49 protein-coding genes (1 of these 49 running past the window's edge) are annotated in these 57,671 nt (G+C 66.5%); 24 read left to right on the top strand and 25 right to left on the bottom strand.

What is annotated here, in order from left to right:
- Positions 1-113: 113 nt before the first annotated feature.
- Positions 114-251: a hypothetical protein gene (locus VGV58_RS14540; protein WP_326874719.1), complete on the bottom strand. Its 138-nt coding sequence runs from the start codon at positions 249-251 to the stop codon at positions 114-116.
- A gap of 49 nt (positions 252-300) precedes the next feature.
- Between VGV58_RS14540 and VGV58_RS14545 the strand changes: the two genes are divergently transcribed.
- The 8 genes from VGV58_RS14545 (at position 301) to VGV58_RS14580 (ending at position 9,515) form a co-directional block, all read left to right on the top strand.
- Positions 301-1,212 carry a ferric iron reductase gene (locus VGV58_RS14545; protein WP_326874720.1) on the top strand — a complete coding sequence of 304 codons (912 nt, stop codon included), beginning with the start codon at positions 301-303 and terminating at the stop codon, positions 1,210-1,212.
- Between the two features lie 244 nt (positions 1,213-1,456).
- A complete protein-coding gene (locus VGV58_RS14550) occupies positions 1,457-3,787 on the top strand; it encodes a TonB-dependent receptor (protein WP_326874721.1) in 2,331 nt (776 codons plus the stop codon).
- 64 nt (positions 3,788-3,851) lie between these two features.
- A complete protein-coding gene (locus tag VGV58_RS14555) occupies positions 3,852-4,772 on the top strand; it encodes an iron-siderophore ABC transporter substrate-binding protein (protein ID WP_326874722.1) in 921 nt (306 codons plus the stop codon).
- The gene (locus tag VGV58_RS14560; RefSeq protein WP_326874723.1) at positions 4,769-5,815 is read left to right on the top strand and encodes a FecCD family ABC transporter permease; all 1,047 of its coding nucleotides are present in this window, start codon (positions 4,769-4,771) and stop codon (positions 5,813-5,815) included. The genes VGV58_RS14555 and VGV58_RS14560 overlap by 4 nt, the downstream gene beginning before the upstream one ends.
- A complete protein-coding gene (locus VGV58_RS14565) occupies positions 5,815-6,801 on the top strand; it encodes a FecCD family ABC transporter permease (RefSeq protein WP_414643985.1) in 987 nt (328 codons plus the stop codon). The genes VGV58_RS14560 and VGV58_RS14565 overlap by 1 nt, the downstream gene beginning before the upstream one ends.
- Positions 6,788-7,639 carry an ABC transporter ATP-binding protein gene (locus VGV58_RS14570; RefSeq protein ID WP_326874725.1) on the top strand — a complete coding sequence of 284 codons (852 nt, stop codon included), beginning with the start codon at positions 6,788-6,790 and terminating at the stop codon, positions 7,637-7,639. Before VGV58_RS14565 ends, VGV58_RS14570 begins: the two co-directional genes overlap by 14 nt.
- A 306-nt stretch (positions 7,640-7,945) precedes the next feature.
- Positions 7,946-8,497 carry an RNA polymerase sigma factor gene (locus VGV58_RS14575; protein ID WP_326874726.1) on the top strand — a complete coding sequence of 184 codons (552 nt, stop codon included), beginning with the start codon at positions 7,946-7,948 and terminating at the stop codon, positions 8,495-8,497.
- 46 nt (positions 8,498-8,543) lie between these two features.
- On the top strand, positions 8,544-9,515 hold the full coding sequence (locus tag VGV58_RS14580; protein ID WP_326874727.1) for a FecR family protein: 972 nt from the start codon (positions 8,544-8,546) through the stop codon (positions 9,513-9,515).
- A gap of 403 nt (positions 9,516-9,918) precedes the next feature.
- On the opposite strand, the gene VGV58_RS14585 is transcribed toward VGV58_RS14580, so the two are convergent.
- From VGV58_RS14585 to VGV58_RS14610, 6 genes are read right to left on the bottom strand one after another with little or no spacing between them, the layout of a single operon-like run.
- Positions 9,919-11,898: an aconitase family protein gene (locus VGV58_RS14585; RefSeq protein WP_326874728.1), complete on the bottom strand. Its 1,980-nt coding sequence runs from the start codon at positions 11,896-11,898 to the stop codon at positions 9,919-9,921.
- 6 nt (positions 11,899-11,904) lie between these two features.
- Positions 11,905-12,756: an ABC transporter permease gene (locus VGV58_RS14590; RefSeq protein WP_326874730.1), complete on the bottom strand. Its 852-nt coding sequence runs from the start codon at positions 12,754-12,756 to the stop codon at positions 11,905-11,907.
- Between the two features lie 4 nt (positions 12,757-12,760).
- Positions 12,761-13,609 (bottom strand): ABC transporter ATP-binding protein, encoded by an 849-nt coding sequence (locus VGV58_RS14595; RefSeq protein ID WP_326874731.1) that lies wholly within the window; start codon positions 13,607-13,609, stop codon positions 12,761-12,763.
- Positions 13,610-13,617: 8 nt separating this feature from the next.
- Positions 13,618-14,664, bottom strand: coding sequence for an ABC transporter substrate-binding protein (locus VGV58_RS14600; protein WP_326874732.1), 1,047 nt, complete (start codon positions 14,662-14,664; stop codon positions 13,618-13,620).
- 20 nt (positions 14,665-14,684) lie between these two features.
- Positions 14,685-15,836, bottom strand: coding sequence for a CaiB/BaiF CoA transferase family protein (locus VGV58_RS14605; protein WP_326874733.1), 1,152 nt, complete (start codon positions 15,834-15,836; stop codon positions 14,685-14,687).
- Positions 15,833-16,756, bottom strand: coding sequence for a hydroxymethylglutaryl-CoA lyase (locus tag VGV58_RS14610; protein ID WP_326874734.1), 924 nt, complete (start codon positions 16,754-16,756; stop codon positions 15,833-15,835). The genes VGV58_RS14605 and VGV58_RS14610 overlap by 4 nt, the downstream gene beginning before the upstream one ends.
- Before the next feature lie 134 nt (positions 16,757-16,890).
- Here VGV58_RS14610 and VGV58_RS14615 point away from each other — a divergent pair, with 134 nt between their 5' ends.
- The gene (locus tag VGV58_RS14615) at positions 16,891-17,778 is read left to right on the top strand and encodes a GntR family transcriptional regulator (protein ID WP_326874735.1); all 888 of its coding nucleotides are present in this window, start codon (positions 16,891-16,893) and stop codon (positions 17,776-17,778) included.
- 230 nt (positions 17,779-18,008) lie between these two features.
- Here VGV58_RS14615 and VGV58_RS14620 read toward each other — a convergent pair whose 3' ends face one another.
- Positions 18,009-19,028 carry a LacI family DNA-binding transcriptional regulator gene (locus VGV58_RS14620; RefSeq protein WP_326874736.1) on the bottom strand — a complete coding sequence of 340 codons (1,020 nt, stop codon included), beginning with the start codon at positions 19,026-19,028 and terminating at the stop codon, positions 18,009-18,011.
- Positions 19,029-19,233: 205 nt separating this feature from the next.
- Between VGV58_RS14620 and VGV58_RS14625 the strand changes: the two genes are divergently transcribed.
- The 6 genes from VGV58_RS14625 to VGV58_RS14650 all read left to right on the top strand — a co-directional run bounded on the left by VGV58_RS14625 (position 19,234) and on the right by VGV58_RS14650 (position 27,183).
- On the top strand, positions 19,234-20,334 hold the full coding sequence (locus VGV58_RS14625; RefSeq protein WP_326874737.1) for an ABC transporter ATP-binding protein: 1,101 nt from the start codon (positions 19,234-19,236) through the stop codon (positions 20,332-20,334).
- A gap of 6 nt (positions 20,335-20,340) precedes the next feature.
- A complete protein-coding gene (locus VGV58_RS14630; RefSeq protein ID WP_326874738.1) occupies positions 20,341-22,407 on the top strand; it encodes a hydantoinase/oxoprolinase family protein in 2,067 nt (688 codons plus the stop codon).
- Positions 22,404-24,374 (top strand): hydantoinase B/oxoprolinase family protein, encoded by a 1,971-nt coding sequence (locus VGV58_RS14635; protein ID WP_326874739.1) that lies wholly within the window; start codon positions 22,404-22,406, stop codon positions 24,372-24,374. The genes VGV58_RS14630 and VGV58_RS14635 overlap by 4 nt, the downstream gene beginning before the upstream one ends.
- Before the next feature lie 42 nt (positions 24,375-24,416).
- A complete protein-coding gene (locus tag VGV58_RS14640) occupies positions 24,417-25,454 on the top strand; it encodes an extracellular solute-binding protein (protein ID WP_326874740.1) in 1,038 nt (345 codons plus the stop codon).
- 61 nt (positions 25,455-25,515) lie between these two features.
- Positions 25,516-26,373 (top strand): ABC transporter permease, encoded by an 858-nt coding sequence (locus VGV58_RS14645; protein ID WP_326874935.1) that lies wholly within the window; start codon positions 25,516-25,518, stop codon positions 26,371-26,373.
- 3 nt (positions 26,374-26,376) lie between these two features.
- Entirely contained in the window at positions 26,377-27,183 is an 807-nt protein-coding gene (locus VGV58_RS14650) for an ABC transporter permease (RefSeq protein WP_326874741.1), read from the top strand.
- Between the two features lie 469 nt (positions 27,184-27,652).
- Here the strand turns inward: VGV58_RS14650 and VGV58_RS14655 are convergent, their stop codons facing one another.
- The 6 genes from VGV58_RS14655 to VGV58_RS14680 are packed head-to-tail and all read right to left on the bottom strand — an operon-like array spanning position 27,653 to position 33,110.
- Complete coding sequence (locus VGV58_RS14655; protein ID WP_326874742.1) at positions 27,653-28,630, bottom strand: Bug family tripartite tricarboxylate transporter substrate binding protein; 978 nt, start codon at positions 28,628-28,630, stop codon at positions 27,653-27,655.
- A gap of 45 nt (positions 28,631-28,675) precedes the next feature.
- Complete coding sequence (locus VGV58_RS14660; protein WP_326874743.1) at positions 28,676-29,524, bottom strand: fumarylacetoacetate hydrolase family protein; 849 nt, start codon at positions 29,522-29,524, stop codon at positions 28,676-28,678.
- A 13-nt stretch (positions 29,525-29,537) separates the two neighbouring features.
- Positions 29,538-31,178: a bifunctional 3-(3-hydroxy-phenyl)propionate/3-hydroxycinnamic acid hydroxylase MhpA gene (gene mhpA / locus VGV58_RS14665; RefSeq protein ID WP_326874744.1), complete on the bottom strand. Its 1,641-nt coding sequence runs from the start codon at positions 31,176-31,178 to the stop codon at positions 29,538-29,540.
- Between the two features lie 21 nt (positions 31,179-31,199).
- Positions 31,200-32,090 carry a VOC family protein gene (locus VGV58_RS14670; protein ID WP_326874745.1) on the bottom strand — a complete coding sequence of 297 codons (891 nt, stop codon included), beginning with the start codon at positions 32,088-32,090 and terminating at the stop codon, positions 31,200-31,202.
- Between the two features lies 1 nt (position 32,091).
- On the bottom strand, positions 32,092-32,976 hold the full coding sequence (locus tag VGV58_RS14675; RefSeq protein WP_326874746.1) for an amidohydrolase family protein: 885 nt from the start codon (positions 32,974-32,976) through the stop codon (positions 32,092-32,094).
- Positions 32,973-33,110: a hypothetical protein gene (locus VGV58_RS14680; RefSeq protein WP_326874747.1), complete on the bottom strand. Its 138-nt coding sequence runs from the start codon at positions 33,108-33,110 to the stop codon at positions 32,973-32,975. Before VGV58_RS14680 ends, VGV58_RS14675 begins: the two co-directional genes overlap by 4 nt.
- A 208-nt stretch (positions 33,111-33,318) precedes the next feature.
- Here VGV58_RS14680 and VGV58_RS14685 point away from each other — a divergent pair, with 208 nt between their 5' ends.
- Positions 33,319-33,987, top strand: a complete 669-nt coding sequence (locus VGV58_RS14685) for a GntR family transcriptional regulator (RefSeq protein WP_326874748.1) — start codon at positions 33,319-33,321, stop codon at positions 33,985-33,987.
- 115 nt (positions 33,988-34,102) lie between these two features.
- Here VGV58_RS14685 and VGV58_RS14690 read toward each other — a convergent pair whose 3' ends face one another.
- The 5 genes from VGV58_RS14690 to VGV58_RS14710 all read right to left on the bottom strand — a co-directional run bounded on the left by VGV58_RS14690 (position 34,103) and on the right by VGV58_RS14710 (position 42,257).
- Complete coding sequence (locus VGV58_RS14690) at positions 34,103-37,681, bottom strand: DUF2339 domain-containing protein (RefSeq protein WP_326874749.1); 3,579 nt, start codon at positions 37,679-37,681, stop codon at positions 34,103-34,105.
- A gap of 511 nt (positions 37,682-38,192) precedes the next feature.
- Complete coding sequence (locus tag VGV58_RS14695) at positions 38,193-39,869, bottom strand: DHA2 family efflux MFS transporter permease subunit (RefSeq protein ID WP_326874750.1); 1,677 nt, start codon at positions 39,867-39,869, stop codon at positions 38,193-38,195.
- Positions 39,866-40,960, bottom strand: coding sequence for an HlyD family secretion protein (locus VGV58_RS14700; protein ID WP_326874751.1), 1,095 nt, complete (start codon positions 40,958-40,960; stop codon positions 39,866-39,868). Before VGV58_RS14700 ends, VGV58_RS14695 begins: the two co-directional genes overlap by 4 nt.
- Positions 40,961-40,998: 38 nt before the next feature.
- Entirely contained in the window at positions 40,999-41,412 is a 414-nt protein-coding gene (locus tag VGV58_RS14705; RefSeq protein ID WP_326874752.1) for a cupin domain-containing protein, read from the bottom strand.
- 80 nt (positions 41,413-41,492) lie between these two features.
- Positions 41,493-42,257, bottom strand: a complete 765-nt coding sequence (locus VGV58_RS14710; RefSeq protein ID WP_326874753.1) for an SDR family oxidoreductase — start codon at positions 42,255-42,257, stop codon at positions 41,493-41,495.
- Positions 42,258-42,495: 238 nt separating this feature from the next.
- Here VGV58_RS14710 and VGV58_RS14715 point away from each other — a divergent pair, with 238 nt between their 5' ends.
- Positions 42,496-44,085: a winged helix-turn-helix domain-containing protein gene (locus VGV58_RS14715; RefSeq protein ID WP_326874936.1), complete on the top strand. Its 1,590-nt coding sequence runs from the start codon at positions 42,496-42,498 to the stop codon at positions 44,083-44,085.
- A 114-nt stretch (positions 44,086-44,199) separates the two neighbouring features.
- Here the strand turns inward: VGV58_RS14715 and VGV58_RS14720 are convergent, their stop codons facing one another.
- From VGV58_RS14720 to VGV58_RS14730, 3 genes are read right to left on the bottom strand one after another with little or no spacing between them, the layout of a single operon-like run.
- A complete protein-coding gene (locus VGV58_RS14720; RefSeq protein ID WP_326874754.1) occupies positions 44,200-44,649 on the bottom strand; it encodes a MarR family winged helix-turn-helix transcriptional regulator in 450 nt (149 codons plus the stop codon).
- Entirely contained in the window at positions 44,646-47,768 is a 3,123-nt protein-coding gene (locus tag VGV58_RS14725; RefSeq protein WP_326874755.1) for an efflux RND transporter permease subunit, read from the bottom strand. Before VGV58_RS14725 ends, VGV58_RS14720 begins: the two co-directional genes overlap by 4 nt.
- A complete protein-coding gene (locus VGV58_RS14730) occupies positions 47,765-48,922 on the bottom strand; it encodes an efflux RND transporter periplasmic adaptor subunit (protein WP_326874756.1) in 1,158 nt (385 codons plus the stop codon). Before VGV58_RS14730 ends, VGV58_RS14725 begins: the two co-directional genes overlap by 4 nt.
- Before the next feature lie 48 nt (positions 48,923-48,970).
- Between VGV58_RS14730 and VGV58_RS14735 the strand changes: the two genes are divergently transcribed.
- The 3 genes from VGV58_RS14735 to VGV58_RS14745 are packed head-to-tail and all read left to right on the top strand — an operon-like array spanning position 48,971 to position 51,712.
- Entirely contained in the window at positions 48,971-49,564 is a 594-nt protein-coding gene (locus tag VGV58_RS14735; protein ID WP_326874937.1) for a TetR/AcrR family transcriptional regulator, read from the top strand.
- Positions 49,561-50,865 (top strand): multidrug effflux MFS transporter, encoded by a 1,305-nt coding sequence (locus VGV58_RS14740; RefSeq protein ID WP_326874757.1) that lies wholly within the window; start codon positions 49,561-49,563, stop codon positions 50,863-50,865. The genes VGV58_RS14735 and VGV58_RS14740 overlap by 4 nt, the downstream gene beginning before the upstream one ends.
- Positions 50,866-50,890: 25 nt before the next feature.
- Positions 50,891-51,712, top strand: a complete 822-nt coding sequence (locus VGV58_RS14745; RefSeq protein WP_326874758.1) for an SDR family NAD(P)-dependent oxidoreductase — start codon at positions 50,891-50,893, stop codon at positions 51,710-51,712.
- A gap of 220 nt (positions 51,713-51,932) precedes the next feature.
- Here the strand turns inward: VGV58_RS14745 and VGV58_RS14750 are convergent, their stop codons facing one another.
- Positions 51,933-52,406: a methyltransferase family protein gene (locus VGV58_RS14750; protein WP_326874759.1), complete on the bottom strand. Its 474-nt coding sequence runs from the start codon at positions 52,404-52,406 to the stop codon at positions 51,933-51,935.
- Positions 52,407-52,425: 19 nt separating this feature from the next.
- Complete coding sequence (locus tag VGV58_RS14755; protein ID WP_326874938.1) at positions 52,426-53,319, bottom strand: NAD(P)/FAD-dependent oxidoreductase; 894 nt, start codon at positions 53,317-53,319, stop codon at positions 52,426-52,428.
- Between the two features lie 226 nt (positions 53,320-53,545).
- On the opposite strand from VGV58_RS14755, the gene VGV58_RS14760 reads away from it, so the two are divergent.
- Entirely contained in the window at positions 53,546-54,193 is a 648-nt protein-coding gene (locus VGV58_RS14760; RefSeq protein WP_326874760.1) for a TetR/AcrR family transcriptional regulator, read from the top strand.
- Between the two features lie 293 nt (positions 54,194-54,486).
- Here the strand turns inward: VGV58_RS14760 and VGV58_RS14765 are convergent, their stop codons facing one another.
- Entirely contained in the window at positions 54,487-55,485 is a 999-nt protein-coding gene (locus VGV58_RS14765) for a helix-turn-helix transcriptional regulator (RefSeq protein WP_326874761.1), read from the bottom strand.
- A 377-nt stretch (positions 55,486-55,862) separates the two neighbouring features.
- Here VGV58_RS14765 and VGV58_RS14770 point away from each other — a divergent pair, with 377 nt between their 5' ends.
- From VGV58_RS14770 to VGV58_RS14780, 3 genes are all read left to right on the top strand, one after another.
- Entirely contained in the window at positions 55,863-56,525 is a 663-nt protein-coding gene (locus VGV58_RS14770) for a hypothetical protein (protein WP_326874762.1), read from the top strand.
- Positions 56,526-56,566: 41 nt separating this feature from the next.
- Positions 56,567-57,400, top strand: coding sequence for an acid phosphatase (locus VGV58_RS14775; RefSeq protein WP_326874763.1), 834 nt, complete (start codon positions 56,567-56,569; stop codon positions 57,398-57,400).
- 159 nt (positions 57,401-57,559) lie between these two features.
- A protein-coding gene (locus VGV58_RS14780; protein ID WP_326874764.1) for a DUF1254 domain-containing protein crosses the window boundary here: on the top strand, positions 57,560-57,671 show its 5' end (the start). The gene runs 788 nt beyond the window's last position; 112 of the gene's 900 nt are visible here — the first part of the coding sequence; the start codon lies at positions 57,560-57,562; its stop codon lies beyond the right edge, outside the window.

A 57,671-nucleotide genomic window follows, 5' to 3' on the forward strand; every position in this document is an offset into this window, starting at 1 on the left:
GACGAGATGCGCCAATTGCGGAACTTGGGTTCTTGTCCGGAAGCGGACATTCGTCGGGCTCACGAGTACGTCCATTTTTAAGCTGTGGAATGCCAGCGATATTACGCCGGCAGTCAGGTCTCCAGCGACCGCGCAGCCAATTTCGCCTTCTCAACCTGCGCGGCGATTGTCACGCAGATGTGCTCGGCGCCGCTCAGCCAATCACGATGCTGGATGCCCACCAGATCCGCATCCCAAACCCTGCCTTCCATTCGTCATGTCCATGAAGGCTTCGATCCGTGGAACACGAAGGACATGAGGATGGTGCCGACAGACGGGCTATCGAAACCGAGAACGCAAGTTTCGCCGCTGCGCTCCGCCTTGGCTTCTCAAGCGAAACTCTGGCCGGAAATCAGGGTCGAACTCGGCGGACTGGAGTCGGGCTGGATCACTGCCGAAGCCTTCTTCGCCAGCGACACCATGATAGAGGAATACCTCGATTACGAAGGCTCTTTCAGCGAGGGGACCGATCGGAAGGCGTGCGGTTCGTTGATGATGACGGATTATGCGTATGTCTTCGCGCTCGCGACAGTGCCGGCCTTCCTGGGCTTTGGCATCCTTCCGAATCTTTCCCCGTCTCGCTTCGCTCTTCTATTCCACGCGACCCAAGACGAGCATGACGGACACATGCGTGAAGTCCGGCGCGCGCATGTTCGCTATCTGTCGGGTGGCTTCCGGGTTAGCCGAACGGATCACGCAGCGCATCCGGACGCGCAGGGCCCGATGGCTCACGACCAGATCGCGGACGCGTTTTGCACTGCGGTGCAGGCGCATTTCGAGCCATTGATCGAGCAGCTCCATGCGAGGACGAAGCTCTCTCGCAACGCCTTCTGGCGACTGGTCGCCGATGCGCTCGCGGGCTGGTTTATCGAAGCTGGGCGCCGGCTCGACTGCCAGGAGGCCGCGAAGGCCTCGGCCATGGCCGTTCTCAAGCGGCCGGGATCGCCGTTGAACAACCGCCAGCTTCATTATTTCGATCTGTCCGTCCGCGATCGGGCAGGGCAGCCGTTTTCCTATACGTTTCGTGGGCGCGGAGGCTGCTGCCGGTTCTATACGGTGGAGGGCGGCGAGTATTGCTCGACCTGCGTGCTAAAGGATCCGCGGCAGCGCGACGACGATTTGCGGCAGGCCATGCGCCGCCATCTTGGTCTGGCCGGCGACGAGATCGCGTGAGCCCAGCCGTGCCAGACGCATCGTTCGCCGAGAGCACGGCCGCAGAATTATTTCTGGGGCGAGTCCCAAAGCCCAGGAGCCAATCGTCACCCCAGTGAGCGGATGAACAGGATCCGCGTCGAGGACGAAGTGCGGCGCCTTGAACGCCGCATGGACGGGGGTTTCGATGGCTGCGACGTTATCTGACAATGCAATTTCGGGAAGCGCCGGAAGGCGTCGACGTTTCGCTTTCCTGGCTGGCACGATGCTGGCTCTGTGCGGTGTCGCGCCCGCCTCCGCGCAAACCGCTGCCACGCCTCAGGGCGCGAGAGACGCCATTTCGATCCCCGCCGGCCCGCTGACGCCGGCACTCAACCGTCTAGCCACGCAGGCGGGTCTCCAGATCCTCTTCGATGCCGATCTGACGCGCGGGAAGACGACCCGCGGTGTTCGTGGGCCACTCGCGCCGGCGCAGGCGCTCAACGCGCTGCTCGCCGGCACGGGCATCAGCGCGCGCTTCGCCGGCAGCAACCAGGTCGTGCTCTCCGGCGCCCCGGCGCCCGTGACCACCGGCGCGTTGCCGGACGGAACGATCTCGCTCGACGAGATCAGGATCTACGGCGCACGCGACGCGACGACGCTCCAGAACACCAGCGCCAGCGTCGGCATCGTGACTGCCAAGGATATCGAGTACGGGCAGATCCAGAACTTCCGCGATGCCTTCCGGCGCATGGCCAATGTGATGGATGCCGACTGGATCAATGGCGGTTTCATCCTGCGCGGCGTGAACTCGGAAGGGTTCGCATCGGGCAACAACCCGATCGGTTCGCTCTATATCGACGGCGTGCTGCAGACGCAGGAAGGAACGCGGCGCGGAGCGCGCGCGCTGTGGGATGTCGAGCAGGTGGAGGTCTATCGCGGGCCGCAATCGACTCTCAGCGGCCGCGCGGCGATGGCCGGCGCGATTTACATCAAGACCAAGGATCCGACCTTCAAGCGGGAGTTCGAGGTTCAGGGGACGATCGGCAACGACCGGCGCGTCGGCGCGGCCTTCATGGTCAACATGCCGCTGCTCGAGAACCAGGTCGCCGCGCGTATCGCAGGCTCGTTCGAACGATTCCGCAGCGATCTGAACGCCCCGTCCTTCGTCGCCTTCCAGCGCTACGACGAGTGGATGACCGACTCCAACTACAATATCCGCGGCAAGCTGCTGATCACGCCGACGGGGCTGCCGGACACCAAGGCGATGCTGAGCTACTCCTTTGCCCAGGATGCGCCTCGCGAGCGCGACATTGGCGGCCCGGCCATGGGCCTGCCCTGGCGGCAGAAGCGCTCTGACTTCTATCTGCCGATCTACACGGAAGTGCGTTCGACCCGGGTAAACAATGTCGGACTCGAGATCACCCACAACCTCTCGGATGCGCTACGCTTTACGTCGCAGACCGGCATCACCCACGACTTCCATCAGCGCCCTTCGATCAACCTGGGAACTTATGGCCAGACCAATGTGCTGCGTGGAGACCGGAGCAGCACGCAGTTCACCCAGGAATTTCGCCTGAACTACGACCTCGGACCATGGAAATGGGTCGCTGGCATCTATGGCAGCCACCTCGATTGGCGGAATTTTTACGACGGCCGGATCAGCACGACGACGATCTATCAGAAGGACAGCAAGAAGACGTCAAATGCCGCGGCGTTCGGCGAGGTGACATATGAATTCCTTCCGAGCTGGAAGGTGACGGCCGGGGCGCGGCTCGACTATACCGACCAGTCCGTCGACTATTACTACCGGCGCGGCAATCTGCGGACAGGCGCTTCGGCGATCACGCGCTATACCGGTGGCACGGACGAACTCAATTTCCTGCCGAAGCTCGGCATTTCCAAGGACTTCGGCGACCGTCATACGGCCGGATTCGTCTATTCTCAGGGCTTCCGGAACGGCGGCATCGCCTATGACAACGTCCGGATGTCGACCTACACCTACGATCCGGAAAAATCCCACAATTTCGAGCTGTTCTACAAGGGGCGCTGGCTCGACGACCGCCTGACCATCAGCGCGAACGCCTTCCACACCCGGTTCCGCCGGCAGCAGGTCGACATCGAGGATTTCGTCAACCTGAACAACTTGATCGCCAACGCCGCGAACTCGCGTTCATGGGGCTTCGAGTTCGAGCCGTCCTTCCGGGTGACGGACCAGTTCACGGCCTTTGCCTCGATCGGCTATCTCGACACGAAGTTCAACAGGAAGAGCCAGCACGGCCTGATCGAACTTGCGGGCTATCCCTTCCCGGAGGCGCCCGAATGGAGCCTCGGCATCGGTGGCCGCTACGAATTCGCGAACGGGATCTATGTCGGTGCGGACGCCAAATACACCTCCCGCTACATGGCGCGCTTCTCGGTGAACGCGCCGAACAGCTTCGTCGGCGACCGGACGATCGTGAACGCGCAAGCCGGCTACAAGCGGGAGAACTGGGAGGTCAACGCCTACGCCCAGAACCTGTTCGACGAGAAGTATCTGACCTATCTCGACGGCGACAGCATGGCCACGCTCGGCGCACGCCGCAGCTTCGGGGTCAGCCTCAAGGCGAAATTCTGAGATGTGGACGACGGAGGCCGCTCGAACCGGCCTTCGTCCTCGCACGACCGGACAAGGCACCGACATGCAACGCCTGCTGCTCGCTCTCCTCATCTGCGCTTCTGCGACCTCCACGGCGATGGCGGCTTGCGATGGGCGCATGGTCTCGTCCGGCGGCGCGGATGCGGGCGTCTGCATTCCCGCTGCGCCACAACGCATCGTCGCGCTGGATCCGGCGTTGACCATGGGCATCCTGCAGGAACTCGGCGTCCCAGTCGTCGGGGCCCCGTTGTCGGCCATCCAGGAGCCGCTCGTGCGCGACGCGGCGCGACGATCCTCTGTCTCGGATGTGGGGCACCCCCTGCAACCGAGCATCGAGCGCATCATCGCCTTGAAGCCCGACCTGATCGTCGGGAGCGCAGAGATGCATGGCCGCATTCGCGACAGCGCGTCCCGGATCGCGCCAACGCTCCTGATTGAACAGATGGACTGGAAGCGGCAATATCGGCTCCTGGCCGACATTACCGGGAACGGCGACAAGGCGCAGGCCGCTCTGGAAGGCTATGAACGACGCGTGGCTGCGATCAGGGCGCGCGTCCCGGCGACACCCATCTCGGTCGTTCGGGTCAGGCCGGGTGGCTTCCATGTTTATCTCGACGGCCCATCGGCCTATGCACCTTATGCGGTTCTGCAGGAGGCGGGGGTGAAGCGCACCGCCTATGAGACCACGTCGGATGGCGCCGTGCTCAAGCGGCCGGACTGGGAAGAGATCTCGGCTCTGACGGGAGATGTCCTGCTCTATGTTGTGGTGAGTGGTTTCGACCCTGCGCCCGACGACGCGCTCGCCGCCTCGACCGTCGCGAACCCGTTATGGAAGATGCTGCCCGCGGTTCGGGCCGGCCGCGACCATCGCGTGGACCGCGCGACCTGGATGGGGTTTCACGGCATCGCCTCGGCACATCGGGTCCTGGACGACGTCGAGCGTTTCGTCCTGAAGGCGCCATGAGCGAGGTCCGGATCGTCGCCGGCTCGGCTCCCGCTCCGCCAGCGCCCGCTGGAGAAAGAGGGAGGACGGTCGCCCTGACGACTCTCGGCTGTCTTCTGGCGCTCGTCGCCGCATGGTCGGTCACGCTGGGCGCGGTACGGCTTCCGTTTTCGCGGGTGCTTGACGCCGTTTTCGCCTTTGACGGCTCGCGCGACCATCTGGTGATCGCGTCGATCCGCCTGCCGCGCATGCTGGCCGGCCTGCTGGCAGGCGCGGGGCTTGCCGTCGCCGGTGCGATCATGCAGGCGGTCACGGGTAATCCGCTGGCTTCGCCCGGCTTGCTCGGTATCAATGCGGGTGCCGCCTTCGCCGTGGTCATCGCCATCGCCGCGTTCGGCGTGGGGTCTGGTGACATCCATGTCTGGCATGCCTTCGCAGGGGCGGTCGCGGCCGCCGTCACCGTACAGGCGCTCGGCTCGGCGGGCCGCTCCGGCGGCTCTCCGCTCCGGCTGGTTCTCGCCGGCGCGGTGCTCGCCGGTTTCCTTACATCGCTGACCACCGTAATCCTGATCTTCGATCAGGGCACGCTCGACGCGGTGCGGCTGTGGACAGCCGGCACGCTCTCGGGCCGATCCATGGCCCAGGTCGCCGCCGTCTCCCCCTATATCCTCGCGGGTCTCGTTGCCGCGCTCGTCCTGCGCCGCCATGTGACGACGCTGAGCCTCGGCCCCGACGTCGCGCGGTCCCTCGGCCAGAGCCTGCCGATCTGGCGCGGCCTGTCTCTTGCGATCGTCATTCTGCTCGCGGGCGGGGCGGTGGCGCTGGCCGGCCCGATCGGCTTCATCGGCCTGGTCGTGCCGCATGTGGCCCGCTTGTGCGTCGGTGTGGATTACCGCTGGATCATCCCCTTCAGCGCGCTAGGCGGCGCGTTGCTCCTGGTCGTGGCCGATACCGCGGGGCGCATGCTCCTCGGCAGCCAGAGCTTTCCGGCCGGCGTGACCATGGCGCTGATCGGCGGACCATTCTTCATCTGGCTGGCGCGCTCCCGGGTGGGCGGCCGGTGATAATGCGCATCGTACCCATCCTGCTCGTCGCGCTCGCGGGGCTGTTCCTCGCCAGCCTCGCGCTCGGCGATATCGTCATTCCGGCGCGCGAACTGGTCCTCACCCTCGCGAGCCCGGCAGCGGCATCGCCCGACACGCATATGATCCTGTTCGAGCTGCGACTGCCGCGCGCGCTGCTCGCGCTCCTCGTCGGCATGGCGCTGGCGGTGGCCGGGACGATCGCGCAGGCGGTGATGCGCAATCCCTTGGCCGAGCCCGGCATCCTCGGCATCAATGCGGGCGCGGCGCTGGCGGCGACGCTGCTGATCGTGGCGCTGCCCGGCGCGCCCGCCGCGCTGCTGCCCTGGGCGAGCTTCGCCGGCGCCGGCGCAATGGCGTCCGCGATCTACGCACTCTCTTGGCGCGGCGGAACCTCCTCACTGCGGATCATCTTGGTCGGCATCGGCCTTAGCTCGCTGACGGGCGCAGCCACCACGTTGCTGACAGCTTTCGGTGAAATCCGAGACGTGCAGCAGGCGATGATCTGGCTCGCCGGCAGTGTCTACGACGCCGATGGGAGCAAGGTGCGGCTTCTCGCTCTCTGGCTGTCCGGGCCGCTGGCGCTGGCCTGGCTCGGCGCTCGCGAGCTCGACCTCATCCGCTTCGGCGACGGCGCTGCGCGCAGCCTCGGCCAGCATGTGAACCTGACGCGCGCCCTGATGATCCTGCTGTGCACGCTCATCTCTGGGGCCGCCGTCGCCGCAGCGGGGCTGATCAGCTTTGTCGGGCTGATCGCTCCGCATCTGGCCCGCCGTCTCGTCGGCCCCGCCCATGCCCTGCTGATCCCCGTCGCTGCCCTGACCGGCGGTGCGCTGGTGATGGCGGCAGACCTGCTCGGACGCACGCTCATCGCACCCGCTCAGCTTCCCGCCGGACTGGTCACATCGCTGATCGGCGCGCCCTTCCTCGGCTATCTCCTATGGGGGCGGCGCCATGTCCCGGCTTGACCTGACGCAGCCCCCTTCGCTCGCGGCCGAGCGGCTGTCGCTCAGTTATGGCGGGACGACGATCGTCGCGGGGCTCGACCTCGCCGTGCCGGAACGCGCCTTCACCGCGCTCCTTGGCCCGAACGGCAGCGGCAAGTCCACCGTCCTGCGGGCTTTGGCCGGGCTGCTGGCGCCGAAAAGCGGCGCGGTCCTTCTGGACGGGCGCTCCATCGCCGATCGCCCGGCGAAGGAAACGGCGCGGCGCATCGGCATCCTGTCTCAGGGGCCGGCCGCTCCTGAAGGGCTGACTGTGCTCGATCTCATCCGGCAGGGGCGCTATCCGCATCGCTCACTGTTCGGGCGCTGGTCCCAGGCCGACGAGGACGCCTGCGCTCAGGCTCTGCGGCTGACCGGCACGGGCGCGCTGTGCGACCGGCCGCTCGACAGCCTTTCCGGGGGGCAGCGCCAGCGTGCCTGGATCGCCATGGCTCTGGCGCAGGAGACCGACATCCTGCTGCTCGACGAGCCTACGACCTTCCTCGACCTCACCCATCAGATCGAGCTCATGGACCTGATCGCTTCGCTCGTCGACGAACGAGGTACGACCGTCGTCGCCGTCCTGCACGATCTCAATCAGGCGGCCCGCTATGCCGACCACATGGTGTTCCTCAAGGCTGGAAAGATCGCCGCAACAGGCGAACCGGGGCAGGTGATCACGGCGCAGGTGGTCGAGCAGGTCTTCGGTGTAGCGACCAGCATCGTGCCCGATCCCGTCACCGGCACGCCGATGTGCATCCCCCGGGCGAAAGGGCGTCGTGCCGGCCGCCTGAGAGGCGATACCGAAGGCAACCGGGCCTGACATGCGCACCGGCTGTGCCCGCGGTCGCGATCCACCCCAAAATCGAGCCCCGATCTGGAATCACGCACTGAGCCTAGCGTGGAGGTTAAGCCTAGAAATGTTATAAACTATTGTGATTGCAAGGATTTTCAGTTTGGAGTAGTCAAGCTGCCGCCTGCTCGGACGATCCGGCGGGCACGAGCACCGGCGGGCGCTGGCGAACCGGAAGCGCGACGGACAGGGAGAGCGGTGCGATGCCGTTTCCGGATCCGGAGCTGCGGCGTGTTGGCCAGCCCGCCATAGGCGGTCCGGAACGAAACCGAAGCAATGCCGACGCTGACTGGCGCTATTTCCGGCTTAAACGACGTTGATGGCAACGAGTTGCTGAACCGCGCGATCGAGGCCCATTACGACGAGATCGTCGCGGCCGTTGGCCGCCGCGGCCATTCGCGCGGCGCTGCGCTCGATATCGTCCATGATCTCTATGTGAAGCTTGCCGCACGTCCGCATGTGCTGCGGGAGAAGCGCTCGATTGGCGCGTTTCTCTGCCGGGCCGCCATCAATCTCGGCATAGACCGTTTTCGGCGCGAGCGCTTTGAGGCACGCCTGTTCTCCGGCAGTGAACAGGAAGCACAGTCGGCTGTCGCGGAGGGCGCCGCGCCGGACCGGGCTCTGGCGATCGAGGCGCGGATCGCAATCCTGTGCGATGCGATCGGCGAACTGCCGATGCGCCGCCGCGCCGTCTTCATCCTGCACAGGCTCCACGGCCTCGCGCCGGACGAGATCGCACGGAAGCTCGGGATATCCCGCAACATGGTCGACCGGCATCTGCGCCGCGCGCTGGCATATTGCCTCGATCGCCTCCTGCAGATCGACTAGAGGAGTCCCAAACTGGCAGGCCTATTCGTCTACCGGTTGAAACTTGATGATCCTGAGGACTCCCATGCCGGGCAGGCGAGCGACCCGCGCGCAGCGAAAGCGCCACGAGGCTGCGGCGGACTGGCTCCTGCGCAACCGGGAAACCGGTCAGCCGGCGACGGAAAAGGCGGCATTCCGGGCGTGGCTCGACGAGGCCCCGGAGAACCGGCGCGCATATGAGGCGGCCGAGCAACTCATGGGCGAGGCGCGTACCGCCATCGCCTCCGATCCGGCCCTGGCGGATTTCGAGGTCAAGCCCCGCAGCGCGACCAAGCCGGTTCTCGGCACACTCCTGACCCTCGCCATGGCCGGCACGCTGTTCATCGCGCTCGACGGACCCATGCGTCTTCGGGCGGATGCGATGTCGAGTACCGGCGAGATGCCGGTCTTCTCGTTGACAGACGGCTCGACCGTGCAGCTCAACGCTTCATCGGCGGTCGCCTATGACTACACGGCCGGGCACAGAACGGTGCGCTTGCTGCGAGGACAGGCCTATTTCGAGGTCGCCCGCGATGCGACGCGCCCATTCACGGTCGAGGCGGGCAGCACGCGCGTCACTGCGCTGGGCACTGCTTTCGATGTGCGTCTCGGCGATACGGAGACCGACGTTACCGTAACACATAATGCCGTGCTGATCGCGTTAGAGGGTGCGGATCAGGTGTCATTGCGCGTGACGCAGGGAGAACGGGCGGTCTATCAGCGCAGCACGGGAACCAGGCAGATTGGGCCGAGCGATGGCCTCACGGCGCTCGCTTGGCGACGCGGGCAACTCGTCGTGGACAATGCGCCGCTCTCCCACGTGGTCGAAGAGATGAACCGCCATTTTTCCGGCCGGATCGTGATTGCCAACGGCGAACTGGCGCGGCGGCGCGTCAGCGGCACATTGGCGATCGCCGACACAAATGCGGTCCTGATCCATCTGGAGCAGGCTCTGCGCGTGACGACGAATAGGATCGGGCCGCTCATCATCATCCGATGAGACACGACTGCAATGGCGCTGTGGTTGAGTCCCTCATAGCCTGTCCCCGTGGGCGACTGTCGCAAAGAGGGCGGCTTACGGAGCGGAATCTCTTCGAGGCGACGGATCAGAAGCTCCAGCACGGCACGCAACCGCGCGGCACTATCCCGATCCTATCTTTGGCGCCTGCAAGCAAGGCCCGGTTCCGCTCGGTGTGCGTCGGCATTTTGTCGATGTGCTCACGAAAATTGGGCGCAGCCGATCTGCGTAAACACCTATCGGCGGCATACTTCGACGAGAGGACGCCTAGCGCCAGGAACGGACATTGAACGGTTGCCAGAAAGCGGACGTTGCACACGGCCCTTGCGGCTGTTGACCGACCAGTTGACGTCGATTGCCGTAGTGGACCGCAAGCGCATAGCGTTTAGTCATCATTCCGGCTTGGGACGTGACCGGGGGTGCCCAAGATTTGGCTCTGCAACCGCCCGAATGAGACGATCTCTCCGGCAATGGCGCTGGCAGCAACAGTCGGCGGACTTGCCAGCCAGACCTGGCCGGGGCCGGAGCGGCCGGGGAAGTTGCGGTTGATCGCGCTGATCGTCACCTCGTCCGCCTGCGAAGACACGCCCGGCCCGCATTGCGCACAGGCCCCGCAGGCCGGGTTGAGGATCTGTGCGCCGACACGCCTGAACGTGTCGAGATAGCCGCGCTCCTCGCAATAGCGCCGTACGGCCACGGTGCCGAACTGCAAGTAGAAGACGATATTGTCCGGGACCTTCAGCCCACGCGCCGCCGCCCAGGCCAGAACCTCGTGATACTGGTCGAAATCCTCGCGCTTGCCTGCCGTGCAGGAGCCGCCATAGGCAATGCCGATCGGGACGGGGGCGACGAGTTCGTCGCATGGGACACCGTTGCCGGGATCGCCGGGGGCCGCCAGCATCGGCGTCAAGGCCGAGCAGTCCAGCGTCAGCTCGGCGGCATAGGGCGCGCCCGGATCGCTCGCCATCCAGTCCTCGATCACGGCGTCGCCGCCACGCCGCTCGCGGATGAAGCGGGCGGTCTTGGCGTCGGGCGCGACGATCCCGCTGAAGCCGCCGAGCTCCGCCGTCATGTTGGTCAGCGTCGCACGCTCGTCGATCGACATCGCCGAGACGACCGGCCCGGCGAATTCGAAGACGCGACCGAGCCCGAGCCCGGCCCGGATTCGCGGCTCGGCGAGCAGCTTCAGGACGACGTCCTTGGCCGTCACGCCGGAGGGCAGGCTGCCCTCGAGGCGGATCAGCAGCGATTCCGGGACAGTGAGCCGAACTGCGCCGGTCATGAACGCGTTGGCCATGTCGGTCGTGCCGATGCCGAAGGCGAGGCAGCCGAGCGCGCCCGAATGCGGCGTGTGCGAGTCGGTGCCGACGCAGATCTCGCCGGGAACGGCGTAGGTCTCCGCCATCAGCGCATGCGAGATGCCTTCCGAGCCGTCCTCGCCGGCGAGATAACCGTGATCCTTCAGGCCGTAGGCGCGGGCGAAGGTACGATGTCCTTCCGAGAGCCGGCGGATCGCCGGCAGCAGGTTCTGCCGCTGATGGGTCGGCGAGCGATGCGCATAGGCGTTGTGATCCTCGAAACAGAGGATCGTCTCCGGCTCGTGCAGCGCGAGCGGCCGGCCGTAGCAGCGATGCAGCATATGCGCCGCCATCGCCGTGTAGATCTCGTGGATGAAACGGAAGCGCGCGCGGACGAAGCCGCCGCTTCCCGGCTCGGCAGCCCAATGGCGCCCCGGTTCCGCCAGAAGGTGGCGCGCGATGATCTTCTGAGTGAGGGTTCGCGGCGCCGTGTCGTCCGGCAACGGAGCCGGTTTCGCATCAGTGAGATGAGCCCTGCCATATTCGAGCAGGCCACCGGCGGCGAGAATTCCTGCCGCCAGCTCGTCGCGCCCTTGCAATAGGTCGGCGAGCGGTATGGCTTCGCCGGCCCGGACGCGATCGAGCAGGCCGAAATCGGTCGAGGTGAACAGCCCGATATTGTCGCAGTTCTGGCGGTAGATCCGCTCGAAGCTCTCGGCGATGACGAGCCTGATCCCGGCCGCGCGCTCGGCCAGGGGGGCATGCTCGCGCGACGACCCTTTGCCGTAGCGGCGGCCGGCGACGAGCACGCCGAAGCCGCCGAGGCGCAGGGCGTCGAGCAGGATCGGGTTGCTCTCGCCGGCGCGATAGCCGGTATGGGCATGCCGGCCGATCTCGTCGTCGAAATGCACCAGCGAGGGCAGCGGCGTGATCTCGTCGGTCGAGACGTCGTCGCGCAGCGTGCCTGCGGTCTCGCGATCGAGATCCTCGCCCTGCAGTTGCCGGCGGACGACCCCGGCATCGGCCGAGAGGAACAGCACCCGGCCGTCGAAGCGGATCGCTTGCATGGCCGGTCAGGCCTGGGCTTCGAATTGCGGTTGCCAGCGTAGCAGATAGCTCTGCAACTGCCTGACGATGGTCGCGAGCAGGATGCCGACGACCATCATCGCGAAGATCGCGACCATCATCTCGGCGGCATTGGCCCGCGCCTCGGCCTCGATGATCAGCTTGCCGAGACCGCGCTCGGCTCCGATGAACTCGCCGACGATGACACCGATCAGCGCGAAGGAGACTGCCGGCGTCAGCGAGGCGAACACCCAGGCCAGCGCCGAGGGGATCACGACCGTGCGCAGAACCGTCATCTCGGACGCGCCAAGCAAGCGCGCCGCCGCGATCTGGTCGCGATCGACGGCACGCGTGCCCTCGAAGGTGTTGAAGAAGACCACGAAGAACACGACGATCCAGGCCGTGACGATCTTCGATATGTCGCCGAGACCGAACATCAGGATGATCAGCGGCACCAGCGCGATGCGCGGGATCGAGTTCATCGCCACGACATAGGGCTGGAAGATGCGCGAGAGATAATCAGAGCGCCCGAGGATCAGCCCGCAGGCGACGCCGGACACGGTGCCGAAGACGAAGCCCCACCACATGTTCTTGAGCGTGACCAACAGCGCCAGCCAGAGATTATTGTCGTTGCGGGCGAAGCACGTCCCGAAACCGGCCGCATCGCCAAGGCAGCTCAGTTTCAGGAAGCTCGTCCAGATCATCGACGGCTTCGAGATGAAATAGGGATCGAGGATGCTGGGCACGAGCGGCTTCAGCGCAGCGATGCCGCGCAGGCTCCAGCCCCATTCCCAGATCGAGAGGACGACGACCAGGATCGCGACCTGCCAGGCGACGACCTTTGCGGAGGAATGTTTCATCTGATCACTCCGCCTTGGTCCGCCGGAACTCTTCGCCGAGCGAATGCCAGATGTGGGAGTAAAGCTTGCCGAACTCGGCGCTCTCGCGCAGCGCGACGGCGTCACGCGGCCGGGCGAAGGGCACCTCGAAATCCTCCTTGAGCCGGCCGGGGCGGGCCGAGAGCAGGATGATCCGGCTCGCCAGGGTCAGGGCCTCGCCGAGGTCATGCGTCACGAACAGCACGGTCTGGCGCTCGCGCTCCCAGATATCGAGCAGCGTCTTGTGCATTTCCAGCTTGGTGTGCGTGTCGAGCGCGCCGAACGGCTCGTCCATCAGCAGGATCTCAGGCTCCATGATCAGCGTGCGCATCAGCGCGACGCGCTGGCGCATGCCGCCCGAGAGCATGCGCGGGAACTTCGCCCCGAAGCCGCCGAGCCCGGCGGTCTCGATCGCCCGCGCGACCTTGGCCTTGCGCTCGGCCTTGTCGACACCGGCGATTTCGAGGCCATAGCCGATATTGGCCTCGACCGTCCGCCAAGGGAACACCGTGTCGCGCTGGAAGACGTAGCCGACCTTGCGGTTGACGTCGCCGTGGCGGACCTCGTCCGCATCGATCGCGATATGCCCGCCGCTGCGCGGGATGAGGCCCGCGACCATGTTGAGGATCGTGCTCTTGCCGCAGCCGGAAGGACCGAGCAGCGCGACGAACTCGCCCTGCTTGACCTCGAAGGAGACGTCATCGACTGCCATGACCCCGGCTTCGCCGGACCCGTAGCGCTTGTCGAGATTCCGGACGGTGATGCGGACGCGTTCTCGCGCCGGCTCCGCCTGCGCGAGCGGGGTGTCAGGCCGGGTGCGTTGAGCCAGCGCCATGACCCCGCTCACCCGAACTTGGCGCGTGCGGCTTCGAGGAACGTCATGTCGACGATGTCCTCGTATTTCGCCGGCGGAATATCGGTCCCCTGGCGATACCAGACCTTGCCGCCGCGCTCGAAGGAGGCCTTGTCGATGCGCCCGTCATACTCCCAGGTCTGCTTGTCGAAGCCGAGCTCCGCCTTGACCGCATTGGGATCCTGGCCGCTGTAGAGCTTCTCGCCGACCAGCGCGTAGACCTCGTCGATCGGCGTCGCCTTGACCCATTTCATCCCCTGATACATCGCGTTGACGAAGGCCTGGACCTTGGCCTTCTCCTGCTCGCAGGTCTCGGTCAGCGCATAGAGGACGAGTACGGGCACGGTGCCGCCATAGGCGGAGACGAAGACGCCGGGCTTGGAGGTGTCGAAGATCGCCTTGCCGAAGCCCTTCGCCTCCGACTCCACCACCCAGCCGGGCGGCGCGATGATCGCATCGAACTGCTTGGTCTCGAGCCCGGGCAGCATGGTGTTCAGCCCGCCGCCGGCGACCCAGGTCACCTTGTCGCCGAGCCCCTTCGACTCGAAGGTGTAGGTACCGTACATCCAGGTGCCGGAGCCGATCGCGGTCGCGGCGATCACGGGCTTGCCTCCGTTCGGCCGCTTGTAGGCCGCGAGCTTCTCGACGCTGTCGATGCCGGCATCGAACAGGTCCTTGCGGATGACGACATTGGCGATCGACGAGATCATCTGCGTCGCCATGATGATCTTGCAGGGCTTGCCGCGCGTCGAGAGCTGCAGCGGGTGGCTCGCATCGCCATGGGCGAACAGCGCCTGGCCTGCCGCGAGCGTCTGGCGGCCATGGGTGCCGGCATTGCCGACGACGAGCTTGAGCTCGAGCTTCTCGGTCTTGAAGAAGCCGCGAGCATCGGCGATCGCGCCCAGCGCATAGACCGCGGTCTGCGGTCCATAGGCGAGCGAAGCCGTCGCCGACTGGGCTCGTCCAGCGGCGGGGACGAGGCCGGCGATCGCGAGGCTACCGCCCCCCGCCAGCAAATCTCGACGTGTGATCTCCATGCTGTCCTCCCTGGATCGTGTCAGTTTGCGGTGCCGGTTTTCCGGTCTTGCAGCTCTGCCAGCACCTCGTCCGTGTGCTGGCCGATGGTCGGCGGATCGCGCCGCTTCTTCAGGCGGTGACCGTCGAAGATGAAGGGCAGCGCCGGGGTTTTGACGGTGTGGCCGTTGTTCAAGGTCAGTTCGAGCAGCCCGCCCGAGGCGTTGAGATGCGGATCGTCGAACAAGTCACCCGGCTTGTTCACCGGTGCGAAGGGCAGCTCCAGCCGCTCCAGGATGGCGCTGATCTCGCCGATCTCGTGCTGGGCCACGATCGACCTGATCTCGGGAATGATCCAGCTACGATTGTCGACCCGGCCCTGGCCGGTCGCCAGCCGCGGATCGTCGAGCCAGGCCTCGCGGCCGAAGGTCCGGCAGAATGCCTCCCAGTGCTCCTCGCCGACGATCGAGATGAAGATCTTGTCGCCGCTACTGGTGTCGAAGAGGTCGTAGACCGGCCAGGGCGATTCCTTCACCGACCAGGGCACGGAACGCTCCCCGGTCACGCTCTCGAACATCATCGCCTGGGCCATCAGGAAGACGTTGTTCTCGAACAGCGCGCTCTGGATGTAGCTACCCTTGCCGGTGCGCTCGCGCTGGGCCAGCGCCGCCTGGATCGCGATCACCCCGAACATGCCGCCCATGATGTCGTTGACGGAGGCGCCCGCGCGCATCGGCTTGCCGGGAAGCCCCGTCATATAGGCGAGGCCGCCCATCATCTGGACGACCTCGTCGAGCGCGAGGCGGTTCTCGTAGGGGCCCGGCAGATAGCCCTTCAGCGAGCAGTAGATCAGCCGCGGCGCATCGGGGGCGAACGTCTCGTAGTCGAGGCCGTACCTCGCCAGCAATCCCGGACGGAAATTCTCGATCAGCACATCGGCGCCGAGGATCAGCTCGCGCGCCGTCTCGCGCCCCTCCGGCGTCGCGGTGTCGATGACGACGCTGCGCTTGTTGCGGCTGTAGGTGTTGAAAAAGCCGGATGCGACGCTCTTGAAGAAGCGCGTCCGATCGCCTTTCGGCGGCTCGACCTTGATCACGTCCGCCCCAAGATCGGCGAGGATCATCCCGCAGGACGGTCCCATCACCATCTGGGAGAATTCGATGACACGGACGCCTTCGAGCGGCAGCGGGCTCACGCGGCGACTCCATAGACCTTCGGCAGGCCTGCCTCGCGGACATGACTGCGAATCCGCTCATCCGGCAGGGCAGTGGCGAGAATTTCCGTGGCGGCGAGCAGGCGCTCCAGGTCGATCCCGGTCCGCAATCCCATCTGCTCCAGCATGAAGACCAGATCCTCGCTCGCGATATTGCCGGAGGCGCCGGGCGCGAAGGGGCAGCCGCCGAGCCCGCCGCAAGCGGCGTCGAAGGTCGTCACGCCGGCCTCCAGCCCGGCCAGCACATTGGCGAGACCGAGCCCCATCGTGTCGTGGAAATGCAACCGGATCGGCATGTCCGGGCCGACCGCGCTGCGCACGGACTTCACCAGCGCCCGAACCAGACGCGGATCGGCATAGCCGACCGTGTCGGCGAGCCCGATCTCGTCGACGCCGTGCCGGGCCAGCGCCTCGGCGACCTGGCAGACATCGCGTTCGGCGACACGCCCTTCGAGCGAGCAGCCGAAGGCGGTCGGAATGCCGCCCATGACATGGGGCGCCTCGGCCTGCTGCTTCGCCTGCGCGACGATAGCGCCGACGATCTCCGCCTGCTCATCACGCGTGCGCCTTGTATTGGCCATGCTGTGGCTGTGGCTGGCCGAGACGATGCAATAGAGCATCTGCGCCCCGGCCGTAATCGCACGCTCGGCACCCCTGGCGTTGGGCACCAGTGCGCCGACCCGCCAGTGCGCGTCGGCGGCGCGCGCGGCCTGCACCATCTCCGCTGCATCCGCGAATTGCGGGAAGACCTGCGGCGGCACGAAGCTGGTCGCATCGATTTCGCCGAAGCCGCAGCGCGCCAACGCCCCGATCCAGTCCCGCTTCGTCTGCGTCGGCATCACCTGACGCACCAGCTGCAAGCCGTCGCGAGGGCCGACCTCGCAGATTTGGATATCGCGCATCGCCTACCCTGGAGCATCATTTTGTCATTTGTTGCTATAAAGTACAAAATCTGCAATCAGATTGTCAATCGCCTCTCGACGCCTACAGTCGCAGCGGCGAGTCAGCCGGGACAGACAGCGGGTACAGAGCCGGCATGAGCGACGGCGTTTCAGCGTCACCGAAAGCGATCGAGCTCGCGGGCCAGATCGTCGAGATCGCGCGCAGCGAGAACATCCGGCGCGGCGAGCGGTTGTTCGAGCACCGGCTCGCCAATCGTCTCGGCGTTTCGCGGGGCCCCGTTCGCGCCGCGCTGCGCTCGCTCGCCGAGGCCGGGCTGGCGGAAGCGGTTCCGAACAAGGGCTTCGTCCTCGCCCAGAGCCTCGACTCGGACATCGCGATGAAGGCGCTGAACGCCGGCGACCGGAGCGAGACCCACTACCTCGCGATCGCCAAGGATCGGCTCGAAGGGCGCGTGCCCGATGTCGTCAGCGAGGCGGAGCTGATGCGCCGCTACGGCCTGAAGCGGGCTGAGCTGCTACGCCTGCTGGACCGGATCGCGGCCGAGGGCTGGGTCGAGCGTCTGCGCGGTTATGGCTGGCGTTTCACGCAGACCCTCAACAGCCCTCTGGCCTATGCCCAGACCGGGCGGCTGCGCATGATGATCGAGCCCGGCGGCATTCTCGAGCCGACATTCCGATGGAATGCCGAGCTGATGGCCCCGGTGCGCGAGCACCAGGAGCGTGTGCGCAAGGATGGCCTGCGGGTCTTCACCCTCTCCGAAATGTTCCGCTTCGGCTGCGAGGTGCACGAAGCCATCGCGGAATGCTCCGGCAACGCCTTCCTGCTCGAGGCACTGCGTCGGATCAACCGCATCCGCCGTCTCTTCGCCTACCGCTTCATTCCCGATCTGGAGATGGTCGAGCGGCACACGCACGAGCATCTCCAAATCCTCGACCTGCTCGAACGGGACGATCGCGAGCAGGCCGCCTCGCTCATGCGCTCCCATCTCCACTGGAGCGGCGGCGGCGACCAGATCGGCTAACGTTAGCCACGGTCGGCCTGCGCCAATTGCAGACATTGGGACATTGCCCGGAAGCGGACATTTCTGCCTGGACGGATCAGAGCGAGCTGACTTAACCTAGCTAACTCGCTCGCCGCGCCGAGCAACAGCCATGGTCACCGGCGGCTCCACCGGCGTGATTCCAGCCCAGACATCGGCATCGGCGGGGTAAGTTGCGCTGAGCAGACGTCCCGGATCGGTCGGCCTCCTGCTTAGTCCACGCCGATAGGCGCAAGCCGTGTGCTAGCCCTTTCAACGACGCCGAAGCCTGTGTCCCTCGTCCGCATCTGCACGCTGAGGCCGGACGAGCGCGCAATCACCATCTCGATCGCGCTGTGCCCCATCTCATAGGCATTGGGCTGGATCGTCGTAAGCTGGGGCGAAATCTCGGATGCGATCTCGTAGTCGCCCCAACCAGCGACGGCGAGACGCTCCGGCACCTTCCAGCCCCGCCGCCCGCACTCGAAGAGCACCCCGGCGGCGACGATGTCGGTCGGACAGAGCACGGCGTCGATCGACGCCCCCATGCGGCAAAGAGCGTCGAGCGCCTTCGACCCGGCGCCAAAACCATCGGCTTCGTCGGCGAGATGACACAGATGTGGCTCGAGCCCGTATTCGCGCATCCGCTGTTCGAATGCGGGCAATCGCTCGGTGTAGCGACCGGCGACATCGCCGGCATATCCGACGAAACCAATGTGCTGCCGGCCGGCAGCGACGAGATGGTCGACCATGGCCCGCGTCGCGGCGGCCGAAGAATAGCCGACGGCCATGTCGAGCGGATCACCGTGGACCCAGGCCTCCACCACCGGCACGCCGGTCTTTCGCAGCAGGTCGGCGGCCTGGTCTTCGTGCTCGTTGCCGACCAGCGTCAGGCCTGCCACGCGCAGGCCGATGAAGGTTCGGATCGCCGCCATCTCGTGCCGTTTCGTATCGGCGATCTGGAGCACCAGTTCGTAACCGCCTTGGGCGGCGGCATCTTGCATCCCACGGACGTATTTATAGAAGCTGGAATTCTTGATCGAGGGAATGACCGCGCCGATGACGCGGCTCTGGCCCGAGGCGAGGTTCCCGGCCGCGTGATTGGGAATATAGCCCAGTTCGGCGGCGACCTCGCAAACGCGCCGCCGCGTCTCCTCCTGCACCCGCTCCGGGTACTTGAACGTGTTCGACACCGTCATCGGCGAGACGCCGGCCGCTTTCGCAACCGAATGCATGGTGACGGGTCCCGCCATGTCCCTGCTTTTCGTCATCGCGCCTCCCTTCCCTGGCCGGCAAGGCCTGCACCTGCTTTCGAACCGCTGCCCCATACCTCACAAGGGCATGGAACGGTGCTTGACTCACCTGATCGCTCTGCCATTGTAGCGCTACAAAATCAAAAGGGAACGGTTTTCCCATGCCGTCACCAGCAACGACATCGCCTTGCGCAGAGGCGCTTCAATGACGACGGCCGGGCGGGGTTCGGCGGAGACGTTGACGCTCGCCGGCGTCCGCAAATCCTATGACGCCGTCCTCGCGGTGCGCGACCTCGATCTCGATGTTTCTGCGGGCGAGCTCGTCGCCCTGCTCGGTCCGTCCGGCTGCGGCAAGACCACGACGCTGCGCATGGTCGCCGGCTTCGAATATCCCGATTCCGGCACCATTCGGATCGGCGGGACCGACGTATCGCGTCTGCCGCCGCATCGCCGCAAGCTGGGAATGGTCTTCCAGAACTACAGCCTGTTCCCGCACCGCACCGTCGCCGAGAACATCGGCTTCGGCCTGCGCATGGCCGATGTCGGCCGTGCCGAGCGCGACCGGCGCGTGGCGGAGATGCTGGACCTGATCCGGCTGCCGGATCGCGCCGACATGTATCCGTCGCAGCTTTCGGGCGGCCAGCAGCAACGCGTCGCGCTCGCCCGCTCGCTCGTTGTCAATCCGAAGGTGCTGCTGCTCGACGAGCCGCTGGGGGCGCTCGACAAGTCGCTGCGCGAGAGCATGCAGTTCGAGATCCGGACCATGCAGCAGCGCCTTGGCATCACCACACTGCTCGTCACCCACGATCAGGAAGAGGCCCTGTCGATGTCGGACAGGGTCGCGGTGATGCAGGGCGGCCGCATCCTCCAGATCGGCACGCCGACGGACATCTACGACCGGCCGCGCAGCCGCTTCGTTGCCGAATTCCTCGGCGCCTCGAACATCTTCGCAGGCAAGGTCGCGCCGGATGGCCGAAACCTCCTGCTGTCGGGGCCAGGCGGCGACTCGCCGGTGCCGCTGAACGAGACGGCTGCGCCCGGCGCCATGCTCACGCTGTCGGTCAGGCCGGAACGGATGCGGCTCGGAGCCGAAGCGGGAGATGGTGCAAACCTTGCAGGTCGGGTCGTCGGCGCCGTGTTTCGCGGCAACTACGCCGCCTATCAGGTCGAGGCTGCGCATCTCGGGCGCGAGCTGATCGTCTATCGGCAGGCCGACGGGCCGCTCGGCACCATCTCCTTCCGGCTCGGCGATGTTTTGACGCTTGGTTGGGCGCCGCAGGATGCGGTGCCGATCGACGCGGAGTGAGGCTGCATGACGACTGCAAATGGACAGGGCGCGCGGATCGGCATCGATGTCGGCGGCACCTTCACGGATTTCGTGCTGGCCGATCCGCGTGACGGCGGCCTGGTCCACTACAAGGAGCCGTCGACGCCGGACGAGCCGTCCCGCGCCCCGATCGATGGGTTGAAGTCGCTGCTCGGCAAGGCCGGCCTGACCGCGGGCGACGTCTCGCTGCTGATGCACGGCACGACGATCGGCCTCAACGCGATCATCCAGCGGCGCGGCGCCACCATCGCGCTCGTGGTCAGCAAGGGCTTCCGCGACATCCTGGAGATCGCGCGCAGCCGCATGCCCTCCTCCTTCGATTTCCACTCGAGCAAGGAGGAGCCGCTGGTTCCGCGCTGCGCGATCGTCGAGATCGATGCGCGCCTGTCGGCGGCCGGAGAGGTCACGCGCGCTCCGGACGAGGCTGAACTCGCGCGCGTCGCCGCCGAGCTCAAGGCCCTAGGCGCCGATGCCGCCGCCCTCGTCCTGATCAACGGCTATGCCAGGCCGGAGGTGGAGATCGCGCTGGCCGACAAGCTCTCGGTCGGCGTAGGCGGCCTCGCCATCACCTCGGCCGCGGCCATCTGGCCGGAAATCCGCGAATACGAGCGAACGCTGGTCGCCTGTCTCAACGCCTATATCCAACCGCTGATGCAGCGCTATTTCGCCGGGCTGAAGCAGGGGCTCGCGCGCGACGGCGTCGAGGCGCCGATCCTGGTGACCGCCTCCAATGGCGGCTCGCTCAGTCTTGCGTCCGCCATCGACCGGCCGGTCGAGACGATCCTGTCCGGGCCGGCCTCGGGCGTGATGGCGGCGGCCCGGCTGGCGAGCGCGGCCGGCGTCAGCTCGATCATCTCCTTCGACATGGGCGGTACCTCCTCGGATATCGCCGTCGCCCATGCCGGCTCGGCGGAACTGGCGACGCGCACGGATATCGGCGGGCTGCCGCTGGTCCTGCCGGTCGTCGACGTCTCGGCGATCGGCGCCGGCGGCGGCTCCATCGTCTGGGTCGACGGCCACGGCGTCCTCAAGGTCGGGCCAAGGAGCGCCGGGGCCATGCCCGGCCCTGTCTCCTATGGCCGCGGCGGCCGCGAGCCCGCGGTCACCGACTGCTATCTGGCGCTCGGCTATATCGACCCCGACGGCTTCCTCGGCGGCCGCATGCGGCTGGACAAGGGCGCGGCCGAGCAGGCCCTGGCTGAGATCGCGGACCGCATTGGCCTCGCCGGGCCGGACGGCGCAGCGCGTGCGGCCGAAGGGGCGCTCGCCGTCACCACCGCCGGCATGGCGACGGAACTCTACAAAACCCTCGCCGCGCGCGGGCTCGATCCGGCGGGCTTCGCGCTCGTGCCCTTCGGAGGCGCCGGGCCGACCCATGCCAACCTCCTCGCCGAGGAGGTCGGGATCGGCAGCGTCGTGATCCCACCCGCCGCGGGGACCTTCTGCGCGCTCGGCGCCGTCGCGGCCGATCTGCGCCGCGACTTCGTGCGCAGCCTGCGCCGCCCTCTCGATGCGGCGAGCGCCGCCTTGCTGCAAACCGTCTTCGCCGAGCTTACGGCAGAAGGCACCGCCTGGCTCGATCATGAGGGCGAGCAGGCGACCGGCCGGCGGATCGAGCGAGGGGTCGACATGCGCTATGCCGGCCAGGCCTATGAGCTGCGTGTGCGGCTGGACCAGGATTGCCGCACGCAGGATGCCGTCGCCGAGGCCTTCCACCGCGAGCATGAGCGCATCTACGGCTTTCGCGACGGCGACAGCCTGGTCGAGCTCGGCACGGCGCGCCTCGCCATGGTCGGCGAGACCCCGAAGCTGACTCAGCCCCGGATTTCGGCGGGCGACGGCCAGCCGCCGGCCAGCGGCAGGCGGCCCTTGTTCCGCCGCGGCGCCTGGCTGGACGCCGCGGTCTACGCCCGCGCCGCCTTTGGCGCCGGCGACACGGTGAGCGGGCCGGCGATCATCGAGCAGGAGGACACCACCACGATCCTGTTGCCCGGCTGGGGCGCGCGGGCCGACGAGGCCGGCAATCTGCATCTCGAAAGACAGCCGTCATGAAGCTCGACTCGGTCACGCTCGCCATCCTCGGCAACAAGCTCGCAGCGGTCAGCGAGGAGATGTGCCTGACGCTGCAGCGCACCGGCCGGACACTCTATGTCAAGGAAACCGCCGATTTCGCCTGTGCGCTGGCCGGGCTGGACGGTCGCTTCTTCGCCTATCCGCGCTCGATCGGCGTCTCCGGCTTCGTCGGGCTCGAATGCCTGCCGACGATCGCGGCCGTCGGGCCGCTCGAGCCGGGCGACGTCATCCTGACCAACGACCCCTATCGCTCGGAGGGACTCTCAACCCACCTGCCCGACCTGCACATGATCGAGCCCTATTTCCACGAGGGCCGGATCGTCGCCTATGGCTGGTGCTTCGTTCACTGCTCGGATGTGGGCGGGCGCGTGCCGTCGAGCATCTCGCCTGTCAATACCGAGATCTTCCAGGAAGGCCTGCGCATCCCGCCGGTCAAGCTGATGCGGCGCGGCGAGATGGTGCCGGAGGTCCGCCTCTTCCTCGACGCCAACAGCCGCACGCCCGAAGCGAACATGGGCGACATCCGCGCCATGCTGGCCGCGCTCGCGGCCGGCCGGCGCCGCCTGGAGCAGACCATCGGCCAGCATGGGGCGGACGCGGTCTGCGTCGCAGCCACCGACCTGATGAGCTACGCCGCGCAGAAGGCGCGCGCCGTGCTGAAGCGCGTCCCTGACGGCACCTATCGCTTCAGCGACTATCTCGACGACGACGCGGCAACGCAGCTGCCGGTGCGTATCGCGCTCGCCGCGACCTTCACCGACGGGACGGTCCATCTCGACTTCACCGGCACCGACCCGCAGGTCGCGACCGCGATGAACATTCCCTCGCGCGGGCGCCCGCATGCCTGGCTGACCCTGCGCGTGCTGGCGCTGGTCAACACGCTCGACCCGACCACGCCGCTCAATGCCGGCCTGCTCGAGCCGGTCAGGATCACCGCGCCCGAAGGCAGCCTCGTCAACCCGCAGGAGCCGGCGGCGACCGGCGTGCGCCATGCGGCGGCGATCCGCGTCAACGATGTGCTGAACGGCGCCTTCGGCCAGGCTCTGCCGCAGGTGATGCCGGCGGCCTCATCCGGCACCGTGATCCCGGTGGTGATGGCCGAGCCCGACGGCCGCGGCGGCCGGCGCGTCCAGGTGATCGAGCCGATGATCGGCGGCACCGGCGCCCGCTCCGGTCGGGACGGCGTTGACGGCCGCGACAGCGGCATCTCGAACCTCGCCAACAATCCGGTCGAGACCGTCGAAGCCGAGCTCGGCGTCGAGATCATGAGCTATGCCCTGCGGCCCGATTCCGGCGGCGCCGGGCGCTGGCGCGGCGGCTGCGGCATGGAACTCACCTTCCGCGCCCTCACCGACGACACCAATGTGCTCGGCCGGGGAATGGAGCGCCTGCTGTTCAGGCCCTGGGGTTCGAATGGCGGCAGGCCCGGCGCTCCGGGCGAGCTGATCGTCAATCGCGGCCGGCTCGACGAGCGCCGGCTCGGCAAGATCGACGTCCTGACCATCAATGCCGGCGACACCGTCACCTTCCTGACGCCCGGCGCGGGTGGCTGGGGCGATCCGGCCGAGCGCGACACGCAGGCCGTGCTGCATGATGTGCGCAACGGCTTCGTCACCGCGGAGGCGGCAGCCCGCAACTATGGCGTGGTGATCCATGGCGGCGAGGTCGACGAGGCAGCGACCGGGGCGCGCCGCGCCGCCATGCAGCGCGCCGGCGGCCACGGCCCGGAACGCGAGCGCTGGGATGCGGTCTTCACGCCCGAGCTGATGGACCGGCTGAATGCCGGTCTGGTCGCCCTGCCCGGCTCGGCGCGTCAACGCCGGCGTCGTGATATCTTCGCGCAGGCGCTCTCCGCCCTGCCGGACGGTTTCCCGCGCGTGGGCGCCGGCGACGAGGCCCTGCGCACGGCGCGAGAGCGGCTCGCGACCGCCGCCGCGGAGCTTTGACACCAGCCCGATGCAAACGCCCTCGAACCATGGAGCACTGCGATGACGAAGCTGGACAGGCGTAGATTTATCGGCGGCGCCACCGCCCTCGCCGCCGGCGGCATGCCGCGCCTCGCGCAGGCGCAGGACAAGTCGATCACCGTCACCGCCTTCGGCGGCGTCTGGGAGGAGGCGGTGCGCAAATGCTTCGTCGCTCCCTTCGAGGCCAAGACCAAGGCGAAGGCCAATGTCTCGCTCGGCGGCCCGCCGCAATGGCTGGCGCAGGTCGAGGCCAATCCGAAGAAGCCGCCGGTCGACGTGCTGATCATGACGCCTGACCTCGCGCTGACCGCGGCGAAAGCCGGCCTCGTCGACGATTTCACGGTCGAGAAGCTGCCTAATCTGGCGAAGACCCCGAAGGAGCTGACCGACTCAGTCATGGGCAAGGGCACGCTGTTCGACTACGGCGTCGGCGGCATCACCTTCAACAAGAACCGGGTGAAGACCCCCCCGAAATCCTTCGCCGAATTCGTCGATCGCGTCGCCAAGGGCGAGTTCGTCGCCTCGGTTCCGTCGATCAGCTATGCGGTGACGCCGATCATGCTGATCTGGGCCATGGCCAAGGCCTTCGGCGGTGGCACCGAGAACGTCGATCCGTTCTTCAAGGCGATGGAGAAGATGAAGAAGAACCTCGTCTTCTGGGCGGGGCCGAACGACTTCTTCAACCACCTCTCGTCGGGCGAGGCCGAGCTCGGCATCTATTTCGACGGGCGGACCTGGAACCACTACGATTCCGGCGCGACCTGGATCGACTTCATCAACCCGTCGGAGGGCGGCTCGCTCAACGGCGTCGCCGTGCAGAAGCCGGTCAATGCCGACCCGCTGGCCTGGGACTACATCAACGAGGTGCTGGACGCCAAGAACCAGACCCTCTTCGCCGACATCATGAACTACGGCGTGACCAATACCGACGTGGTCTACAGCGACAAGCTCAAGCCGCGCATCACGCCCTGGCAGCAGACCCAGTTCCCGCCCTACGAGGAGATCGCGAAGGTGCGCAACGACTGGGTCAACCGCTGGAACCGCGAGATCGGACGCTGAACGGCGGGCCGCTGCCGCCTATGCGGGCGGCAGCGGCTTCTTCCGGACGAAGGTCGTGACGATGCAAGCTCCCGCGCCAGCACTGGACGGACACAAGAAGCCGCAAGGGATGTCGTGGCTGCTGGCGCTGCCGGCCGCGCTCTTCCTGTTCGTGTTCTTCGTGCTGCCTTTGCTCGACAATGGCATGCGCAGTCTCGTCGGCGCCGAGGGCCAGCTGACGCTGACGCGCTATTCGGCGCTGCTGACCGACAGCTTTTATCTGCGCGTCACGGCAGAAACGATCCTGCTCTCGGCCGGCGTCACGGCGATCTGCATCGTGATCGGCTATCCCGTCGCCTATGTGCTGGTGCGCAAATCCGGCCGCTGGGCGGGCCTGATCATCTTCCTGCTGATCGCGCCGCTGCTGACCTCGATCATCATGCGCACCTTCGGCTGGCAGGTGCTGTTCGCGCGCCGCGGCCTCGTCAACAACCTGCTGCTCGACCAGCTCGGGTTGATCGAGGCCCCCTTGCGCCTGACCAACTCGCCGGGCATCGCCATCGCGGCGCTCGTGCACGTCCTCGTGCCCTATATGGTCCTCTCGATCGCGACCGTGCTGCAATCGGTCGACCGGCGGCTCGAGGAATCGGCCAAGATCCTCGGCGCTGGACGGCTGCGCGCCTTCCGCGAGATCACGCTGCCGCTTTCGCTGGACGGCATCGGCACCGGCGCGATCCTGGTCTTCATGATCGCCAATGGCAGCTTCGTCACGCTGGTCCTGCTTGGCGGCGGCCTCCAGACCTTGCCGCTGCTGATCTACCAACAGTTCAACACGACCCGCGATTTCGGGATGGCGAGCGCGATGAGCACGCTGCTGCTCGCGGTCGCGCTGTCCTGCCTCTTCCTGCAATTGCGCCTCGTGCGCCGTCGCGGAGCCTAAGCGATGCGCGCGCGCAAGCGGGACTGGATCGATCTCGGCCTCGTCGCCTTCACGGTGCTGTTCTTCACCTTCATGTTGGCGCCGATCATCGTGGTCGTCGTCGTCTCCTTCACTTCGGCCGGCTATGTCGCCTTCCCGATCCCCGGCTGGTCGCTGAAGTGGTTCGCCAACATCTTCGCCTACCAGCCCTTCGTCAGCGCGCTGAAGGTCAGCATCGGCGTCGCGATCGCCGCCACGCTGCTCTCCTGCCTGATCGGCGTCCCGGCCTGCCTATACCTCGCTCGCTCACGGGCGGCCTGGGCCAGCGCGGTGATGACCTTCCTGCTCTCGCCGCTCTCGATGCCGATGATCGTCATCGGCTTCGCCTCGCTGTTCTTCCTGTCCTGGCTTGGGATCGGCATCTCCTTCACCGCGCTGCTGATCACCCATACGGTCGTCTGCCTGCCCTATGTCATCCGGACGGTTGCCGGCGTCTATGCCGGCCTGCCGCCTGCCTATGAGGAAGCGGCGGCGATCCTCGGCGCCGATCCGGCGCGGGTCTTCTGGCACGTCACGCTGCCGCTGATCCGGCCGGGGATCATGGCGGGCGCGCTGTTCTCTTTCCTGACCTCCTTCGACAACCTGCCGATCAGCTATTTCTTCGCCAGCGCCAGCACCGGGACGCTGCCGGTGGTGATGCTGAGCTATCTGGAGAACCAGTTCGACCCGACGATCGCGGCGCTGAGCTCGCTGCAACTGCTGATGGCGGTGGTCGCCCTGCTTATCGTCGACCGGATCTACGGCATCGACAAGATGACGGTGGCGGCATGACGCTCGCCTTGCCGATCGACCATGGAGTGATCCTGGTGACCAATCTCCGGTGCAGCTCTTTTGAAGGGAGTCGTGATTGCCCGAGCGGCCAGTTCATACGCTTGATCCAGTTTGGGGGCCGTTGAGGTTGATCTTCGCCCGGATGCTGACGTTCTCGCTACCTCAATCGCAGGAGGACCGTGCAGTTGCTGAGGGAGTTGGTGCGCGTCACTGGTCGCGGTCACCTCTTGCGGCAATTGCCGGCCCCGGGCCAAGGCGATCGCGGGGACGATCAACAGCATCAGCATGTCGAGTAGACCGTGCTGCCGATCATCGGCACGAAGATGGGATAGAGGCCCGTCTTTGGCGCTTCGCCTGCGCGCCAAATGCAGACTCTCGCAGATGTCCCGGAAGCGGACATTGCATGACGTGTGCAAGGCCCTTCATTTGTGCCTCCGTTGAAGCTGCTCGCATCGTCAGGTGCCGATCATTATTGAGGCTCGATCCCGAACTCCTTGATCAGGGCGCCCATGGTCGCGATCTCCTGGCCGAGGAAGGCGGAGGCGCCCGCCGGGGTGGCGAGGGCGCCGACCTCGACATCGAAGCCGAGCGTCGGCGCCCGCTCGCGGACATCGGACTGCTGCTGCGCTTCGGCGATCTTTTGGCTCAGCTTCCGGATGATCTCGGGCGGCGTGCCGGCCGGCGCCATCACCATGAACCAGCCACCGATATCGGCGCTCGGCAGCGATTCGGCGATCGCCGGCACGTTCGGAATCGACTTCAGGCGCCTCGTCCCGGCGACCGCGATCGGGCGCAGCGAGCCTTCCTTGATGAAGGGCTCGGCGACGGAGGCCGACTGGATCGTCGCCTGGACGCGCCCGGCGATCGTGTCCTGGATCGAGTTCGCGGCGGAGGCATAGGGCACGAGCACCATGCCTATGCCGGCACGCCAGTTGATGGTCTGGCCGATCAGCCCGGAGATGTTGCGCTCGCTGTCGACCGCCAGGCTGAGCGAACCCGGCTTCGCCTTCTCATGGGCGATCAGATCGGCAAGCGAGTTGATCGGCAGCTTCGGATCGACGAGCAGGACATGGTGGCTGCGCGCCACCAGCGCGACCGGCGCAAGATCCTTCAGCGGGTCGTAAGGGAGCTTCTTGAAGGTGTGTGGATTGGTCGAGAGCGAGGCCGAGGTGGCGAACAGGAAAGTGTAGCCGTCGGGCGTCGCGCGTGCGACGGCCTGGGTTCCGACGATGTTGGCCGCGCCGGTCCGGTTCTCCACATAGACCTGCTGGCCGAGGCTGCGCGAGAGCTTGTCGGCGAGCACGCGCGCCAGGATGTCGGGGCTGTTCCCGGCCGCCTGCGGCACGACCAGGGCGACGGGGCGCTGCGGCCAGGTCTGGGCGTGGGCGGATGTCGCGGCCGCCAGGGCGACGGCGGCCGAGACGAGCAGCGATGTAAGCTTGGTCATCGTTTCCTCCGGGATCGTTATCATTGTGGAGAGGGCAGCGGTCGGTCAGGCCTCGTCGGCGACGCCGTTGCGCAGGGTTCCGAGACCGTCGATCTCGATCTCGACCGTGTCGCCCGGTTGCAGCCAGAGCGGCGGGTTCCGCTTGGCGCCGACGCCGCCCGGCGTGCCGGTCGCGATGACGTCGCCGGGCTCCAGCCGCGTGAAGGCCGAGCAGTATTCGATGATCCGCGGGATATCGAAGATCATCTGGCCGAAGGTCGCGTCCTGCACGATCTGGCCGTTGACCCGCGTCTGCAGCCGCAGGCTGCCGAGCTCGCCGAGCTCGTCGGGCGTCATCATCCAGGGGCCGAAGGCGCCAGTGCCGGGGAAGTTCTTGCCCGGCGTGAACTGGTGGGTGTGGCGCTGGAAGTCGCGGAGGCTGCCGTCATTGTAGCAGGCATAGCCCGCGACATGGGCGAAGGCGTCGGCCGGCGCGATATAGCGGCCGGGCTTGCCGATGACGATCGCGAGCTCGCCCTCGAAGTCGAGCTCGTGCGAGACGCGCGGCCTGACGATGTTGGCGCCATGGCCGATCTGGGAGTTGGCGAAGCGGGCGAAGATGGTCGGGTTGTCGACCTCGGTGCGACCGGTTTCCTTGCGGTGCATCTCGTAGTTCAGGCCGACGCAGAGAATCTTGTCCGGGTTCGGCAGCACCGGGAGCCAGGTGATGGTCGCCAGTGCATGACGTGGGGCATCGGGCGCGGCCGCCGCGACCTCGCCCAGCGCATCGGCCGCGATGGCCGATTTCAGATCGGGATGGCGGTCACGCAGGACCGCGCCGAGGTCGATGGCCTCTTCGCCCTCGATCAGGCCCCAGCTCGGGGCGCCCTTTATCTGGAAAGTCGCGAAACGCATCGGATCGAATCCTTTATGGTGTGCTGGCGGGTTGGGGCTGACGGTTAGCGGTCGGGAGCGGGGCGAGCCGGTATTGCAGTTCGTCGAGCAGAGCCTCGAGCGTGGCTGCGTCGGCAGCGGTGCCGAAGACGTAGTGGTCGGGCCTGACGATCGCGGCGCGGCGGCCATGCCTGGAGAACCAGGCGGTGATCACGCCATCGCGCTCGGTCACGGCGATATCGGCCTGCGCAGGGACGGCGGAATCCGCCGGCCCGGACGACACCACGACCATGCGCAGCCCGAGCGCACGGGCCTGTCGCGTCAGGTCCGGCCGCAACTCCGCGGCCAGCGTCGGCTCGATGACGAGGCGTAGTCCGGCACCGGCGACGGCGTCGAGCCTGGCCGGCCCCTCCGGCGTCTTTACCCAGGGTTGCGGGAAGAGTGTCCCCTTCACCACGTCGTCGCGAGCAGCCAGCAGGCCGGCCGCGAGCGGCGGGACGATCTCCTGCCGCGTGATCGTGCGCGGCCGGCCGCCGCCTTCGGCGAGGATGCGGGCGTCGCGCGCCCGGGCGGCCTGCGGGTCGCGCTCGCAGATCACCTGGCCGATCGCCTTGATCCGAGAGGTCAGCTCGCGGACATGGTGGCTGCGCTCCGCCTCGTAGCTGTCGAGCAGGGTCGCGTCGGAGCGGCCGTCGAGGACGCGCGCCAGCTTCCAGATCAAGTTGGCGACGTCGCGCACGCCCTGGCACATGCCCTGGCCGATGAAGGGCGGCTGCTGATGAGCCGCGTCGCCGGCGATGAAAATCCCCCCGTCGCGCCAGCGCTCGGCGACCAGAGCGTGGAAGCGATAGCTCGCCGCGCGCCAAAGCGTGGCGTCGGCCGGCGTCAGCCAGCGGGCGAGCAGTTTCCAGACCTGTTCAGGTCTCTGCGCTTCGCGCGGATCTTCGCCCGGCAGGAGCATGATCTCCCAGCGGCGGTGATTGCCGGGGCCGATGATGAAGGTCGTCGGCCGGCGTGGGTCGCAATACTGCGCGGCGGTCTGCGGCAGCTTGCCAGCTGCGTCCTCGTTCACCAGCACGTCGACGACCAGCCAGGGCTCGTCGAAGACGAGGTCCGCGAGCCCGATGCCGAGCTGCTCGCGCACGCCGCTGGAGGCGCCGTCGCAGGCAACCACATAGTCGGCGCTGACCGTCCGGCGCGAGCCATCGTCGCCGGCCAGAGTCAGCGTGACCCCGGTCGGCGCCTGCTCGAAGCCGACGAGCTCGGTTCCCAGCGAGATCTCGACCGCGTCGTAGCGCCGCGCATGCGCGCGCAAGGCGGCCTCCACCGGTGGCTGGGTGAAGACCATGGTCGGCGTGTAGCCGAGCGGGTAGGGCTCCGGCACCATGTCGATGCGGCGGATGAGCTGGCCGTCGGCGCCGAAATGCTCGGAGGCCGGAAACGGCGCCACATAGGGCAGCACCTCATCGGCGACGCCGAGATTGTCGAGGAGCCGCATGATCTCGTGGTCGATCGCGATGGCGCGCGGCTTGTCGTAGACCCCACGCTGCCTGTCGATGACGAGGCTGCGAATGCCATGCTGCCCGAGCAGGCTCGCCGCGACGGCGCCGCTCGGGCCGAAGCCGATGACGGCGACCTGGTAGTTGTTTCCGGGTGGGAGGTCTTGTTCGCTCAAGGGGAGGTCCTGCCGGATTGCTTAGCGGTAGACGATCGCGGCCTGTGCCGCCTTGACGTGGTCAGCCTTGGGCGGCGCGATGCCCCAATGGTCGGTCCGGCCGGGCGGCCAGACCCATTCGTCGGGCCCGCGCACGCGGTAGCCGTCGTCGACCTGCAGCACCTCGGCGGTGAATTCGACGACGAAGCCGACAGGGTCGATGAAATAGGCGAAGACGTTGTCGCCCGGCCCGTGGCGGCCGACGCCCCAGGCGATCGGGTAGCCGGCGTCGACGAGACGGCCTGAGGCGCGCATCACCGATTCCCAGTCGGGCACGAGGAAGGCGATGTGGTTCAGCCCGTTCGCCTTGGCCTCGGCTAGCACCACGGCGTGATGGTCGCTGTTGCAGCGCAGGAAGGCCATGAGCTTCGAGCGGTCGGTCAGGACGAAGCCGAGCGTCTGTTCGTAGAAGCTCGTCTCCCGGTCGACGTCGACGCTGTTGAGGTTCACATGCGCCAGGCGCAGCGGCCGGTCGCGCTCCTCCCTCGCATCGGCGTGCAGCCGTTCGCCCTGGACGAAGCGGAAGACGCCGCCCTGCGGCTCGCGGATCGCCATCGCCGTCCCGCCATCCGGGCCGGGATTGGCGGCAGGCGGCGACAGCAGCGTGGCGCCATGGGCGACGGCTCGCGCTGCGAGGGCGTCGAGATCCTCGGCCGCGCCGACCCGGAAGGTCACCGAGCGGATCTCGGGACTGTCACTCTGGTGCAAGGCGAGCACATGGTGATCCGGCCCGCTGGCGCGCAGATAGACGGCGCCGTCCTGCCGGGCGGCGACGGCGAGGCCCCAGACCTCCGTGTAGAAGCGCTCCGAAGCTTTGAGGTCCGGCGTCCCGATCGCGACGCTGCGCAAGGCGGTGACGGGGAAATGGGTCATGTCAGGCCTCGCCCTCGCGCCCGAGGAAGGTCGCGGCATTCTCGCTGAGCAGCCGCTTGCGCAGGCGCTCGTCGGCGAAGGCCGCCTCGATGCGATCGACCGGATTGCGCTCGTGGAAATTGAACGGGTAATCTGTGCCGATCATGATCTGCGTCTCGCCGAAGAGGTCGGTGAGATGCCTGAGCGTCGGCTCGTCATAGACCAGCGCATCGTAGAACAGGCGCCGCGCCTGCTCGGTCGGCGACAGCGCGATGCTCTCCCGCAGCGCCGGGAAGACGCGGCGGCCTTCCTCCAGCCGCGGCAGCAGCAGGCCGAGCGTGCCGCCGCCATGGCTGAAGGCGATCCGCAGCTTCGGCCGGCGCAGCATCAGATTCGAGCAGATCACCGAGGCAGCGGCGAGCCCGACCTCGCCGGGATAGGCCAGCACCTGCTGCAACTGGGCGGAGCCGACCAGCCGGTCCTGGCCGCAGGGGCGCACGGCATGGACGAAGACCGCCGCGCCGAGCTCCTCGGCCGCCTCGAAGAACGGATCGAAATTGGGCGCGCCGATCGGTTTGCCGTTGACGTTGCTGCCGATCTCGACGCCGGCGAAGCCGGGCTCCCGCATCAGCCGGGACAACTCTGCGAGGGCGAGATTCATGTCCTGCAGCGGCACTGCGCCGAGCCCCACCAGCCGGCCACCGGATTCCGCGATCATGCCCGCTATCTGGTCGTTGACATAGCGCAGCAACTCGGCAGCGGACGCAGCCTCCATCCAGTAGGACAGCAGCTCGGGCATCGGCGAGATCGCCTGCAGCGAAAGGGCCATGCCGTCCAGATCGGCAAGGCGCTTCGGGACATCCCAGCAGCGATCCGAGACCGTGCGATAGGTCCGGCCGTCGATCACGATGTGCCGGTGGCACTCATGCGCGGGGGCGTCGATGGCCAGCCGGCGGGCGGCGCGCCATGCAGATAGGCGGGAAAGGTCGCCGGCACGACATGCGCATGGATATCGATGCCGCAGGCGCAGCGAGTCCTCATCCGGCTTTTCTCGTCTCCCGCCGCCAGCACCGCCCGTCCCCCGGGTTGCAGATTTCCATGTCCGCTCTCTTATATTGCGAAATTTTTCGATGTGAAGCAAAAATTTATAAATTTTTACCTGACGCCGTAGCGTGTATAAATCGCTTCGGGGAATCGTGACTGCGCAAGCCATGTCGCGGCCCAATCCAGCGAGGTCCAATCGTTTCGCATGAATGCGCCCGTTTCCTCGACCCGCACCTTGGACCTCTACGACAAGCTGCGGGACGACCTTTTGTCTGGACGGCTGAAGCCGGGGCAGAAGCTGCAGATGCGCTTCCTGATGGACGCCTATCAGGCCGGGCAGACGCCTTTGCGCGAGGCCCTGAACCGGTTGACCGCGGAAGGACTGGTGGAGGCGCGCGAGCAGCGCGGCTTTCTAGTCGCCCCGGTCAGCCGCTCGGAGCTGCGCGAACTGACGATGACGCGCTGCTGGGTCGAAGCGCTGGCCCTGCGCAAGGCGATGGAGGCGGCCACGCCCGCCTGGGAGGAGGAGCTGGTGGTCGCGCATCACCGGCTCAGCCGGACGCCGCGCTCGCTCAACCCTGACGAGTTCGAGGACAATCCGGACTGGGAGCGGCTGCACCGGATATTCCACCGCTCGCTGATCGGCCAGTGCGGCTCGACTTCGCTAATCGGCTTCTGCGACCAGTTGGCCGACCGGCTCTATCGCTATCGTCGCCTCTCGATCCGCCGTGCCTTTCCGGGCCGCAAGGTCGCGGACGAGCACCAGGCGATCGTGACGGCGGTGCTGGATCGGGACATCGAGCATGCCGTCGCGTTGCTCATGCGCCACTACCAGCAGACGGCGGACGTGATCCTCGAGGATCGGTCATTGTGAAGAGAATGCCGACGACAACCTCGCGCCAAGAGCTGACCTTGGCACCTTGCCCGGAAGCGGACGCTCGCAGCTCTGGTGCCAGACGTCGGATTCCGCCCCGTGACGGACATTGCTACTACGCGCTGTCGGGCGTAGCGGTCTCCGTCCCGCGGTGTAAAACGCGTTGGTAGGCAAGGCCGATCGCGACAAGACTCCCACCCAGACCGATGAAGGACAGGGCCCGCAGCAGCCCCTCCAGCCCCGACATGTCGACGAGGAAGGCCTTGCAGATCGCGATGGTGATGATGCCGAGCGAGGCTAGGCGCAGATCGCGCGACCGGACCCGGAAGCCCAGCGCCAGCAGAGCTACACCGTAGAGCAGGATCGCGGCCGAATAGGCATAGAGCTCGCCGGCGCTGACATCGGTGCTGAAAAGGTCAGGACCGACGAAGGCACGGCGGACCTCGGTGACGACATAAGCCAGCGCCCCGAAAATAGCGGCCATGCCATAAGCCCGCGCGATCAGTGGCCGGTGGAGGTAGGACCGCACCCAGGCAGCGGCTGCGAAGGCAAGCGCCGCGGGCAGAAGATAGCCTAGGAGCGCATTGTCCAGGATCAAGACGCCCGCCAGGGGCTGGTCGGTCATCGCGGGGCTAGCGATGAACGCGACAGCGGCGAAGAAGCCGCAGGCCGCCAGCGTTGCGACCAACGGATCGACCGGCACGCTGCGCCCCTGCCAGCGGAACGAGCCCGCGATCATGACCGCGATGGCCAGGATGAAGGCAAGCGAGGCGTAGATGCCGGATTCAGCCAGGGTGATCGGCACCTCGGAGGCGAGCGTGGGGCCGTGGAGCCCATGGCGCAGCAGTAGGAAGGCGCAGCCGATGGCGGCAGCGGCCGCGGCGCTCCCGAAAGCGCGAGAGAGCCTGGCGAAGGCATCCCGCAGCCACAATGCGGCGCCGACAAGGGCCAGGGCTGTCAGGCCGTAACCCCACAGAATGCGGTTGAAGATGACCGGTCCTGCGACCGCGCTCCCGTCGAGGAACGGGTTGCAGACGAAGCCGAGGGCGAGGACGGCCCAGCCAATCGCGATGCCGCCCAGCGTCAGGACGCCGAGCCGCGCGATCCGGCCCTGCGCGGCATCGTGCCAGAGTCGCGCCGCGGCGGTCAGGGCGGTCAGCACGATCGTTATCATGACGGCCTCTGCGTAGCCGACCGAGGTGCCGTCCACTGGCGAGAGCTGCGGTCCGGCAAAGACCTGACGGATGATGAGGACGATGCCGAGCGAGATCAGGAATGCGCCGCAGGCACTCAGCGCATCCGCGACCGGCGAGCTGCCGTCACGCCACATGGCGAAGCCCAGTGTTCCAAGCGCGCCTCCGGCAACGACATACCAGAGCAGCCGATTCAGCACTGGCCAGCCGTCGACGGTGGTGCCGTCAAAAAGCGGATTGAGCAAGGCGCCGAGTCCACCGATAGCGAGAAGCATCGTGAGCGCAGCGGCGGCGAGTCCCGCGATCCGGAAGGTCGCGTTGCCGGCCGAACGGCTGACGCGCTGGAAGCCGGCGCTGAGCAGTCCAGTCGCTATTACCAGGCAGGCGACCTCCTCGAACAGTCGGTTGCGCGGCTGAGCGTAGTGGCCGGCGATCCAGGCGAGATCGGGAGTAAGGTCCGGGCCGACGAAAAGCTGATGGACCTGCAGCAGTACGAAGGCAGCAGTGAAGAAAGCAGCAAGCGCCTGATGTACGACCCGCGGCCGACCCTGCCCATCGCGCAGCGCCAGCGCGGCAACCCAGAAGCACAGCGCCGGCAGGGCATAGGCCGGGATCAGCCAGTTGAGCAGCGGCCACGAGCCCATCTCCGTCAGGATCGGAGCCCAAAGCCAGCGGGCGAAGGCCGCGGTCGCGAGGCTGGCCGACATCGTTCGCAGCAGCGGGATCGGGCGGATGCGGGCGAGGATGGCGAGTCCGGCGGCGGAGATCGCGAAGCCGACCACCAGCCAGGTCTCGCGCAGGGCCAGCGCTACGGCGAGGCCGAGCGCGATCGCACCGGCGGCGGCATAGGCAGCAGAGCCGATCAAGGCGAGCGGATTGCTGCGCGGTCTGGCGCTGGCACGCTCGACCGGCAGCAGGAACTCCGAGGCGAAGTATAGCGCCGCGACCAGCAGCGCCGCCAGCGCCGCGAAGCCGGGCGAGCGCTCGAAACCATTGACGCGCAGCGTCGTCGCGAGCAGCAGGCAGACCGGCGCCAGCGCCGAGGCGAAGGCCAGGCAGCCGCGCTCGACGTAGCCGCCGGCGCCGGCCCGGCGGCGCGTGACCAGAGCTGCGAAGGGCAGGCCGCCGATCACCGCGGCGAAGAGTGCAGCGGTCCAGAGCAACCCCGGTCCGGCATCGGGGGCAATGCTCAGCCTGACGAGGTCGAGCAGGGTTGCCGGCGACAGGCCGAGCGGCCCCTCCTGACGGGGCCAGAGCAAGATCATGCCGACGGCGCCCGCGGCGGCGACGAGCGCGAGCGGAGCGAGATCGCGATGGCGGACAGCCGCCACGATGCCGACCGCGACGGTGGCAAGGATCGCGACATGCAACGGCCCCGGCGCGCCAAAGCCGACCCAGAGCACGCCCGAGATCACCAGCGGCACGACGATGGCGACGAAGCCGGTGATGTCGAATGGGGCCGGACGCCAGGGCGCAGCCTCGCCGCGCCGGCGCAGCAACGGCAATTCCTTCAGCAGCAGCCAGGCGAGCACAGCGCCGGCCGTGGCGAGGAACGAGGGCCAGATCAGCCCACGCATGGCGAAGGCGATCAGCACGGTCCAGACACCATGGCCGGCGACGGCCGCCAGGGTGACGATCCGGCTCGGGCGCTGTGCGTGCAGCAGGAAGGCGGTGGCTGTGACGAAGGCGATGAAGAGCGAGAGCGAGGCGAAGGCCGGGGCCGTGCTTGTGATCAAGAAGGGCGTGACATAGGAACCGACCAAGCCGAAGAGACCGAGCGCCGGACCGTGAAGCAGCGAGGCGGCGAGCGCCGACAGGCCGATCAGCGCCATGATCGCGAAGGCGGGCGTCGGGCCGATGAAGCCGTAGATGGCATGGGCGGCGAAGGAAACGCCGAACCCGGCCAAGACGCTGACGCCGGCGAGGACGGAGGGGATGTTGGCGTTACGCAGCGCGCCCGGCGCGTTGAAAGGCAGCGGCGCATCGCGACGGCGCAGATACTCGCTCGCTCCGGCCAGCAGCAAGGCGAAGGCTGCGCCCATCAGCAGCCGCACCCCGGGCCCGAACATGCCGGCCTCGATCGAGTAGCGGACGAGGAACAGGCCACCGAAGGCCAGCGCGACGCCGCCGACCCAAACGGCCCAGCGCGAGCCGATGGTCTCCTCGATGTCGCGACGCGGCGGCGGTGCACCGGCCAGCGCCTCCGCCTCCGGTTGCGCCTCTTGCTCGAAGCGGTCGAAGGGCGGAGGAACGGGATCGGCTGTAGGCTCGTAAAACGTTTCGTCCGCCGTTCGAGCCGCGAGTGCGATCGCTTCGGGTGGAATCTCCTCGAGCGTAGGTGCCCTGGGCTCAGCTGACTCCGGCGCCGCGACAGGCTTGATGTCTGACTCGGCAAGTTCGCGAGACTCGAGTTCGGTCGCCACTGGTGGCGACGGCTCGGACACCGACGCGGCTTCGGCGGGCTCGACGCCTGTCGCCGAGGGAGCCGCAGTGGCCGGCACGGCGCTCCCCTTCAGCCCCGTCAGCTCCTCGCGGAGCGCAGCCAGTTCGGATTTCAGCTCTGCGATCTGATCGAGGGCGGCGGTACTACGCCCGGATGCTCGAAGGGCCGCCCACGGGATGATGACAAAGAAGAAAAGCCCAAACAGTAGACCGATAATCACCCATTCCATGACGATTGATCGGCCTCCGATCGGCGCAGCATTCGAAACGGACGACCAGCCTATCGCGGCGGATCGGGGTTGTCATTGCGAGGATAGCGGCCGACGGCCTTCCGGCGATCTCGCTCATGAGGATGCCGCATCTAGCCGACTGCAGGGCGCCATAACCAGACATTGGAACGTCACCAGGAAGCGGACATTCGCTGAGGTCGCTTAAGGCACGGCGCTTTCGGTCTGGATTGCAGGTGCTCGATGACACCTCGCGACTCAAACCGGCAGTTCAACAGTAGCGCCAGCGCGAGCCGATATTTGCCGCCGTTCTTCGGTGGCAGGCGCTCCGCTATTCCACTGCTCAACGGCACTGCTGGAGCGGCATGCTCTGTGCCTTTTCCTGGACCGCCGACCGGGGCTTCAACGCGATTGCTTCCGCTGGCGCGGCGATATGACCGGCAACGTGAGCTTCGGCATATTTGTGGAGCCCGATCTTGATGGCGACGAGGATGGGGGCAGTGATGATGAAGAGCAGGGCGACGGCGTTGAAGGCGGTATCGAAGGCTATCACGGCGGATTGATTGATCACGGCGCGGCCTAGCAGGCTGGCAGCGGCACGGCCGGCGGCGACCGCATCCATCCCCTTCGCCGTGAGCATCGCCGCCATGCTCGCCAGCCGCTCCATCACCGCCGGCCTGCCGGCAGCGATGTTGGCGCCGAGGACGGCGAGATTGGCGATAGTGTGCTGATCGATCAGCGTCTGGAGGACGGCGATTCCCATCAGGCCCCCGAGCTGGCGGCCCGTGTTGAACAGGCCGATGCCGCTGGCGAGACCGCGGCTGACGAGGTCGCTGAACGCGATCAGCGAGATCGACAGGAACAGGAAGCCTAGGCCGAAGCCGCGCAGGAGGACCGCGGTCATCATGTCGTGCGCCCCGCTCTCGTTGCTCGAGCCGGAGAGCAGCCACATCGCCACTATGAAGATCAGGATGCCGAAGGGCACCGTGGCGAAAGGCGGCAGATAGCGGAACTGGATCAAACAGGCGGTCAGCAGCAACGTGCCGATGAACGCCGCTCCGCCCGGAAACAGCAGCAGGCCGGCATCGGTCGGAGTGAGGGCGAGGACCGAGACCGCGAAGGACGGGAGCAGGAAGCCGCTGCCGGAGAGGGCGGCGCCGGCGACGAAGCTGACGATGAAGGCGAAGGTGAAGTCGTTCGCTCCGAAGATGCCGAAGTCGAGCAGGCCCCGGCCCCTGGCCATGATCTGCCGAGCGAGAAAGCCCAGCAGTGCGGCCACGCCGAGCAGAGCCAGCCAGAGGATGTGAGGCTCCTCGAACCAATCCCAGCGGCTGCCCTGCGAGAGGACATAGCTGATGCAGAAGAAGGTGACGGAGATCAGCGCGAGGCCGGGCCAGTCGAAGGGACGCGTCGTCTCCCTGGCCGGCTCCGGGCTATCCGCCATCAGCATGAGCCCAGCGGCCGCCAGCGCCAGCGGAACGATGCTGAAGAAGATCCAGGTCCAGGAATGGGTGTCGACCAGCCAGCCCTGCAGCGCCGGGGCGATCGTCGCAGGCGCGACGACAGCGCCCATTGCGAACAGCGCCTGGAGCAGCGGCTGATGGGCGTGCGGATAGCGCAGGAAGACCAGCGCCTGGCCGGCGACGAGCAGGGCGCCACCGCAGAAGCCCTGGACGATGCGTAAGCAGACCAGCAGGTCCAGCCGGGCTGTTATGGTGGCGATGCCGGATGCCAGCCCCATCGTCAGGGTGGCGACGATGATCAGGCTGCGCGGGTCGAACCGGCTCATCAGCCAGGGCGCGGTCACGAAGCCGATCAGCTTGAGCGTGGTGTAGCCGATGTCGAGCCAAGCGAACTCGTCCGGTGTGGCAGAGGTGTCGCCGATGATGTCGCCGCGTCCGAGCGACAGGATGGTGCCGGCGATCGCTTCGGTCAGCGTGGCGAGCACGATGCCCAGGACAAGCAGGGCGCCGGCCGTGGGGCCGCCGCGGCGCGGCAGAGGAACGTCGACCGCGGTCATGAGCCGCCTCCGACGGCGACCTCGACCCGTGCGGACAGGCCGGGCACGAGACGGCCGGGCAGCGGATTGTTCATGAACCGGATCTTGACCGGGACACGCTGGACGACGCGGACGAAGTTGCCGGTCGCATTGTCGGTCGGGAGCAGGCTGAAGGCCGAGCCGCTTCCCGGAGCGAAGCTGTCGACCGCCCCTTGCAGCCCTTCGTTCGGATAGCCGTCGACGCTGATGCGGACGTGCTGGCCGGGCCGGATCTGCTCAAGCTGGGTCTCTTTGAAGTTCGCCACGATCCAGACGTCGTCGACCGGGACGATGTCGAGCAAGGCCGTGCCGGGCGCGACCAGCCGGCCGACCCGGACCTGGCGGTTGCCGATCACTCCGCCGATCGGCGCGCGCACGATGGTGTTGTCGAGATCGATCTGGGCGAGGTCGCGCGCGGCCTGCGCCTGCGCCACCGCGGCGACGGCGGCCTCGCGCTGCGTGGTCAGGACAGCGATGCGCTGCTGCTGGGCCTCGATCGTCGCCGAGGCGGCTGCCAGGTTGGCCTCGGCGCGCGAGCGCGCCGCGTCGCTTTCGTCGAGCAGCGCCTGGCTCACCGCATTGCTGCGGATGAGCTCGCGCCGCCGCCCTTGCGACCGTGTCGCCAGGGTCAGTTCGGCGCTGGCGGCCTGTTTCTGCGCTTCCGCCTGCTTGACCAGGACATGCTGGAGCTTGGTCTCGGCGTCGACATTGGTGACGCGCGCCTGCGCCGCCTCGATATTGGCGACGGCCTGGGCGAGCCTGGCGCGGTGGTCGGCATCATCGATCCGGAACAGGATGTCGCCCGCCCTGACGGCCTGGTTGTCCTCGACCTCGACCGCCGTGACATAGCCGGCGACCTTTGGTGCGAGCGAGGTCACATCTCCCCGGACATAGGCGTTGTCGGTCGCCTCGCCGCCGGAACGGGCATTGGCCCAGCCGGCGGCTACGGCGGCCACGGCGCAAAGGCAAAGCAGCAATCCGACGATCTTTCGCTTCTTGGGCCCCGCTGCGGGGGCGCCGTTCCCGGCGCCCTCCTCGACGGTAACGGCGCTCTTCTCTCCCAGGGTGTCCATGATCCCATCCCCATTGCATGCCGAAGGCGTGGACTGGCTCATTTCTTAACGAACCGGGTCAGTTCCCCGTCGTCGGTGTCGACGACGAACACGGCCAGGATGCGGGCCGATTCCGTGGTGCTGGCGTTCGCGCTGACGCCATGGAAGGCGCCGGGCTCTTCGACCCAGTTCTCGCCGGCCTTGTATGTCTTCTCCGGCGAGCCGTTGACGCTGCTGCGAACCGAGCCCTCGAGCACGGTCGCGTAGATGAATGCCGATTTCGCATGCGTGTGGGCCTGCGAGCCGGCGCCCGGCCCGTATTCGACCAACACGCCTCTCAGGCTCTTGCCGAGGACGTGCGGCAACGGGCGATCGAATACGGTCGTGATCTTGCCAGCGGGCCGCTCGTCGGCCGAAAGCGCGGTAATCGAGAGCGTCGTGACGGCAATGGCCGAGATCAATCGAGTGAGCATCGCAAATCTCCTGTTTGGGCAGCGACCGTCGCTCGCTCCAGGTGGTTTCGGAGGGCGTGGATCGACGGCGAGGTTTTGGTTCAGCGGCTGGCTTGCTGGGCCTTCGCCTGGGCGAGCCAGTCCTCGAAGCGGATCGCGCCGAGGCGCGGGTTCTCGCCGGGCGTGAGCGAGCGATCGGAAAGGATGCCGCCATAGTAGCGGGCATGGATATCGGGTACGACCTTGCGCGGGTCCTGCGTCGCCCGCAGGAAGTGGCGAACCAGGTCGTCGAGCGGAATGGCCTCGGGCCCGGCGATCTCAACCGTGCCGTTCACGGGCGCCGCGAGCGCGGCATCGGTCAGCGCCGCCGCGACGTCGCTCGACGCCATCGGCTGGATCAGCGCCGGAGACAGGCGGATCTCGTCGCCGACCGTGGCCGACTGGGCGATCCCGCCGACGAACTCGAAGAATTGCGTGGCGCGCACGATGGTGTAGGGGACGCAGGACGCCTTGATCAGGTTTTCCTGGGCGACCTTGGCCCGGAAATAACCGTTCTCGGGCAGGCGTTCGCTGCCGACGATCGAGAGGGCGACATGGTGGCGCACGCCGGCGGCGGCTTCGGCGGCCAGCAGATTGCGGCCCGACGTCTCGAAGAAATCGAGGACGGCCTGGTCTTCCCAGACCGGGGCGTTCGCGACGTCGACGACGACATCGGCGCCGTCGAGAGCTGCGGCCAGCCCCTCGCGGGTGATGGTGTTGACGCCGGTGTTGGGCGAGGCGGCGAGCGCCTCGTGGCCACGCGCCGCGAGATTGCGCACAAGCTGCGATCCGATCAGGCCGGTGCCGCCGATGACGACGATCTTCATGGGCTTTCTCCGTTTCCTGCAACCGCAACCCTTGCGGTCGCCATGGCCGAAAAATGCCCGGGCGCTTGCGGGAAGTCCTTGCGGCCGGCTTGAATTGCGCTTTGGAGACGCTTGGATTCTTGTCCAAGATGGCGCCATGCGGCAGAAGGGCGAGCCAGGGCGCCGTCAGCCTTGGATCATCCTCCACCCGCCGCCTCGGTCAGCGAAACGACCCCATTCGGCCAAGGGACCGACCGACGTGCCATTCACGTTTGGAGATTACCTGCTTGATGCCGGGCGCCGGGAACTGACGCTGCGCGCGCAGGTCGTGACCGTCGGGCCGCAGGTTTTCGACCTGTTGCTGCATCTGGTCCGGAATCGCGACCGGGTCGTCAGCAAGGACGAGCTGCTGCAAGCGGTATGGAGCGGCCGGATCGTCTCGGAATCGACGATCACCAGCCATATCAACGCGGTCAGGAAAGCCGTCGGCGACAGCGGCGAGGAGCAGCGCCTGATCCGGACGATCGCCCGCAAGGGCTTCCGCTTCGTCGGCCAGGTCGAGCAGGTCGGAGACGCGGGGCGGCCGACCGGATTAGGCGCCGTCGAACCGGCGGCGAGCCAGGCAGGTGAACTGCCGCTCCGGGTTCTTCCGCCGGACAGGCCTTCCATCACCGTCTTGCCCTTCCAGAATCTGAGCGGCGACGCGGAGCAGGAGTATTTCGCCGACGGCGTGGTCGAGGACATCATCACCGCCCTGTCGCGCCTGCGCTGGCTGTTCGTCATCGCACGCAATTCGAGCTTCGCCTTCAAAGGCCGGGCGGCGGGTGTGAAGGAGATCGGGCAAGAGCTCGGCGTTCGCTATGTGCTGGAAGGCAGCCTCCGCAAATCCGGGAACAAGGTGCGCATCACCGGGCAGCTCATCGACGCCACGACCGGGACGCATCTTTGGGCAGAGCGTTTCGAAGGCGCGCTCGATGACATCTTCGACCTGCAGGACCGGATCGCCGAAAGCGTCGTCGGCGCGATCGCTCCACAGCTCGAGCGGGCCGAGATCGAGCGCGCCAAGCGCAAGCCGACGGAGAGCCTGGACGCCTACGACTACTACCTGCGTGGGACGGCGAAACTGCACTCCGGCACCAGGGATGCCATCGAGGCGGCGCTGCAGCTGTTCTACAAGGCCACCGAGCTCGACCCCGAATTCGCGTCGGCCTATGGCATGGCCGCCTGGTGCCATGTTTGGCGCAAGGTAAACGGCTGGATGGTGGATCGTCCGCGCGAGATGGCCGAGGGCGTGCGGCTGGCGCGACTGGCCGTAGAGCTCGGCCGGGACGACGCCGTTGCGCTGACGAGGGCCGGCCACGCGCTCAGTCATTTCACTGGCGACCTCGATGGCGGCATCGCGTTGATCGAGAGGGCGATGCTGCTCAACCCTAATCTCGCCGCCGCCTGGTTCCTCGGTGGCTTCCTACGTGCCCTCAACGGTGAAGCGGACTCCGCTCTCGAGCATTTCGCGCACGCCGTTCGCCTGAGTCCGCTGGATCCTGAAATGTTCAGGGTGCAGGTCGGGATGGCGCTAGCGCATTTCTTCGCGGGACACTTCGATTCCGCGGCGGCGTCGGCTGAAAAAGCCGTCGGGAACCTTCCCAGCCTCCTCGTCGCGACCGGCGTGATCGCAGCGAGCCACGCGCTGGCGGGGCGCGCCGACGAAGCGAGACTGGCGATGGAACGCCTGCTTGCGCTCAGCCCATCCGTGCGCATCTCCGATCTCAAGGACTGGCTGCCGATCCACCGTCCGGAAGATCTCGCGCGGTTCGCCGATGGATTGCACCTCGCCGGATTACCTGAGTGACATGGCCAGGTACCCAACCATTCGCGTGAAGCGCCAATAGCTGACCTTGGATCACTGCCGGTTAGCGGACATTGCTTGAAGTCGACGGAGCCGAGAGCCACCGGCCGGCAATCTTCAGACCTGGAAGCTCCTGATCAACCGCGCCAGATCGGCCTGAAACTGCTTATGACGCTGGATGACGCCTGCCATTGAAATATCGGCATCCAGGATGACCGGAAGCCCGCGGGAGAGCAGCAAGTAGCCTTCCTCCGTCAAAAACAATCGCCTCAATCGGGCATCTTCCGGATCGGTAAGGACGGCGACCAGCCGCCGACGGAGGAGTGGCTTGAGGCTCGCGGTGACGGTGGTCCGATCCGCGCCAAGAGCAGTGGCGACCTCGCCGATGGATGGCGGCGCATCCACGCCGAGGCAGCTCAATAGGATGAGTTGCCCGGTGTTAAGGTCGAGATGCTTAAGAGCTGCATCCGCTCTCCGAGACAGAACCCTGGCGGCACGCAGGATCGAAGCCGTAAGCCCGGTAGAGGCGTCATAGCCTGAGCTTGCAGAGGCTGGCTCATCGCTCACTCCGCCGCTTCCGCAAAGGCGGACGGTAAAGTTGCGGCATTCGATCGGGTATCGACCTTGTCCGCGGCTGCCGATGTCGGCTTGATCCGGAACCAGGCGGCATAAAGCGCCGGCAGGAAGAGCAGGATGAGCACCGTGCCGACCGCCGTGCCGCCGATGAGCGTATAGGCCATCGATCCCCAGAAGACCGAATGGGTCAGCGGGATGAAGGCCAGGACCGCTGCGAGCGCGGTCAGGATCACCGGTCGCGTGCGCTGGACCGTCGCCTCGATGACGGCGTGGTAGTCGTCCAGACCCGCGATCTGGTTCTCCTTGATCTGGTCGGTCAGGATCAGTGTGTTGCGCATCAGGATGCCGGCGAGCCCGATGAGGCCCAGGATCGCGTTGAAGCCGAAGGGCTGGTTGAAGACCAAGAGCGTCGGGACCACACCGATCAGGCCGAGCGGCGCGGTGAACAGCACCATCGTCATCATCGAGAACGATCGCACCTGAAGCATGACGACGATCAGGGTCACGGCGATCATCAGCGGGAAGATCTTGCCGAGAGCATCGTTCGCCTTGGACGCCTCCTCGATCGAACCGCCCATGTCGATGCGATAACCGACCGGCAGTGCGGCGATCAGCGGCTGGAGAGCGGTCAGCACCTGCTTGGAAACCTCCGGAGGCTGCGTCGCTTCGTTGATCTCGGAGCGGACGGTGATCGTCGGCATCCGGTCGCGTCGCTTCAGCATCGGTTCCTCGTAACGGATCTCGGAGTGCCCGATTTGATCCAGGGGGATCTGCCGGCCGTCCTTGCTCATGAGGGAAAAGTCGGCGAGGCGCGTCGGGTCGAGACGTTCGGCACCTGCGCTTCGGGCGATGACCGGCACGTTGCGGATGTCCTCGCGGACCTGCGTGACCGGCACCCCGCTCAGCAGGAACTGGAGCTGCTGGCCGACCTGCGCCGGCGACAGGCCGATCAGGTTGAGGCGATCCTGATCCGGCACGAAGCGCAGCACCGGCGTGCGATTGCCCCAGTCGCGGTTCGCTTCCCTGACATCGGGGATGCCGCGCATCACCTGCAGGGCCTGTTCGGAGATCTTGTAGAGCTCAGCCGGGTCGGGGCCGACGATGCGGAACTCGACCGGGAACACCGAAGGCGGTCCAAAGACGAACTGCGTGGCGCGGACATAGGCCTCGGGCGCGAGCCCATGCGAGATCGCCTCTCGCAGCCGAAGCTTGAGCTCCTCGCGGGCATGAGCGTCGGGCGTCAGCACGACGATCTTGGCGAAGGCCGGATCGGGCAGCTCGGGCGACAGCGCCAGGAAGAAGCGCGGCGCGCCCTGGCCGACATAGCTGGTGACGATCTTGGCTTCCGACTGCTGGTTGAGCCAGCGCTCGACCTTTTGGACCGCGGCCGTCGTGGTTTCGATGCTGCTGCCTTCCGGTAGACGGATTTCGACGAGAACCTCGGGCCGATCCGAGGTGGGGAAGAACTGCTGCTTGAGGCCGCCCATGCCGACGCCGGAGAGAGCAAAGGCGATGCCGACGATCGCGCAGGTCAGGAACTTGTGGTCGACGGCGAAGGTGATCAGCCGCCGCAGGCGCCGGTAATTCGGGGTGTCGTAGATGGCGTGATGGCCGCCGGGGACGGGCTTGATCTCCGGCAGCATCTTGACGCCGAGATAAGGCGTGAAGATCACCGCCACGATCCAGGACACGATCAGCGCGAAGCCGACGACCCAGAAGATGTTGCCGGCGTATTCACCGGCCGTGGAGGAGGCGAACCCGACAGGCAGGAAGCCGGCGATGGCAACCAATGTGCCAGAGAGCATCGGCGCCGCGGTATGGCTCCAGGCATAGGCCGCCGCCTTGATGCGATCCATGCCCTCTTCCATCTTCACGACCATGACCTCGATCGCGATGATGGCGTCGTCGACGAGGAGGCCGAGCGCCAGGATCAGCGCGCCCAGCGTGATCCGGTCGAAGAACCGGCCGGTCTCCAGCATGATGAAGAAGACGGCGGCCAGGGTGATGGGGATCGCCGCGGCAACGACGATGCCGACGCGCCAGCCCAGGCTGAGCAGGCTGACGAGCAGCACTACGCCCAAAGCCATCGCGAACTTGATCATGAACTCGTCGACCGACGCAGCGATGTTGACCGCCTGGTCCGTCACCTTTTCGAGCGACATGCCAAGCGGCAGCGTCCGGCCGATTGCGGCGGTCTTATTTTCAAGATCCTTGCCGAGCGTCAGCCCGTTCCAGCCGTCCTGCATCACCGCGGCGAGCATGAGGCTGGGTTCGCCTTGATGCCGGATGACGAAGCTCGCCGGATCCTCGTAGCCGCGGCGGACATCCGCGATGTCGGAGAGCTTCAGCGTCCGGCCTCCCGCGACGATCGGCGTGTCGGCGATGGCCTGGACGCTGTCATAGGCGCCATCGACCCGGATGAAGACGCGCGGGCCTTTGGTATCCACCGAGCCCGCCGGCGTGACCGTATTCTGCCGCTGGAGGGCGGTGACGATGTCCTGGGCGGAAACGCCGAGCGTCGCGAGCTTCGCATAGGAGAACTCGACGAAGACCTGCTGAGGACGCTCGCCCAGGATGTTGACCTTCTTCACCCCAGGCACGTGCAGGAGATCCTGCCGGATGACCTCGGCCTGCCGGGCCAATTCGCGCATCGGCATGCCCTTCGCCTTCAGCGCGTAGAGCGCGAAGCTCACATCGGAGTATTCGTCATTGACGAAGGGGCCGAGCACGCCGGGTGGTAGGTTGCGCGCCTCGTCGGCGAGCTTCTTGCGCGCCTGGTAGAATTCCTCCTGAACGCGGGACGGCGGGGTGGAATCCTTCAGGTTGACCGTGAGATAGGCATAGCCCGGCCGCGTCGTGGTCTCGACACGGTCGTACCAGGCGAGCTCCTGCAGCCGCTTCTCCAGCGGCTCGGCGACCAGATCCTGCATTTCGCGGGCCGTCGCGCCAGGCCAGACGGCGGTTACGGTCAGCGTCTTGATCGTGAAGCTCGGATCTTCGGCCCGCCCGAGCTTGACAAAGGCGTAGGCGCCGGCTGCGACGAGCAGAATGATCGTGAAGAGGGTGACGGCCCGCTCGCGGACAGCGATCGCCGAGAGATTGAAGTTCATCGCGAAGCCGCCTTGATGTTCGAGGAGGCCCGAACCGGCTGGCCTTCGCGCAGCAGATGCGCCCCGAGGGAGACGATCTGGCGCCCGGCCTGCAGTCCCGAGACGACGGCCGTCTCGCTTGTGACGCGAACGAGACGCACGGGTTGGAACGTCACGGCGGCGCCCGCATCGTTGAGAAGCCAGACGCCGGTCTTCTGCCCGTCGTCGAGAACTGCTCCGAGCGGAATCTCCGTCTCAGCCTCGGTCGCCGTATCGGACAAACGGATCGTCACGGTTGCGCCCAGCGGCGCCAGCGCGGCCTCGCTTTCGAGAACGTAGCGTGCCTCGTAGGTCCGAGTCTGCGGGTCGGCTGAATCGGACAACTGGCGCAAAGTGGCGCGGAAGCTGCGCCCCGCGACGCCGTAGAGCGTCGCCTGCGCCGTGGAGCCGATCGGAGGGCGGACGGTTTCGGGAAGGACCACCAAGGCTTCCCGCGGGCCCGTCTGCGCGAGGCGAACAGCTACCTGCCCCGCGGCAACCACCTGCCCGGGCTCCACCAGCGTTTCGACGATGACCCCATCCGCGTCGGCGACGAGCACGGCATAGGTCAGCTCGTTTTCCGCGACATCCGCTGCCGCCTCAGCGGCTGCGGCCTGAGCTTTGGCGGTGTCGAGCGCGGCCTTCGCCTGCTCGTAGCGCTGGGGGCTGGCGGCGAACCCGTTCTTGACGAGGACCGCGTAGCGCGCTTCGTCGGCCGTTGCCTGTGTCAGCACGGCCCGAGCGGCGATGGCCGCGTTGCGCTTGGCAGTCAGCGCCAGCTGCAGGTCCGTCTCGTCGACCCGCAGGAGCGGCTGCCCCGCCTTCACCGACTGGCCGACATTGACCAGCCGCTCGACGACCTTGCCCGGGACTCGAAAGCCGAGATTGCTTTGGACGCGTGCCGCGATGACGCCCGTGAAGCGCCGGTCGGCACCGAGGACCGGGCTTGCCGTCGACACGCGGACGATCGGCGGCTCCTGTCGAGGGTCGACGGCTGCCGAAGGAGCGGACTTCTGCCCGATCAGCAGAACGGCGCCACCGATTCCGGCGGCGGCCACCACTATGCCGCCGACTGCGAGCAGGGCGAACCGGGATTTCCTTGTCATGGCGCGTACCAAATAGATTGCATTCGACATCTATGATTGATATAGAGCTTGAACGCAATCTAATTTTTGGAGCACGGCATGCGAGTCTCTCGGGAGCAAGCGGCACAGAACAGGGAGCGGGTGATCGAGACGGCGAGCCGGCTCTTTCGCGAGCACGGCTTCGACGGCATCGGTCTCAAGGACCTGATGGCGGGCGCAGGCCTGACGCAGGGCGGCTTCTACAAGCAGTTCGCGTCGAAGGACGAATTGGCCGCACTGGCATCGCGGCAAGCGATAGCCAGTGCGGCCGAGCGCTGGTCGTCGGCCGTCGCTTCTCGGCCAGGTGACCCGTTCTCGGCAGTCGCGGAGTTCTATCTCAGCCCGGAGCATGTCGCGGAACGCGCCGAAGGATGCCCGTTCGTCGCGCTCGCATCCGACGCGGCACGGCAGGGCCCGGAGGTGAAGGCCGAGTTCGAGGCCGGCATCCGCGCAAACCTCGACATGATCGCAAGCCTGTCCGTGGAAGAAGATCGTGACGCTCTTCTGGCGAAGGTGTCGATGATGGTCGGAGCCGTCCTGCTGTCGCGGACGGTCAACGACGAGGCGCTGGCGCGCCAGATCCTGAACGCGGCTGGCTCCCAGATCGCCGCCCATGCGAAGCCGCCCGGCGGCAAGCCAGAGGGCGTGCAGTGAGTGCCACGGAAACCGCGCTCGACGGACTGTCGAAGGCTTCCCAAACGGGCCTCGCCCCGCTTCGCTCCGAGGTCCGCGAAGTCAGCGGCCCTATCGTCCTGCTGCTTGCGGGTCTGGCCGCCCTCGGTACGCTGGCGACGAACATTATCCTCCCGGCTTTTCCACGCATGTCGGCCGAGCTTGGCCTGACGGGCACCCAGCTCGGGATTCTGCTCAGCAGCTTCTTCCTCACCTTTGCGGTGGGGCAACTGGTTGTCGGCCCACTCTCGGATCGTTTCGGAAGAAGGGCGCTGGTTCTCGGCGGCCTCGCCACCTTCCTGGCGGGAAGCATCATAGCCGCGCAGGCCGACAACCTGCTCTGGCTCGTGCTCGGACGGGTCGTCCAGGCCATGGGAGCCTGCGCCGTATCCGTACTCGCCCGCGCCATCGCGCGCGATCTGTTCCACGGAGAGGCGCTTGGGCGGGTGCTGTCTCTCACCATGATCGCCGGCGCCGTCGCGCCCGGGTTCTCGCCGCTTCTCGGCAGCGTCCTCGTCGATCTGTCGGGCTGGCGGGTGAGCTTTCTCTTCGTCGCCCTCTGCGCGGCGGCGCTCGCGGTGCTCTACATGCGTCGGGTCGGCGAGACCCATCCGTTCGACGCCAGGAGCACGCTCGCGCTCGGCAGCGTGGCGGCCACCTATCGCTCCCTCCTGGTCGACGGTCGCTTCCTGCTGCCGGCGCTCTCGGTCAGCATGGTGCTGGGCGGGTTGTTCAGCTTCTTTGCCGCAGCCCCCGGCGTCCTGATGGGCCAGCTTGGACTGACGCCGCTTCAAATGGGTCTGTCCTTTGCGGCGACTGTGCTGATCGTGTTTGCGGCCGGGCTCCTGGCGCCTCGGCTGGCGCGACGCCATGGCGACCGGACCACCGGCCTTGCGGGGCTGATCATCTTCGCCGCCGGCGCGCTGGCTATGGTCGCGGTCGCGTCGCAGCCATCCTACCTGACCTTCACCGGCGCTCTTTCGATCGTCCTCTTCGGCATGGGGCTGATCAATCCGCTCGGCACGGCGATCGCGCTGCAGCCCTTTGGCCGCCAGGCCGGCTCGGCCTCTGCGCTGCTCGGCTTCCTGCAGATGGGCAGTGCCGCCATCGGTTCGGCGCTAGCGAGCGCGATACCGTTCTCGCCGTCGGTCTCGCTCGCCATCGTCATGACGGCAGCCTCGGTCGGCGCGCTCGCGGCCTTCGCTCCGGTCTACCGCGACCGTCTGCGACGCGAATTTCAGCCTTCCGCCATCATCGAAGCGCGGGTCTCGAACGATGCATAGGGGCATCTATTCGAAAGGTCACCACATGCAGAACGTGAGCGGTTCCTCCGCTGGAAGCACCTTGGACGCGCCCTCGGGAAAATGGGCTCTCGTGACGGGCGCATCGAGCGGCCTCGGCGTTGAATTCGCCGAACTTCTGGCAGCTCGAAAGGTCAATCTCGTGCTCGCGGCGCGGCGACGCGAGCCGATGGAAAGCCTAGCCTTCGAGCTGCGGCGGAAGCACGGTGTCGAGATCCATGTCGAGCCGGTCGACCTTTCCGCTCCCGGCGCTGCCGGCGGCTTAAAAGAGAAACTGGACGCGAAGGCGCTGCGGATCGATCTCCTGATCAACAATGCCGGCTTCGGCCTGCACGGCGACTTTCTCGACACCCCGCTCGCGCGCACCGCAGAGATGATCCAGCTCAACGTGACGGCGCTGACCGAGCTCAGCTACGTCTTCGGGCGCGACATGGCCAGCCGTGGCTCCGGGGAGATGCTTCTCGTCGCCAGTCTGCTGGCCTTCCAGCCGGTTCCCACCTATGCGGCCTATGCCGCGACGAAGTCCTATGTGCTCTCCTTCGGCGAAGCGCTCCACGATGAGTTGCGTTCGCGCGGCGTCGTCGTCACCACGCTCTGCCCCGGCCATACCGAAACCGGGTTCGATGCGGCAGCCGACGCCCGCGTCTCGCCGATGCTGCGCAGGCTGACCATGAAGCCTCGCCCCGTCGCCGAGGCTGGATTGAGCGCACTGGCTCAGGCAAAGCCATCTGTCATTGCAGGTCTGCTCAATAAGGTCGTCGCATTCTCGAACCGCTTCACCACGCGATCGATGCAGCGGGCTTCGATGCGAAAGGTGATGGCGCCATGAGACCAATCCCCAAGCTTCTTAGAGTGGGATGCTAGGGTCGAGCGGACGAGCTCCCGCGGTACCGAAATGGCGGTCTGGCAGCTCCTGTCGATGACGTGGCAGGTCGAAAGGTGACGTATTCGGACTCCATGTGTCAGGCTTCTCCAAGAGCGGTCGGCTGAGGATCAAAGCCTGAAGGGCGTCCGAGTCCAGATGGCCCGCAGGCGGCAGCAGCGGAACGTCAGAGCCAGCGGCGAACCTTGGCCTTGTAGCGGCGGTAGTCATCGCCGAACTTCGCTTCGAGATAGCGCTCTTCGCGGGCGATCACCTGAGTCTGGATCACGATCATTACCAACGGAAGCAAGGCGAAGGCGATCGGTCCGTCGAAGCCGATCGCAAGGCCGGCATAGACAAGCGCCATGCCGAGATACATGGGATTGCGGGTCCACCGATAAGGGCCGGTCGTTGCGATGAGGCTCGTAGGCCGCGACGGCCGAACGTTGGTGCCCAGCCGCCGGAACAGCCCCGCCGCCGCAAGCATCATCGCCGCGCCGGCAACGAACAGCAGCGCGCCTGCTGTGATCAGCAGCAGCCGGTCGATGCCGAAGGAGCGCAGGGCGACGAACTGTTCCGCCGCCAGCCCCAACAGCAGCGCTCCCAGATAAATGAAGGGCGGAGGGAAGCGCACACCCGCGCTGTCCGGTTCGACGGCCATGCTCATCTCCAATCTGTGCTCAAACCAGCATCGACTGCTGGGCGAAGATACCCGCCATCGCGCCTTGCCATGATGCCGTGGTGACCGAGGGCATTCCGGGGTTGGCAAGGTCGCCGGCGGCGTAGATGCCGGGCATGCTGGTCTCGCGGCGCTCATCGACCTTGAGGGCGATGCCGCTGGGCGTATCGACGGTGGCGAGACCCAGTGATTCATGCAGGCTGGCCGACGGCTTGTTGCGCGGATGCGCGAACAGGATGTTGACCGCGACATCGGGGCCGGTATCGATCTTGATGGTGGCACCATGGCTCCCGTGACGGGCGATCCCGGTGATCCGGCCATCGACGACAGGTATGTTGCGACGTGCCAGATCGGCCCGGATATCGGGCGGAATGTCGTGACCATCGGCGAAGACAGTCAACCTGTCGGTCCAATCATGAAATAGCCTGGCCTGATTGTGCGACTGCCGGCCGGACCAGACGAGGCCCCAATGCTGGCCGGCGACTTCAAAGCCGTCGCAATAGGGGCAAGGCACGATGGCGGTGCCCCAGGCTTCGGCAAAGCCGGGAACAGCCGGCATCTGGTCGACGATGCCATAGCTCAGGATCAGGCGGCGCGCCTTAAGGCTTTCGCCATCGCCGCTGAGGACGGAGAAATCGTCGATGGCGCCGGAGACACTGTCGGCCCGGGCATTGACCAGCCTGATCGTGGGATAGCGCGCCAGTTGCCGCCGCGCCTCGGCCAGGATGTCCAGCGGCGGCTTGTGATCGTGGCCGAGCAGGCCATGCGAGTGGCCGGCGAAGCGGTTGCGCGGCAAGCCGGTATCGAGAACGGTGACTTTACGGCGGGCACGGCCGAGCTGCAGCGCGCCGGCGAGACCGGCGAAGCTGCCGCCGATGATGATGACGTCATTCATGGTGATGGGCTCCTTGTTGTGAATGGAAGAGGATGGGCCAGACTTGGCGGTGGCCGGGGCGCGGGCGATGGCAGAAAGCGCCGCGGCCAGCTTCAGCAGGGTGCGTCGCTGCATGGATCTCTCGTGTTTCAGGTCGACGATCGTCTGACGAACACGCTTGCATATTTATAGAACTGAATGGTATCGTAATTCAGTAATTACGATACTGTCAAGGACCGGAATTATCGTGACTGGAAATCGCCAAGGCCGGCGCGGCCGCCCCCCGAACCAGGCGCTTGGCCAAACGATCGTCGGCGCCGCGAGCGAACTCTTTGTGGAATTGGGTTTTCAAGCGACGACCCTGGACAAGGTCGCCCAGCGAGCGAAAATCTCGAAGCTCAGCATCTATCGGCACTTCGAGAACAAGGAGGCACTGTTCGGCGCGGCCATCGCGGCCCACTGCCGTCAGTTTGCGCCTCTGGCCCTTGTTGAAGGGGTCGAGGGATCGGCCGAAGATCAGCTCATGGCGGTGGGAGCATCACTGCTTCGCACGCTGCTGAGCTCGGACGTCCGCAGTGTCGAGGCCATGATCATGGCCGACAAGACGAACCAAAAGTCGCTAAGCAAGCTCTTTTACGAGGCTGGCGCTGCCCATGTTATCGGCCAAATCGAGGCCCTGCTGCGTCAGATGCATGCGAAGGCGGTCCTGAACGTGCCCGATCCTCTCCGGTCCGCACGCTTGTTTGCCGCGCTCATCAAAGGGGCCGATCTCCTGATGATCGCCCGCTTTGATGAGGCGAGAGCAGAGGACGACAACGAAATCGAATCCTACTGCCGGTCGGCCGTCGCCATGTTCATCGCCGCGCACGGAGGCCGCGACCACGCGCGCGGATAGCATGGACGAAGCTGCGGAGGACGAATGGTCATCGTCCTTGTGAGCAGCCGTAACGGTGCCAATAACGTTGTTATCTGCCGGCACGCAGCGGCTTGGTTCCAAATTAACTGTCTTCACTCCAGGCAGAACACGCCATTAATGGGACGCCGGCCCGGGGTCACTCATCGAACATCCGGCGCGGATCGAATGCGCTAGGAGCGGACCTTGGCGCTTTGCCCAGGGGCGGACGCTCGCCCGTTTAAGCGCAGGGCACTGCTCCAACTGGGCGATTGGCGGCGCGAGGCGAAACGCCTTCAGCCAAGCCGTGATTGCTCACGAAACTGACGCGGCGTGATGCCTGTGATCCGGCGGAAGGCGCGGCTGAAATGCGCCGGGTCGGTGTAGCCGGAGGAAAAGGCGACGTCGATGATCCTGCAATCGGTGTCCTGCAGCAGCCGGCTGGCATGCTCGTATCTGACGGTGTCGAGGATGTCCGAATAGGACAGGCCGATGAGGGCGAGCTTGCGCTGCAGCGTCCGCGTGCTGACGCCTACGATCTCGGCGACGTCGGCGAGAGCCGTGGTTCCCTCGTCGAGATAGGCCGGCAGCATCAGCTTGAGCAGTTCGACGATGTCATAGACGGAAGGTCCGTCCTCGTTGTTGCGCGTCGGCGCGAACGAGGCGATCGAGCGGTTGGGGAGGCTGAGCAGCTCGGTCGGCAGGCTGATCCAGGCGGCATGCCGACCCGACAGGAACCGCACATTCGGCCAGCAGGACCGCGTCGCCGGGCTCGGCGCATAAGACGATTCGAAGGCGATCGCCGTCGGCATCCAGTCAGGCCCTGCGAATTGCCTGACGATGTAGACCGAGAAAATATTCTGGATCCATTGCGCGTGTTTCAGATGCAGGAGCCCTGTCCCGGCAAGCCTGCTGCAGACCCGAACGTGATCCGCGTCATATTCGATCCACATGCTCAGAATGGTGTCTTCTCGTGACGCCTCATGGCAGGCGTGCCGGAGCGCGACGAGCAATGTCGGCGAGTGCGCGATCAGGGCTCGGGTCTCCTCCCTCATATGCGAGAAATGGAGGCGCTGGGCGGCGAGAAAGCCGAAATTCTCGATGCCCTGGGTCCTCTGGGCGGTCTCGACGAAACGCAGCGCCGGCCGGAGCGGCAAATAGAGATCGCTCTTTTCGGCCAGGGACGAGGGCAGCCGGGACCGCTCCAGCAGCGTCTCCGTCGGGGCGCCGATATCGTCGAGGATGCTGACGAAGGGCAGCAGGAACTGGCCGCGCGTCAAAGGGATATCAGTCAATCGGACCTCGCCGCGATCACCGCATAGACGCTTTCTTGCAAGGCCGAATCCTGAGGGTTCACGATCGGCGAGGGGGAGAATAGCCGGTCGCGATTGGCGCGAAATGGCAAGACGAGCAGGCGCCCCATGCACGAAATGCTCGCAACGGAATTCGCCGGCCGATCGGGCTGCGATCGTGCTGCAGAGAGCCGAAGCGCTCGCGCAGGTGCCGACAGGGCATGCAAGGCGGGAGACGAGCAACAATGTCAGGCGCAGCGGCGCGCAATCTCGCGATCGGCTCGATGGTGGCTTCCTTGTGCGGGCCGGCCTGGGCATCCGATCTCCGGCAGCCCGTCGCGCCGCCGGCTCCCGTCCTCGCGTCACGACCGAGCTTTTCGGTGACCAGTTATGTCTGGGCGACGGCCATCGACGGCAGGAGCGCGACGCTGCCGCCGCTGCCGGCGGCGAATATCCATCTGCGCTTCCGCGACGTGCTCAAGGAGCTCAATGGCGCACTGATGGCATCTGCCGAGATGCGCATCGACCGCTGGAGCGTCCTGGTCGACGGGCAGTTCTCACAGGTGACGACCGGCGGCAATCTGCCCGGCCCCTTCTTTTCCGGGCTGAAGCTGCGCTCGCAGACCACCACCGTTCAGGGCTCCGTGCTTTACCGGGTCTATGACGACACCGTGCTTGCGCTCGATGTCGGTGGTGGTCTCCGGTTCTGGAACCTGAATACCAAGCTCGAGATTCTGCCCGGCCTCGCCAATCTTCGTATCGATCACCGCGAATCCGAGATGTGGGCGGATCCGATCGTCGGTGCCAGGCTTGGAATAGCGCTCGGCGGGCCTTGGAGCCTGATGGTGGCGGGTGACATCGGCGGCTTCGGCGCCGGCTCGCGGCTGACCTGGCAAGGCCTGGGCAGCGTCAACTACGCCTGGAGCGAAAACCTGACGCTGAAAGCCGGCTACCGGGCACTCCATGTCGATTATCGCAATGGCGGCTTTTCGTACGACGTGACCCAGCACGGGCCAGCCGTCGCCGCGACATACCGGTTCTGACCGGGGGCTTCATGCGTTCGGCGATATCGAAAGGAACGGGAATGGCGATGACTGCGAATGCGCTTCGGGCCGCAGCTGTTTCCGCGCTGGCACTGCTCACGCTCTGCGGGCAGGTGCTGGCGCAAGCGGCCGAAGCGCAGCCTAAGGTCACCGACCCGCATTTCAAGATCGCGCCGGGCTATCTGAAGCGGTCCGACCTCCCGGACAGCCTGGTACTGCTCGGCCCGCCGCCTGCAGCGGGCTCAGCTGCGCTCGCCCGGGACGAGGAAGCGCGCAAGGCGACGCTTCCCTTGCGAGACACCGCGCGCTGGAAGCTCGCCCGTACCGATGCCGATCTCGCCTTTCCGCAAGCGGCCGACAATTTCTCCTGCGCGATGGGCGTGAAGATCGACAGCCAGCAGACCCCGCGCCTCTACGCGATGATGCAGAAGGTGTTGTCGGATTTCGGCCTCTCCACCTATGGCGTGAAGAACAAGTACAACCGCGTCCGCCCCTTCGTAGTGCATGACGAGGCGACCTGCCGGGCCGATCAGGAGGCGATCCTGCGGAGTGACGGCTCCTACCCGTCCGGCCACACGGCGGCCGGCTGGGGCTGGGCTCTGGTCTTCGCGCAGATCAATCCAGAGCGCGCCGATGCGCTGCTCAAGCGCGGCATCGAATTCGGGCAGAGCCGGGTGATCTGCGACGCGCATTGGCAGAGCGATGTCGATGCCGGGCGGATCATGGGTGCGGCGACCGTTGCGCGGCTGCAGACCGACCCGACTTTCCTCGCCGATCTCAAGGCTGCGACAGCGGAAGTGGAGATCGCGAAGGCGAAGCGGGTGTTCCCGGCCTCCGAATGTGCCGCAGAGGCTGCTGCGCTGTCCGCGCGGTGACGATGAGCAAATCGACCAAAGACACCAATGAGGTACCGTTCAATGCGAATGATTTCGGTCTGCGGCCTGGGTTTCCTGTTTCTCGCGCCGTGTGCGGCGTCCGCACAATCGGTTCCGGTCAATCTCGACAACTTCAAGCGAGCCGAGAGCGATTTCTATATGCGCAAGACGGCTGACGCCGGTGGCCTCGGCAAGTTCGCCCATAACAGGACGCCGACGCTGATCGATAACCAGCCTGTGGTCCGAATGAACCGGGATACGCTGTATTCCC

The organism is Allobosea sp. (genome assembly GCF_035944895.1).
Taxonomy (GTDB): domain Bacteria; phylum Pseudomonadota; class Alphaproteobacteria; order Rhizobiales; family Beijerinckiaceae; genus Allobosea.

Bases quoted from the DNA above. Each gene is read 5' to 3' on its own strand.
- VGV58_RS14745 (WP_326874758.1), top strand. From the start codon at position 50,891: ATGCAGAACGTGAGCGGTTCCTCCGCTGGAAGCACCTTGGACGCGCCC.
- VGV58_RS14615 (WP_326874735.1), top strand. From the start codon at position 16,891: ATGAGCGACGGCGTTTCAGCGTCACCGAAAGCGATCGAGCTCGCGGGC.
- VGV58_RS14680 (WP_326874747.1), bottom strand. From the start codon at position 33,110: ATGAGGACTCGCTGCGCCTGCGGCATCGATATCCATGCGCATGTCGTG.
- VGV58_RS14750 (WP_326874759.1), bottom strand. From the start codon at position 52,406: ATGGCCGTCGAACCGGACAGCGCGGGTGTGCGCTTCCCTCCGCCCTTC.
- VGV58_RS14650 (WP_326874741.1), top strand. From the start codon at position 26,377: ATGCGCGCGCGCAAGCGGGACTGGATCGATCTCGGCCTCGTCGCCTTC.
- VGV58_RS14645 (WP_326874935.1), top strand. From the start codon at position 25,516: ATGCAAGCTCCCGCGCCAGCACTGGACGGACACAAGAAGCCGCAAGGG.
- VGV58_RS14550 (WP_326874721.1), top strand. From the start codon at position 1,457: ATGCTGGCTCTGTGCGGTGTCGCGCCCGCCTCCGCGCAAACCGCTGCC.
- VGV58_RS14640 (WP_326874740.1), top strand. From the start codon at position 24,417: ATGACGAAGCTGGACAGGCGTAGATTTATCGGCGGCGCCACCGCCCTC.
- VGV58_RS14540 (WP_326874719.1), bottom strand. From the start codon at position 251: ATGGAAGGCAGGGTTTGGGATGCGGATCTGGTGGGCATCCAGCATCGT.
- VGV58_RS14670 (WP_326874745.1), bottom strand. From the start codon at position 32,090: ATGACCCATTTCCCCGTCACCGCCTTGCGCAGCGTCGCGATCGGGACG.
- VGV58_RS14595 (WP_326874731.1), bottom strand. From the start codon at position 13,609: ATGGCGCTGGCTCAACGCACCCGGCCTGACACCCCGCTCGCGCAGGCG.
- VGV58_RS14705 (WP_326874752.1), bottom strand. From the start codon at position 41,412: ATGCTCACTCGATTGATCTCGGCCATTGCCGTCACGACGCTCTCGATT.
- VGV58_RS14590 (WP_326874730.1), bottom strand. From the start codon at position 12,756: ATGAAACATTCCTCCGCAAAGGTCGTCGCCTGGCAGGTCGCGATCCTG.
- VGV58_RS14545 (WP_326874720.1), top strand. From the start codon at position 301: ATGGTGCCGACAGACGGGCTATCGAAACCGAGAACGCAAGTTTCGCCG.
- VGV58_RS14575 (WP_326874726.1), top strand. From the start codon at position 7,946: ATGCCGACGCTGACTGGCGCTATTTCCGGCTTAAACGACGTTGATGGC.
- VGV58_RS14555 (WP_326874722.1), top strand. From the start codon at position 3,852: ATGCAACGCCTGCTGCTCGCTCTCCTCATCTGCGCTTCTGCGACCTCC.
- VGV58_RS14655 (WP_326874742.1), bottom strand. From the start codon at position 28,630: ATGACCAAGCTTACATCGCTGCTCGTCTCGGCCGCCGTCGCCCTGGCG.
- VGV58_RS14660 (WP_326874743.1), bottom strand. From the start codon at position 29,524: ATGCGTTTCGCGACTTTCCAGATAAAGGGCGCCCCGAGCTGGGGCCTG.
- VGV58_RS14700 (WP_326874751.1), bottom strand. From the start codon at position 40,960: ATGGACACCCTGGGAGAGAAGAGCGCCGTTACCGTCGAGGAGGGCGCC.
- VGV58_RS14580 (WP_326874727.1), top strand. From the start codon at position 8,544: ATGATCCTGAGGACTCCCATGCCGGGCAGGCGAGCGACCCGCGCGCAG.
- VGV58_RS14730 (WP_326874756.1), bottom strand. From the start codon at position 48,922: ATGTCGAATGCAATCTATTTGGTACGCGCCATGACAAGGAAATCCCGG.
- VGV58_RS14600 (WP_326874732.1), bottom strand. From the start codon at position 14,664: ATGGAGATCACACGTCGAGATTTGCTGGCGGGGGGCGGTAGCCTCGCG.
- VGV58_RS14625 (WP_326874737.1), top strand. From the start codon at position 19,234: ATGACGACGGCCGGGCGGGGTTCGGCGGAGACGTTGACGCTCGCCGGC.
- VGV58_RS14620 (WP_326874736.1), bottom strand. From the start codon at position 19,028: ATGGCGGGACCCGTCACCATGCATTCGGTTGCGAAAGCGGCCGGCGTC.
- VGV58_RS14635 (WP_326874739.1), top strand. From the start codon at position 22,404: ATGAAGCTCGACTCGGTCACGCTCGCCATCCTCGGCAACAAGCTCGCA.
- VGV58_RS14570 (WP_326874725.1), top strand. From the start codon at position 6,788: ATGTCCCGGCTTGACCTGACGCAGCCCCCTTCGCTCGCGGCCGAGCGG.
- VGV58_RS14630 (WP_326874738.1), top strand. From the start codon at position 20,341: ATGACGACTGCAAATGGACAGGGCGCGCGGATCGGCATCGATGTCGGC.
- VGV58_RS14725 (WP_326874755.1), bottom strand. From the start codon at position 47,768: ATGAACTTCAATCTCTCGGCGATCGCTGTCCGCGAGCGGGCCGTCACC.
- VGV58_RS14775 (WP_326874763.1), top strand. From the start codon at position 56,567: ATGGCGATGACTGCGAATGCGCTTCGGGCCGCAGCTGTTTCCGCGCTG.
- VGV58_RS14560 (WP_326874723.1), top strand. From the start codon at position 4,769: ATGAGCGAGGTCCGGATCGTCGCCGGCTCGGCTCCCGCTCCGCCAGCG.
- VGV58_RS14695 (WP_326874750.1), bottom strand. From the start codon at position 39,869: ATGACCGCGGTCGACGTTCCTCTGCCGCGCCGCGGCGGCCCCACGGCC.
- VGV58_RS14735 (WP_326874937.1), top strand. From the start codon at position 48,971: ATGCGAGTCTCTCGGGAGCAAGCGGCACAGAACAGGGAGCGGGTGATC.
- VGV58_RS14755 (WP_326874938.1), bottom strand. From the start codon at position 53,319: ATGAATGACGTCATCATCATCGGCGGCAGCTTCGCCGGTCTCGCCGGC.
- VGV58_RS14710 (WP_326874753.1), bottom strand. From the start codon at position 42,257: ATGAAGATCGTCGTCATCGGCGGCACCGGCCTGATCGGATCGCAGCTT.
- VGV58_RS14685 (WP_326874748.1), top strand. From the start codon at position 33,319: ATGAATGCGCCCGTTTCCTCGACCCGCACCTTGGACCTCTACGACAAG.
- VGV58_RS14610 (WP_326874734.1), bottom strand. From the start codon at position 16,756: ATGCGCGATATCCAAATCTGCGAGGTCGGCCCTCGCGACGGCTTGCAG.
- VGV58_RS14585 (WP_326874728.1), bottom strand. From the start codon at position 11,898: ATGCAAGCGATCCGCTTCGACGGCCGGGTGCTGTTCCTCTCGGCCGAT.